Below are 57,671 nucleotides of genomic sequence, written 5' to 3' on the forward strand. Positions count from 1 at the left end.
TATGCCAATAGGACATAGCAGAAGCTGTGATGATTAGTCGGAAAGACTTTTGGGGAAATAACTCACGCACCATAAATCCGATTTGAATGGGACTGTGGACATTGAGTTGGAACAGGCGATCCATTTCTTTCCAATTTTGATTTTCCGCAGGGCCATATTCTGCTTTACCCGCATTTGCAAAGCAAAAATCCACATGAGTCCAATTGGTTTTGACCCAGTCAAAAATCTGCTCATTACCATTTTTTTGGCTTAGATCAACCGAAATGATTCCTTTTACCTGGGGAAATTTCTTCTTTAAATCCACTAATTTTTGTTCGTCAATATCTACGAGCAACAGATTTGGATTTGAGGGTGTGATTTGACGGACGAGTTCCAAACCTATTCCGGAAGCAGCACCGGTTATGATGCAATTGGTTTCGGTATAGACTTTATAATTCATGATCCGAAATGGGGAAATTGATCCGAAAAGGATTGATTTTCACAGCAAGAAGCGGTTTCTGTAAACGGATATCAGGGAAAAAATCAGGATTTAAATCTTTGATTTTGACTTTGGCAAGTTTTCCCCATCCACTCCCGGATGGTTTGGTGTAAAAATCTGTGCCTTCCCAAAACTGATGTAAATCTATCGGAAGAAAGCTGGTGCTTGCTGGGAAAGGAATCCCAAAAGATTTCACCTCACATGAAAATACGACTTCATCATTTGAAAAGACTTTTATTTCAGATTTTCCATTTTCTTCTTTCCATGAAAACGGTAAGGTGTTTTTAGGAATTCCCCAATTAGCTCTACCATTTTGAGTGCTTTCTTCGGAATCTACATAGATCTTGGTAATGCTTTGTTTTCCAGTTGGAGAAAATTTACCCGGTATTAATAACAGTTCATTGTAAGGACCTACGGGAGAATTTTTGTAGTTGACCAGCATCAGATAGCCTAAGCCCCCTTTGAATTTGCCCTGAAGTCTAGCAGGAAGTTGACCGAAGGTCTCTACCCATTTTTTTGAAAATTTATAAACGAGAATAATCCCTTCCCCTTCAAGTTGCCAAGGGGCTGGAGCGTACTGGAAGAATTTTGGAGGAGGATTCTGGTTTTTCTCAGCCATAAGGTGAAGGGCTAACTGCGGTCCAGCCTCCATCTATCACCAGGGTCTGACCGGTGATGTGCTTTGCTGAGTCGGATACCAAAAAAGCCGCAGCGTCGGCGATATCCTCTACATAGGCGGCTCTGCCCAGTGGGGTGAGCTTGGCCCATGTTTTTTCATAATCCTTATCAGAGGTTGTTCTGCTAGTCAAAGTTGCTCCCGGTGCAATCGTATTAATTCGAATTCCGAGAGGGGCTAATTCCAAGACAAGGTTTTTTGCCAGCATTTCTAAAGCAGCTTTGCTCATGGCATAGGCAGCAAGATTTTCATGACTTTGATGTGCAGTGACAGAAGAAGTAAGCAAAATCGCTCCGCCTCTTTTTTGTTCTTTCATCACATTTGCTGCGGCTTGGGTGAGAAAAAAACTCCCTACTTGGTTTACGCTGGTGACTTTCAGGAAATCCTCTCTTGAATATTCCAGAAAGTTCCCATAAAGGGTTATTCCGGCATTTGCGATCAAAACATCTACAGAGCCGAAGTTAGAAATCGCAGTTTGAATAAGCGAATCAATGATGTTTTGGTCGCTTGCGTCTCCCGGGACAGCGATGGCAGACATCCCAAATTGATGTGAGATTTTGTTACAAGCCTCTTCAATCAAACCTGCTTCAAGGTCATTTAATACTAGATTCACACTTTGGGCAGCTAGTTTTTCGGCAATAGCCAATCCTATTCCCTGTCCTGCACCGGTGATGATTGCGGTTTTTTTCTTTTTCATTTTTCTTAGTGCGAATCACGCTTCACTTCTGAACCTGAACTCCCCTGTAGGAAATCAAAATCCACTCCGTCATGTGCTTGATTTACTTTGTCTAAAAACAAATTCACATACCCTCGCTCATAAGGAAGTTGGGTTGGTTTGAATTCGGCCTTTCTTTTAGCCATTTCCTCTTCAGAGATCAGGAGGTTTAGGCTTCTTTTTGGCACATCCAGCTCGATCATGTCTCCATTTTGTACAAAAGCCAATGGACCTCCGATGGCAGATTCCGGTGAAACGTGAAGAACGACTGTTCCATAGCCAGTACCACTCATTCTTCCATCTGAAATTCGGATAATATCCTTGATTCCTTTTTCCAATAATTTCTTCGGCAATCCCATGTTTCCCACTTCTGGCATTCCAGGGTAGCCTTTGGGGCCTACGTTTTTCATGACCATCACGCAGTTTTCATCAATGTCAAGCTCAGGAGAATCAATCAAAGCCTTGTACTCATCAATATTCTCAAAAACTACGGCTCTTCCCGTATGCGTGAGCAAATGTGGACTAGCAGCAGAAGGCTTCAATACTGCTCCATTTGGACAGAGGTTGCCTTTTAGTACTGCAATTCCAGATTCTGGTTTGATCGGATTTTCAAAAGTTCCAATCAGATTCCGATCATAGCATTCGGCTTTAGCAATATTTTCTCCGATGGTTTTTCCATTGGCGGTGATTGCGTCGGTATTGAGCTGCTTCTCGATTTCTTTCATCACGGCGGGTAAGCCACCTGCATAGAAAAGATCCTCTACCCAATGCTCTCCGGAAGGCTGCACATTAGCGATCAACGGGATTTTTGAAGAAAAATGATCGAAATCTGTCAAATCAAGCTCTACTCCAATTCGCTTTGCAATAGCAGTCAAGTGAAGGATAAAATTGGTTGAACCACCAAGCGCAGCATTAACCATGATGGCATTTTCAAAAGCCTTTCGAGTAAGTATTTTGGACATTTTAAGGTCCTCATTTACCATTTCTACAATTCGCATTCCAGCCATATGGGCGAGTACTTTTCTTCTCGAGTCAGCTGCAGGGATGGTGGAGTTGTCCGGTAGGGCTAATCCAAGAGCTTCCACCATCGCAGCCATTGTAGAAGCAGTTCCCATTGGTGCGCAATGACCCACAGAACGGGACATGGCTGCTTCTGCTGCAATAAAATCTTCTTGGGAGAGCTTTCCCATTTTGAATTCTTCGGCAAATCTCCAGACATCTGAAGTTCCGATTTTCTTGCCCTTGAATCTACCAACGAGCATTGGTCCGCCAGAAACCACCAAAGCGGGAATATCCACCGAAGCAGCACCCATCACAAGTGAAGGTGTAGTCTTATCGCAACCACACATTAATATAACTCCATCCATTGGATTGGCCCGAATACTTTCTTCCACATCCATGGAAGCGAGATTGCGGAATAGCATGGCTGTTGGCTTGATGGAACACTCTCCAAGTGACATGACAGGAAACTCTAGAGGAAAACCTCCTGCTTCCCAAATCCCACGCTTCAGTGCTTCTGCCAAATCTCTAAAATGTGCATTGCATGGAGTGAGCTCGGACCAAGTATTGCAAATGCCAATCACTGGCTTGTCTCCCTCAAAGAGGTGATGGGGAAATCCTTGATTTTTCATCCAGGAGCGATAGATGAAACCATCTTTTCCTGTACGTCCGTACCACTCTTGGCTGCGAAGTTTCTTTTTGGTCATGGGTTTGATGCTTGCTTGTTAAAGCGAGAATTTACCAAAAAAAATCGCAAGCCAATAATCCAAAGTGAAGGGAGGGGTAATTATTTCTCCAGAGAAAGCATTAGACTTTCTAATTCAGCCACATCTATTGTAAAGTCACTGATGATGGTGTCTGGAGAATCAGCATGATTTAAAGTATAATAGTAATTCAGTCCCATCGCTGAAGCCAAATTAAAGAAACATTGGTTTTTGCTATCCCCTTGATTTCGCAATTCGATGACATGCTGCCCTTCTTGCATAAAAATCATATTGGTAAGAGCCGCTCCATGAAGTGAGATAAGGATTCGCGTTTCTGCCATTAGCTCAATTTGTTTCTTTAGGGGTAGTTTTTCTGCATAAACTATTTCAAATCCATGCTTGAGCATAAGAAGCTCCACATCCAATTCATTATGAGCTTTTCGTTTTTCAGCAAGTTTTCTACTGATATATACTTTTTGAAAAGGGTTTCTAGTGGGTTTTACACCGAATTTTGTGCGGGTAAGTCTAGTCAAAGGCTCATTGAAATTCGGGAAATTGGCAGTTCTGGGAGTTAGGACTAGTTTATCAACCCAAAGATTTTCGCTGGAGGAAAAATAACAAGGAATAATTCCAAGCAGGTCTAGTGATTCCCGGACATAGGCAAGGTGTTTGAAAGAATCGTGGAGAATTATCCGATCAGAAGCACCGAATTCTTTTGCTTTCCAGATTCTGGGAAGGCAATCGGTCATCCAATGAAAATAATTCGCACTCCATTCGTCTTTAATCCAGATTCCGTCTGGGATTTTTCGCCAACGTTTTAAAGCACAAGTGATGGTACGTTTTAATTTTGGAAGTAGACCTAATTCATGAACATGGGTATATTCTGTGTAGAATTTAAGGTCTTTTAGAGAAAAAGCCGTGTCTTGAAAAATTACAGCTTTCTCTAAGATTGTCGTCGGAAGAACGAAAAAAGTGGCAGTACGTGCGTGTTCAAAGAGGAAATTATCCTCAGGTTTTAAGTTTACAGGAAGGCTCCTTTTGACGGTAATTTCTTCAACCAAAATGGAATTTATTTAGTAGGAAATGAAGAAGAGGGTAAAAAAGCGGGTGTTTCAACCCGCTTTTGTTAATTAAATTCGTTCGATGGATGCTCCCAACTTATTCAATCGCTCATCTATATATTGATAGCCTCTATCGATTTGTTCGATGTTGTCAATAATTGAAGTACCATTAGCTGAAAGCGCAGCAATTAAAAGAGATACTCCGGCACGGATGTCCGGTGAAGTCATTCGGATGCCGCGAAGTGGGTATTTTCGGTCCAAACCAATCACAGTGGCTCGATGTGGATCGCAGAGTATGATTTGAGCACCCATATCTATCAATTTATCCACGAAGAATAGTCTTGATTCAAACATTTTCTGGTGAACAAGCACAGTTCCTTTGGCCTGAGTGGCTGTTACCAAAACTATACTCAACAAATCCGGAGTAAATCCTGGCCAAATTGCATCTGCTACCGTCAGAATGGAGCCATCAATGAAGGTCTCAATTTCATAATGCTTTTGAGCAGGTATATGGATGTCATCTCCTCTAAATTCCAATTTGATACCCATCCTACGGAAGGTCTCAGGTATAATTCCCAATCGGTGAATTTGGCAATCTTTTATCGTGATCTCTGACTGAGTCATGGCGGCCAATCCAATGAAAGAACCGATTTCAATCATATCAGGGAGCATGGTATGGTCTGTTCCTCCCAGCTTTTTCACTCCATCAATGTGGAGTAAGTTGGAACCCACACCCGTGATTTTGGCGCCCATTCTGTTGAGCATATCACAAAGCTGCTGTAGGTATGGTTCACAGGCAGCATTGTAAATTGTGGTTCTGCCCTCAGCCATCACGGCAGCCATTACGATATTCGCAGTGCCAGTAACTGACGCCTCATCGAGGAGCATGTATGCGCCTTTTAGATTTTTACCGTCAATGTGGAAGATTTCATTGGCAGCATCATAATGAAATTTAGCGCCTAGTTTTTGAAAGCCGAAAAAGTGGGTATCCATTCTTCTTCTGCCGATCTTATCTCCTCCTGGCTTAGAAAGTTTTCCAGTTCCAAATCGAGATAAAAGTGGCCCGAGAATCATCACGGATCCACGCAGAGCGGACGCTTTTTTTAAGAAATCATCTGTCTCGAGATAATCTATATTGACCTGATCGGCTTGGAAAGAATAGGATTCGGGCCCCAGTCTTTCAACTTTGACACCCATGTCCCCTAGCAATTCAATCAGCTTATTTACATCCCGAATATTTGGGATTTTATTTATAGTAACCTTCTCTGCTGTGAGTAGGACTGCACAAAGAATTTGCAGGGCTTCGTTTTTTGCTCCCTGGGGAATAATCTCTCCTTTGAGTTTATTTCCTCCGACAACCCGAAATGATCCCATTAGTTTCTTCTTTTCTTGTTATGACCCCCATTATTCCTGCGGTTCTTGCTATGACCTCCATTACGCTTGTTTTTTCCTGGAGGATCTACAGCGATTGGAAGTTTAAAGTCCCTTCTGGTATTCGACTCAAAAAGGCTATTCTCTTTCACTTTTTCCAGATCGATATGAAGCTTTCCTTTGGAAAGAGTTTTGATGTCATCTAGGATGATTCCATCATCGAAATTGTCCCGATTCCAGGTGGAGTGAAAGCTACGCATCAACTGACCGATGTAGATGATGGCTGACTCTTGCTCTTCATCGTCTTCAATCTCGATTGCCTTTTCGATCAGTTTTTCGATATTTCTACCGTAATGTTTGAATTTCACTTCACCTTTTGGATAGCCAATAGGGAGGGGCTTTTTGCCTAGAAGTTCTTTTTCCGGCATAGGGTAAGGAGCATCCACATCAAGCTTAAAGTCTGACATGATATACAAATCGTCCCAAAGCTTCTGATCATTCTCTTGTTTCCAGGTAGGATTGAGTTGTTTGATGATCTCGATAACCGTGTATGCACTTTGGGTACGCTTATCACGATCTTCAATTCCGGTGATGTGATCAACCAGCCGTTGAATGTTTTTGCCGTATTCTTTCAAAATAAATGTTTGTTTGTCAGGTTCAATGTGCTCTTTGGTGCCTCCTGATTTTTGCGCATTAAAAGGTAATGAAAAAATTACCAAAGGGCGAGAAGGCAGATGATTAGTCTATAATTCTGAGCTTCGCAAAGCTAAGTAATAATGTTTTCTCTCCAAAATGCTCAAATTGGATTGTGGCTTTTTTGTTAAGTCCTTCTGTTTCAATTTTTTGAACTTTTCCGAAGCCGAATTTAGGGTGCTCTACCAGTTGTTCTGCTTGTAAATTGTTCGTGTTGGAAGGTTTAAAATCAGGGCTGGGTGTGTGGAGTTTCATTGCACTCACCGGTCGGGCTTCAGGTTTCTTTTTGATACCAATAAAACCAGAGCTCCCTGGTAATCCTTCACTTCGAAATGCACCAGGCATTTCTTTGCTGGTCATTCGCTTGTTGATCTTAAGGCAATTTGGATCTACTTCTTCCAGGAATCTACTTGGCTCACAATTCAATAATCTTCCAAATCGATAACGAGTCAAAGCATAAGTGAAATAAAGTTTATCCATTGCCCGGGTAGAAGCTACGTAAAACAGTCTACGCTCTTCCTCCAAATCCTCTCTGCTCTGCATCATCATCTGGGAGGGGAATAAATCTTCCTCCAATCCCACCACAAAAACCTGCTTGAATTCCAATCCCTTGGAGGAGTGAATCGTCATCAGAGTGATCGCATCGGTCAGATCTTTGTCCCGATCATTATCCGTAAGCAAGGCTATTTCCTGTAGAAAAGATCCCAGACTTTTATCTTCATTTTCAGGATTGTCCACATATTCTTTGATCGCATTGAGGAGTTCCTGCACGTTTTCGTAGCGATTGAGTCCTTCGATGGTTTTGTCCTCGTAGAGTTCCCGTAGCAAACCACTTTGCTTTGCAATCGTGCTTGCAACTTCAAAAGCATCTCTTCGCTCAATTTCGATCTGGAAAGCTTTGATCATGGTTGCAAAATCCATCACCAAACCGCCTGCTCTCCCTCCCAGGAAGCTTGGACCATTTTGGACCACATCCCAAAGGGGGGTGTCATGATCATAGGCAGCTACGAGCAATTTGTCCACGGAGGTATTTCCAATACCCCTTTTTGGATAATTGATAATTCGCTTAAAAGCCTCCTCATCCATTGGATTCACAGCAAAGCGCATGTAGGCCATCAAGTCTTTGATCTCCTTTCGCTGGTAGAATGAAAGTCCACCTACGATTTTGTAGGTCAGATTCATTTTGCGAAGTGCCTCTTCTATAGCTCGGGATTGGGAGTTGGTGCGATAGAGAATGGCGAAATCGCTATTGAGAAGTTTCTTATTGTTTTTCTCCTCAAAGATGGTCGTTGCCACTATTTTCCCTTCCTCATTGTCAGAGGTAGCCTTGATCAATTCGATCAGTTCCCCATCAGGATTAGACGTCCAGACCACTTTCTTAAGCTGTGCCTTGTTCTTGTCGATGATTGAATTGGCGGCTTCCACGATCGTTTTGGTGGATCGGTAGTTCTGCTCTAGCTTGACCACAAAAAGGTCTGGATAATCTTTTTCAAAATTTAGAATATTCTGGATATCTGCTCCACGAAAAGCGTAGATACTTTGCGCATCATCACCAACTACACAGATGTTCTGATGCACAGCAGCAAGTTTTTTGGTGATCAGGTATTGGGAAAGGTTGGTATCCTGAAACTCATCCACCATTACGTAGCGAAATCGCTGCTGGTATTTGTTGAGCACGTCCAGATGATCCCGGAAAAGCACATTGGTATTGAATAGCAAATCATCGAAATCCATAGCTCCAGCTTTGAACAGTCGATCTTGGTATTTTTGATAGATTTCGCCCATTTTCGGCTTCATTGCAGCTTCATCATCTGCTTTGACAAAAGGATCATTTTGATAGGCCTGCCATGAAATCAACCGGTTTTTGGCTCCCGAAATTCGAGAGAGGACTGCGTTTGCTTTATATACTTTATCATCCAATCGCATCTCCTTGACGATCGTGCGAATGAGAGATTTGGAATCATCTGAATCATAAATGGTGAAGTTAGAAGGGTAGCCAATTTTGCCCGCTTCGACCCTTAATATCTTTGCAAAGACAGAGTGAAATGTACCCATCCAGGTATTTCGAGCTTCGAGTCCAGCTAGCGATTCGATTCGATGGCGCATCTCGGCAGCTGCCTTATTGGTAAAAGTCAGGGATAGAATATTGAAGGCATCGACCCCTTTTTCATAGATCAAATGAGCGATCCGATAGGTCAAAACACGGGTTTTTCCTGAGCCGGCACCGGCAATTATCATCACTGGTCCATCGGTATGCTCGACAGCGGCACGTTGTTCGGGGTTGAGGTTGTCTAAATATTCCATGTTCAATTTTATCGCTGCACAAGTAGAGTTTACTATTTCTACTTCTTATTGTTGTTGTATTTAATTAGCCATAATGAAGGCTATTAGGTTCAAAAAAGAAGTAAAGAGATCAATTCGTTCTCTAAGCACTAACTCCTTCTTTCTCCTGTTAATCCGTATTTAGTGAGCAATTTTATTTTTAATTCTGGGTCAAATAAATTTTTCAATTTTATAGTCTTCCAATTTTTAAATCTTCCAGCGCTTATGACTCCAAAGGTATAAGTCAGGTTGTTTTCGGATATTTTCTTCCAGTCTTCTGCAAAATTCATCTGTGATGCTATGCGGAGCATGCTGATCATATGGGGGAGCGGCCAAAGGTGAAAATTCAAACTCATAATGACCGCGTTTGATTTTTTTCATTTCGCCATAAATTACCTCGGCATCCATTTTTTTGGAAAGAAATTCTGCCCCTTCAAAGAATACCGCTGGCCGATTGAGGAAATCTCGCTGGTAGCGCTTTTCTGATTGTGGAGGGCGTTGATCTGAACCCAGCATAATAATTCTTGGAGATTTTTTTAAGGTAAGCATACTTTTCCGAAATGCTTTTTTCTCTGTGACATAGCCTCCAAAACGCATCCGAATTTGGTTCATCAGCTGATCAAAAAAAGGATTGTTGACTTTCAGATAGACCGTCTCTACTTCGGAGGTAGTGTGGAGGTTAGTTCCAACTACGCCGAACTCCCAATTAAACATATGACCTGTAACCATGAGTGCGCTTCTACCTCGTTGGACTGCTTGGTCTAGCAGCTCAGCATTTTTGATGGTAAATCGCCGATTAAATTCTTTTTCAGAAATGGTTAATAGCTTTATCGTTTCTGCGAAAAAGGCATCCGTGAAATTCCGGTAGAATTTATTCCGAATTTTTTTTCGCTCCGCCGGTGATTTCTCCGGAAAAGCAAATTTCAGATTTTCATCAATCACCTTTTTGCGATAGCTGATCACATACCGAGCAATCAAGTAGAGCAAATCGGAGAAAAGATAAAGTACAGGAAGCGGAAGCCTGGAAAGTAATCTAAAGAAAAACATAGAAACGGGATGGAGATTGAGATCTTTTCGGATCGAATCAGGCAACAAAATAAAGGAAATCGCCTGAATTCTTCCCGATTCCTAGTTATAAATTGACCCAATCGTTACTTTTGAACATATGTCGGAAGTACAGCGCAGAAAATATTCTCAAGAAGAAAAGAACGGCATCTTCGATGGAGAGTTTATGCCACACATAGACTCCATGTACAATTTTGCCTATAGGCTCACCTTTGACGAGGATGATGCCAAAGATTTGGTACAGGACACCTACCTGAAAGCATACCGTTTCATCAACTCATTTGAGAAAGGAACGAATGCAAAAGCATGGCTGTTCCGGATTTTGAAAAACAGTTTTATCAATGAATATCGACGAAAGAGTAAGCAGCCTGCTAAAGTAGATTACCAGGAGGTTGAAACTTATTACAACTCGGATGACGTTGATTACCAAAGTACGAGCGATATGCGGGCCGATTCGGTCAAGGATATGCTTGGAGATGAGATCTCGAATGCGCTTAATAGTTTGGCTGTAGACTTTAGAACTGTGATTATCCTTTGTGATTTGGAAGGATTCACTTATGAGGAGATGTCGAAGATTTTGGATATTCCGATTGGAACGGTTCGATCAAGACTTCATCGGGCGAGAAATCTACTCAAAGAAAAACTACAAGGCTATGCTAAAAACATGGGCTATAACACAGATGAGGAGGAATAATAAACAGAATTACTGATGGATATGAATGAAGAATCATCCGAGGCACGGAAGCTGAAATGCGGAGACACGAGCAAGTGCTTTGAATTGTTGGAGAGCATTCTCGATGGAGAAGTGGACAATTCCAAGGAAATGTTGAAAGAAAAATTGGCGAAATGTCAACCTTGTTTTGAGCATTTTCACCTAGAGCAAGCGATTCGTGATGTCTTGAAAAACAAGTGTACCAAGCAAGCTGTACCTAATGAATTGGCAGATAGCATCCGAAGACAGATTCAGGAAATTAAATAAACATGACCTCAGGCAAGGCAATCATCTTTTCGGCTCCTTCGGGATCGGGAAAAACTTCTCTCGTCAAACACCTCATTGAAAAAATCCCAAATCTGGGATTTTCTATTTCTGCCTGTACACGCGACCGACGTGGAAGGCATGAAGTGCATGGCAAAGACTATTATTTTTTAAGTCAGGAAGAATTCAAGAAAAAAATAGACGAAGATGCTTTCATCGAATGGGAGGAAGTCTATGCCGGCAACTTCTACGGTACCCTCAAAGAAGAAATCCAACGGATCTGGGATAGTGGCAAAGCAGTGATTTTTGATGTAGATGTCAAAGGTGGATTGGCTCTTAAAAATTATTTCGGAGATCAAGCATTGGCTATTTTTGTGAAAGTCCCAAGCTTGGAAGTTCTTAAAGAACGGCTAAACGAGCGAGGTACCGAAAGTGAAGAATCCCTTTCAAGACGATTATTCAAAGCAGAATTTGAATCTAAATTTGAGCCTCAATTTGATGTGACCGTAGTCAATGATGACTTTAGCAAGTCGTCTGCAGAGGCAGAAAAACTAGTGAGTGAATTTTTAGCCAAGTAGCCCGTGAAAATCGGATTGTATTTCGGCTCATTTAATCCCATCCATGTGGGGCATTTGATTATTGCGGATACGCTGTATGATCGAAGTGATCTGGATGAGGTATGGTTTGTAGTCAGTCCTCAAAACCCACTCAAAAAAAGACAAGCGCTCGCGCATGAGCATGATCGACTGCGGATGGTGGAATTAGCCATCGAGGGCAATTTTCACTTCCGGGCATCAGATGTGGAGTTCCGCATGCCTCGACCTAGCTATACGATAGATACGCTTACTTACCTGAGTGAGCAATATCCACAGCATCAGTTCAGTTTATTTTTAGGTTCGGATAATCTGGATCAGCTGAAGAAGTGGAAAAACTACGAGCAGATTCTGGAATATTATCAGATTTTGGTCTATCCTAGACCGGGTGAACCTAAAACTATTGAGCATCCAAGTATCCAAGTGATCGAAGCGCCACTGTTGGATATTTCGGCCACTTTTATCCGGAAGTCCATTCAAGAAGGGAAGTCAGTGCGCTACCTGATCCCTGAATCCGTGGCCGATTATATTCGGGATAAGAAGCTGTATCAGTAGTCCTTAGGAATTTTAAACTAGATAAATCTGTGATTTCAAACTAAAAACAAGATTTTTTTAAATTTTAGTATTATTTTTCAAACTAAGACTTGCGAATAAAAAAAAAAAAATTAAGATTGTACATGCACTGGTTTGGTGCTGGATTCCGGCCGGGTTCTTTTTTATCAATTCTTAATTTTATTATTTATGAAAAAATTAATTTCAGGAATGCTCTTCGTGGCTGCGATGGGTTTATCATTTAGTGGCTCCATGGCAAATGCTCAAAGCTTGGGTGGGGAACAAGACTGTGAAGAGTCGATAGACATCGATGGTGAAACCATAACAGTGACTGTTTGTGGTCGAAAAACAAACCTTTGGGGTTTTCTAGATGGGAATAAATGTAATGCTGTAGCCACCACTTCTTGTACATTCACAAATTAATTAGTTCAATGCGGGTCGAAATGACCCGCTTTTCTCATTTATTCTAAGGATATGATCAAACGATTATTTTGCATTGTTAAAATTGTTTTTTTTTGTGCTCTCATTTCATGCGGACAAAACACAGCTGAGGAGGTTGCATCCTCATCAATAAAAATTAAATCAACAGCATCTGTCAAAGGTCTCAACCTAAAATCTGCTCGGATAGTCCGTTTTTCTGACAATTCATTTGCGCCAATTGGGAGTGTGCATAAGGTGCTTATAATTGGAAATCGGATTATCATAGTTGACAAGACCATCGGAAATTCAGTGCTTATTTTTGATGAGAGGGGTAGATACTTTAACCATATTTATAGAATAGGGGACGGTCCTGGTGAATACAAGAATTTGGAAAATATATATTATGATGAAAAGGAAGGGTCACTTATTCTGATTCCTATGGACTATAAAAAGAAGTATTTTTTTGACATTGGTGGTAATTTTATTAAAGAGGAAAGGTATAGTGAAGATATTTATTATTCAGACTTAATCCGTTTGGGTAATTCGGAAATTCTGGTAAACAATGGTTCAATGAATTTAGAGGATGGGTTTAAAGTATATGAAAATCAAAAGTTAGTTACGTCAGCAATACCTTTTGTTGATTATTTGGATATGACTCCATTGGATGGAAGGAATGTTATTTCTAAAATTGATGGGGATAATTATAATTTTACTGTCGGAAATAGGGATACTATTTTTCGATATGATGCAAAGAGCCATGAGATTTCAGCTGACTATATTTTTGATTTCGAACCTCCGATTTCCAAAATCGATTATGCTAACCATCCTAGTCCATTAGAATATTTTGTTGAAAGCAAAATGTTTATTGGTATTTTCGATATTTTTCAAAATGGTAATTTCCTTTCGTTCACAACTTTTAAATATCCGAGAATCAAAGGTAGGCTCCTCTCAAAATCAACTAAAAAGCTTTATGATACTGAGGAATTTATCCGGGAGGAAGTAGGTAATCTTGGTTTTGAAGGCATTCTGGGTTTGGGACAAAATGGAGAGTTTATTGCGGTGCTGAAGGCTGGTGACAATGGGAACTGGGATTTTTCGAAGAATAAGGATTTAGAGGAAGCTTACGGTGAAATGAATGATTTAGGACCTGAGGAGTTTTTACTGCTTTTCTTTGAGATTGAGGAGAGAGACTAGTATGTTTTTTATTCGAAAACCTCCTAAACTAAATTCGGGATACTTTTCAGCTTAGTCTATAAAAATGCCAAGGGTAAAGACTTCAACTCAGGATAAAAAGCTGTTTCATTAGCTTTTATAAATTTTAAACTATAAAAACCTGTGATTTTGAACTAAAAACAAGCTTTTTTTAAATTTTAGGATTAGTTTTCAAACTAAGATTTGCAAATAAAAAAAAATTAAGATTGTACATGCACTAGGTTGGTGCTGGATTCTGGCCGGGGTTCTTTTTTATCAATTCTTAATTTTATTATTTATGAAAATCAGTAAGATTAAATCGTTTGTTTTTGGATTGGCCTTTTTGGGGTCAATGGGTTTTGGTGGGATCAATAGTCAGGCTCAAACTGATGGTGATGATCCGGGGCTTGAAGGAGGCTGCTTTCAAAGAATGGTCATCTGCAATGGTTCGATGACAGTTTATCATTGCGATGGTAAGAGAACTGGAAGTCAATGCAGTACCTATCAGATTGGATGTTTATTTTGTTAAATTTTAAAGTAAAGTTGGCTTTACCAAGAGATTGGTTAAGTCAACTTTTAATCTAAATAGTATGATTTTTAAAACGTGTGTGTTCATGAAAAAACAAATCTCAGTAGTACTTACTATTTTATTTTTCTCTTGTTCTAACCAAAATTCCAATCAAATAGAAAGTTCTTTAACTGAACTTGAGTTGGAAGATATATTACGAATAGAGAAAAGTCACTTTGAAATTGTAGACCTTATTCCTTTTGAGACTACTTCAGAAAATTTGATGGGAAATGACTTACGAATTAGAAGTAACAAGGATTATTATTTTGTTTTCGACGAAGGAGTTCAAGATTGTGTTCATCAATTCGAAAAAAGCGGAAAGTATCTTGGTCGGAGAGCAATCGTGGGAGAAGGCCCGAATACAATAACTAGGTTGAGTGATTTTTTTGTAGCTGAAGATGGAAAACTTGTGGTGCTAAATTCTCTTGGCGATCAAGCAGAAGTATTGGCTGTTGATGTTGATAATTCGATTCAATCTATTTTTAAAGTGGACTATATTCCAAGTTCCTTTACCAAATTGCCTTCCGGGGATTATCTTTTCTATGGTAGCTATAATCTCCCGTTTGTGAGTCATCGACTGATTCGAACTGATTCGAACGGTGTCATTCAGGAGAAGTATTTAGAAAATCAATATTCCAACAAAATGCTTCCCATGACAGAGCGTAATTTTTTTAAAAACGAATCTGACCTTTTTGTTGTGGAGACATTCAATAACATTGTTTTTCAGTTAGTTGAAGATGAATTAAAACCAATCATCAAGGTCGATTTTGGAAATCTTGCTATTCCGGCTAAATTCTGGGAATTAAATCTTTTGGAGGGTGGATTTGACCTTATCCAACAGAATGGATTTGCAAACTTCAATGGCTTTTTTAAAGACGATAAATACTCCTTAATTAGTTTACATGTTCAAAAACCTTCTGGCATCTTCAAAAATCTAATTATTACCAATCAGTTAAATGGTGCGCAAAGTGTTTTGGAAACTAGTCTTTCAGATGATTATTTTTATCACTATCCAGTTGGAATTGAGGGTGATGAGTTTCTGTTTGTCACCTATCAATCTGAAATAAAGAAAGAAAAAGATTTAAAATTAAGCGTTGCTTTAATGGCTAAAATACCTGATGGTGACTTTGATTACCCTGTTTTAATGAAAGTTAAGTTTTCTGATGCGACGAATTAAAAAAATAAGGTTTTTTGCTTCATTGGCGTTATTATTTACATTCTCTGCCTGTCAGCAAAACCAGTTTAATCAAATGAAATTCCCCAAAGATTTAGATCGAATTAATAGCGAATTGCCTGCAAGGAAGATCAATCTTGGGACGACGAATAAAATTGTCTTTTACCTAGATATTTCGAAGAGTTCACTTTTTTTATTTAAGAGCACTATGTTGGATTGGCCTGAATTTGCCAAAGAATACCCAGATCTAGCAGTATTAATTTATCTGTCAGGAGTGGATGAAACAGGTAGCCGAACTAAAGAGAACATGGAGAAGATTCTTCGCTCATCGAATTTCCCGTATGAGGTTTTTCTTGATCCAGATTATCAATTGTATGAATTGAATAGTTTGGACCGCTTTCCTTATGAAAACAAAGACCTTCAGACCTATTATGTGAAAGGAAATGAGATTCTAGGAATTTCTAATTTCGGGATGCCAAATGCAAGAAAGGAAGAGTTAGATCGATATTTTGGGAGGGATTAAATACTAATTATACATTATATCAGCTACTAGGAGGAGTCTTGCAAACTCAAAATAAGTACAAACTACCCGTTAATTACCACGACAGTTTGTAATCGGAAAACATCAGTTATAGGAATAGTTTCTGGGCTAAGTTGTGACTTAGTTGATACGACTACCTGTTCCTTTACTAACCATTGAGGATGATAAGATTAATAGCTGTCTAGTGTTCTCGTTTGCCTCTTTATTAAATCCATCTTTCTTCCTACATTTTTGGATTCCAGTTAAGCATTTACTTTCTTGCCTCTTGCCCAAAACCTACTTTTTATCAATTCAAACCTGAACATATGACTAAACATATCTACGAAAGTGGGCTAATTGGCAATTGCGCCTTTATCGCCCATGTAGAAAAAACTACCAATATCAGCTGGCTTTGCTTCCCTCGGTTCGACTCGGATTTTATTTTTGGAGGGCTCCTGGATCGCAGAAAAGGTGGGCAGTTCACCGTCCTACCGGAATCAGAGAATTTTGAAACCTCCCAAGCTTATTTGGAAAACACCAATATTCTTCAAACAACAGTTACTTCTGGTGAGAATAGCTACAGAGTCACAGACTTTGCTCCCCGTTTTAAAAACTATGATCGCTACTACAAGCCGCTGATGCTAATCAGAAAAGTAGAAGCTTTAAGCGGTTCTCCAAGGATAAAAATTAAATGTGAGCCGGTAACTGATTATGGGAAAATCCAATTGACCCCAAGTATTGGAAGTAACCATGTGCGATACATGGGAATTGATCAGGAGCTGAGATTGACCACCAATGCTTCGATGAGCTACATCACTGAGGATAAATCATTTGCGCTTCATAAGCCTATTTATTTGGTTTTTACTTATGGCAGACCTTTGGAAGCTCCTATTGAAACTACTTGTGAGCGCTTTCTACATGCGACTACTTCCTATTGGCAGGAATGGGTCAAGTCCACCAGCATTCCCAACTTTCACCAGAAATTGGTTCTCCGCTCTGCATTAGTCCTCAAAATACATCAATACGAAGACACCGGGGCTATTATTGCTGCATCGACTACCAGTTTGCCAGAGTCTCCAAACTCGACTAGAAATTGGGATTATCGCTACTGCTGGATTCGGGATACCTATTATACCCTTACGTGTTTCAATAGCTTGGGGCACTTTGAGGAGTTGGAAAAGTACTTTGAGTTTATTCATAATCTTCGCACAGGCGAAGATGGACGCTATCAGCCTCTCTATTCGATTACTGGCGGAGCACTCTTGACAGAGGAGATTTCGGATCTCGATGGGTATTTGGGAAATAAGCCAGTACGTTTCGGGAATCAGGCCTATACACATATTCAAAATGATCTCTATGGTCAGGTGTTAGTTTCTTTACTGCCTCTGTATTCTGATCAGCGATTTACTGAAGAGGAGCGAATGCACTCTGAGCCAATGATTATGAATCTGCTAAACAAGATCGAATTGACGATGAATGAGAAGGATGCGGGACTTTGGGAGTTCCGCAACTTGGCTCAAGAGCATTGTTATACCTTCTTATTTCACTGGGCCGGAGCCTGTGCAGCTGCCAAAATGGGGATTCGACTGAAAAACGATACCATGTACAATAAAGCAATCGCCCTACGTGATCTTGCTAAGGACAAAATAGAATCCTGCTATCTGCCGGATCGGAAGGCTTATTCCCAAGCTATCGGTTCGAAGTATATGGATGCAAGTACGCTTCAGTTAATTACAATGGGTTATTTTGGTGATGATCTAGAGCGTGCAAATGAACATCTCAAAGCATTGGAAGAGGATTTGTTGGCAAAAAATTTCTTGTTTTACCGATACAAGCATATGGATGATTTCGGGGTGCCTGAGACCACATTTTTGATTTGTGCATTTTGGTATATTGAAGCTTTGGCTTGCGTGGGAAGATTGCAGGAGGCTGTGGAAGGTTTCGAGACGCTAGTACAATACTGCAACGATCTGAAATTATTCTCCGAAGACGTAGATCAGCATACGGGCAGTCAATGGGGTAATTTCCCACAGGCTTATTCCCATGTGGGACTGATGAATGCGGCTTTCAGAATCGGTAAAAAGCTGGATAAGCCTAATTTCTTGTAAATCAATTTTAACCAAAAAGAACGGAAAGCTTTTTTGAACCACGAAGGACACTAAGGTTTTCACGAAGGTCACAAAGGGTTTTTAATCAAAAAGCAGGAAATTTGCTGTAGGTCATGTTGCAACTAAACGAAATTAGATAGAAGGTTTTTTGCCGCCAAGTACACTAAGGTTCGCTAAGGAGAGAAAGCAGGCCTATCACTAAAACTTGACTCTTCCTTTCAAAACACCCCAGAGGGGTGTAATATGGCTAGAAATAAGGTTCTGTTCAAGTATCTGGCTCCCGCGAAGGATTATATTTTGGAAAAATGATGCATATCCTGGACCATGGAAACAGGCTTTTTTAACCACAGAGGACGCTAAGGGTTTCACGAAGTTCACAAAGAGTTTTATTTTAAATCAGAAAATCCAAATCAGAAAATTTGCTACAGGTCATGGCAACTAAACGAAATTAGATAGAAGGTTTTTTTACAGTCAAGTACGCTAAGGTTAAGTACTTTTTTCACACCTAATTTTCAGACTTAGTTTAATACTTGTAGCTTCAATATTCGAAAAAAATTCTGTTCATGAGGTTTCATAAAATTTTCTCAGCACTAGTATTTACTAGCATTTCCATAGCGTTGGTTTCCTGTTCGAATGACATTTACAGAAAGAATAATAAAGCCCATAAAAAAGCAGTAAAAGAAGTGACCAGTACACTTCATGAAATTCCCAAAACAAAATCTCAAAGTAATCCTGAAACGCTCAGCATCACAGATGAATGGGTTGGTACGACAAATTTTAGCGTTCGACGTCCCAATTATGTGATTATCCATCATACGGCTCAGGATTCCTTAGCACAAACCATTAAGACTTTTACCCTTACCCGAACTCAAGTAAGCTCTCACTATGTGATTGGAAGGGATGGAGAAGTGGTACAAATGCTCAACGACTACCTTCGATCCTGGCATGCCGGGAGAGGACGATGGGGAAATGATACCGATCTCAACTCGGCTTCCATCGGTATTGAGCTCGATAATAATGGCTTTGAACCATTCACTGAAAAGCAAATCGAAAGTTTATTGCTGGTCTTGAAGCGATTGAAGGCGAAGTATGGAATTCCTACTGCAAATTTTATCGGACATTCGGATATCGCTCCTGGGCGAAAAGTAGATCCAAGCCCTTACTTTCCTTGGAAAAGATTGGCAGAAGCCGGTTATGGACTTTGGTACGATGAAGTATTGGATACTCCCAACTATTTAGAAGTCGGAAGTCCTCCTGAAAATTTCAACACGATTGATGCGCTTCGGATCATTGGATATGATGTGAGTGATACAGCCGCTGCCGTCCAATCTTTTAAAATTCATTTTATCCAACGTGATATAGCAATGCCACTCCATGGATTGGATCAATTGATCTTATATAATCTGTATAAAAAATACCGCTAAAAATTTCTTTCCAGCGGTATCTGTTTTCTTAATTCTTATTTTAGGAACCGAGTTTAGCCAATAGTTGCCGTACCTGCTTCACAGATTTGATATTGTAGTTCGCTTGAGTATAAGCATAGCCCACTCTGATGGAATAGGCATTTTTCGGCATTGCCTTGAACGTATCCTCATCAGTCCAATCATCTCCTACAGCTAAAATGAAATCGAATTCCTGATCTTTCATGATTGCTGTGGCAGCACGGCCTTTATTGATATCCGGTCGTTTGATTTCCAAGACCATATTTCCCTCCAAGACCTGAAGGTTATGACCTCGGGCCATGTATTTCAAGTGGCTAAAAAGCTCGCGCATTCGGAGATCACCCAATCCGCTTTCTACTTTTCGATAGTGCCAGACAAGCGAATGATGCTTCTCCTCTATAAATGCTCCTGGGGTTCGTAGGACATAATATTCCATGATCTGCCGAATATCATCCTTCCACCCGTCCTCGATTTCGGCATAGAGTTTCCAGTCTCCTTTTTCAGTTTTCTTCTTCACCCAAACGCCGTGTTCGGCAATGAGATCTACGTTTTGATCTTTAAACCAAGTACCTAAAGTATCCTTATCTCTTCCCGAAATGATGACTACTTCAGCTTTAGCACTCAGGTTTTTGATGATAGATTTCAATTCTTCATCTGGTAAAGCATTTTTGGGATTGGTGACGAAACCTGTGAGCGTCCCATCGTAATCCAAAAACAAAATTGGTTTTTTCGCTTTCTGAAAAGCCACTTCAATTTCACTCATGACTTTAGCATCCACATCCTTGGAGGTAAGTTCCTGCTGCTTGGCTTTCACATGTGCCAGTCGATCCATAAAGACTTTGACCCACTGGAACACATCGTATTTCTTGAGGCTTTCCTGCATACTGACCATTCTGGCTTTTTGCTCCGCAGGCTTCATGCTTAGGGCATTATAAATGGCGTCTACCACACCCTGTCGATCATTTGGATTGACTAGGACGGCATCTTGAAGTTCTTTGGATGCACCTGCCATCTCAGAAAGGATTAGCACCCCAGTTTGGCTGGTTTTACTAGCTACAAATTCCTTGCAGACCAGATTCATTCCATCTCGTAAAGGAGTGACTAGTGCAATATCAGACATACTATAGAAAGCGCTGAGCTCCTCGAATGGAAAACTTCTATAGAAATAATGCACTGGCTTCCAATTCAAAGTGGAATATTCGGAATTGATTCTTCCGACGAGCAGATCGATTTCCTCTTTCAGTTCTTTGTATGACTGCACTTTGTCTCGACTCGGTACCACGATCATGATCATAGAGACTTTTCCATGAAGCTCTTTATGCTGTTCGAGTAGCTGAGCAAATGCCTGAACTCGTTGTGGAATTCCTTTGGAATAATCCAGTCGATCAATGGTGATGATCAACTTTTGATCTTCTACCTGCTTTCGAAATTCACGGACAATACTTTGTGTTTTTCTACTTTTGGCTTGGTTGGCAAATTTGTCGTAGTCAATTCCCATTGGGAATGAATCCACATTGATGATTCGATTTTCGGCTTGGATATAACCACTTTCTGAGGAAAGCCCTGTAATTCGGCCTACAGCACTCAGGAAGTGGCGCATGTCATCATAGGTATGAAATCCAATCAAATCGGCGCCAACCATGCCTTCAAGTAACTGTTTTCTCCAGGGAATCATCCTTATGATCTCGTAAGAGGGAAATGGAATATGCTGAAAAAATGCGATGGTGGCATTTGGTAGTTTCTCACGAAGCATTTGAGGTAGCAAAAGCAACTGGTAATCATGGACCCAAATGGTATCTTCCGGACCTGCTTTTTTTAGTATTGCTTCACAAAATTTCTCATTTACCCGTACATAGGCTTCCCAATGGGCTGGATTGTACACCATGTATTGCGTGAAATAATGAAATGCAGGCCAGAGGGTTTCGTTGGAAAATCCCTCGTAAAACTCCTCAACATCTTCTTTGGTTAGAAAAACGGGAGCCATTTTAAGGTCATGCAATTCTAAGATAATCTCTGCACGCTGCTCTGGGTCTTCCACTGTATTTCCGGGCCAACCGATCCAGATATTTTCGCCCTCTTTATAAATTGATCCGAGACCTGTGGCGAGGCCGCCTGCACTGGGTTTGAATTCAAATCTTCCATTTCGATGCCGAAGGCTAATTGGAAGTCGGTTTGAAACGATAATCGTTTTTGACATAATAGGTTTGCTAGATTAAAAACAAGAAAAGGGGTAAATCCCTAATCAAAAAGGTGATGAAAGAAGGTACTCAATCTTCAGAGGAATTAAAACAATAACCTTGCAAAAGGGCTATTTCTTAACTGAAAAATAACTTTTCCAGTCTTTAAACAAAAAAAGCAGCCATTTCTGACTGCTTCCCATTTAGTTCTTCAATGCAAGTTTTTCAGGCTTTGTGCTGATTCTTGTCCAGATAAATTCCCCGATTTGGGTTCCCTGCTTGACCCCATCTTCGATTGCTGGCATGTAGTGAATTCCTCCATAAAATCGACTGATTGCAGCCTCTTTGGCTGCTCCGCTAAAGGATTCAAACTCCCGGACCGGTAATCCATAAGCTACCTCCGAACTGTCTACCAAATGAAATTCATCTCCGAAAAGTTGACCAAGAGTGTAAGCTGAAGCAGCCGAAGCTACGGAATGACCACTGGTATGTTCAGGGAAAGGAGGGGTCTGCAATAGTGGTACCCATTCTTCATCTATGTATTGATTGATGTAAGTTTCTGGACGGATCAGTTTGCTTCGGTATTTTTCATCCCAGCAAGAGATGAAAGCTTCGTTTAGCGAAATCCCAGTCAAGGCAAATGCTTCCGCTGTTCCCTTCCAATCTTTTCCAGCACCTTTTGCTGCGATTGCAGCAATGCTCATCCAATGACCTCCTGGAGTGATTTTTTTCTCAGCAAACATCACATGTCCTTTTACATTGACTTTGTAAGGGTTACAATCCCAAAACAAAGCAATATTTTGCTGCTCTTCGTTTGCATTAATTGCTGCTTTATAGACTTCATCAGCAAGATTGTAGAATGGAGTTCCTTTTTCTGTAGAAAATGGAGGCGGAGCCAAAGGCTTAAATTGAGCTGCGGAATCCAATACAAAAGTTCGGATCTTATTCCAATGTGGCTCGATTCCTTCCATGTAGGCAGGTGGAGTGGGTTCCCAGGTTCCTAACTCTCCTGTAACTGTATATTTCGGGAAGGATCGGCTTTGATGGTAGTTGTCTTTTGATGAATATTCTTTAATAGCCGCTGCTACTTCTTGCCCGAATGCAATAGAAGCTTCAAATACATCATCCGGAATTCCTTTTTCTTTCAACTCTGCATAGGCTGCATCTCGATGTTCGTTCATCATTTCTTCAGAAAAAATCAAGGTAGTTCCCATAGTATAATAGGCTGCCAAAGCTGCAAGCGGAGGATAAACTTTATCTGAAGGCTTGAAAACTTTTGCTTCTGAACCTCTCAATTGACCAAAAAGGGAGGCGTAGGCTGGATCAGTTGCCGCTGCTACTTCATAGGCTGCTATAGAAGCATAGGAATAGATACGGGCAGCTACTGGTGGAGAGAAAATGTCGTGAATAATGACTTGCGTCACTCGATCTTGTGCTTGGTTTAGGTAATGACCATCCGTAATTGCATTGGAATAATCGACAGGTTCCTGGCAGGAAAAGCCAAGGAGGATGATTCCTGAAAGCAGAAGAATTTTTAGGGTTCGCATATTGGTGAGAGAAACTTGATGGGGCAAATTTAATAAATCAGGCTTTAAGGACATAAATTCCACTGATTCAATTGAAAAGGGATCCCAAAGCTAGGGGATTTAAAATTGCTTGCAAATGACATTAATCAACTTTAACCCAATACAATCCGCCATTATTGCTAGCAGCTAATTGATGGGATTTTCCTGCTACTTGGACAGATTTGAGTTTTTTGATTTCAGCCTGATTTGGGATATTGTTTTTAATTGGAGTCATGATCCATTTTCCATCTTTATATAGAAAAGCTTGAAAAGCCATCGCTGTGTTTTTCCCTAAGTCCACCCGGAAATCATTGAAATTGCCTGCCATAGTAATCCTTTGACTTCCTTCTTCATCCCAAACCAGTGACTGAATAGGGCTTAGTTGTGCAAGGAATGGGAATGGGGAAAATAGAAATGAACCATCGGCCTGCTGGATATAGGCCCCGGATCGAAATTCGTAAGCAGCTTTTTTTTCAACTTTTTCTAAAATTTCTTTTGAAAAAAGATCACTTGGCTGACTGCTTTTGGAATATTCTGCATAGGAAGAATGTTTTCGCTTCAGACTTGGGATTTGTTTGATCAAATCATCCCGAGTCGCAAAAGGCACAAGTTTTTCGCCCATATAGTGGAAAATAAGGGGTTCTGCCTGACCATTGCCGTCGAAATCATGATGGTAAAACCAAACAGGTTTTTCAGTACTTGCTTTCAGCTTGGAGTTGAGACCAAGATTTCCAGTGATCAAATCGATTCTTCCGTCGCCATTTACATCAGCAGCCAATAGACTTTCGATCCAGCCTGCAGATTTTTCCAGTCCTATAATTACTTTTTCCTGAAAGCTGTTTTCAGCAGTCATTCCAAAAACTCGAATAGCTTGCCAATCCCCACTTAGGATTAATTCCAATTGACCATCATTATCAAGATCTGCCCAAGAAGCAGCATTGACCATCCCAAAATCGATTTGTTGACCAAATCTGGCTAGGGTCTCATCTTTGAAAAAGCCGTTCCCTTGATTTACAAGTAATGAACTTTTGGAAGTGGCGCCATAATCGCCAGTGACAATAGATGCTCCCACGAAAATGTCTAAATCACCATCCTGATCAAAGTCATGGATCGCAATGCTCGAGGTGTTTTCGCCAATTGGAGGCAAAGCATTTGGGATAAAGTTGAATCCACCTTTGCCATCCCCGAAATAGACACGATCAAAATTGAAAAGGTTGCCACTGGGGTATTCATTACCTCCGCTACCCACATAAAGGTCTAGATTTCCATCTCGGTTGAAGTCTGCAAACTCGGCGATCACATCCTCCGCTTTGGCAAGCATCTCGAAGATTGGGCTAGGTGAGGAGATAAATTTTCCAGTTTCGGTCTGAAGAAAAATAGCTCCGGCTTGATCTTTTGCTCCACCCAGATAAATATCTTCCAGGCCATCCCCATTTATATCTCCAACCGCCAAGGCAGGTCCCTGCGAAGCAAAGCTTTTGGGGATTAGGTATTCACGCTTAGTCTCATCAACTTCATTTTTTTCCTCATGTCTCCAAGTTATGATAGGGAATTCCGATTGAGCTGACTCCAGAATTGGATTTTCTGAGATTGATTTTCCAGTTCCCTGAATAAGCGGGTTCTTTGCTCCAACTGTCAAACTGGTGAATGATTCAAGATTTCCATCAGGCCATCTTACGATTACAGAATCCACATTTACAGTTTCACCTAATCCGAAGACCATCGAAGAAGTCGTGCCTGACTGGAATCCGCGGGTGGAGGAGTTAAATTGATGCAAAGATTTGTCGTTTGCAAAGACAGATACTTTGGCACCTATGGCAAATGGGTTCAATCCACTTCCTTTGAGATCAATGGAAATGGAAGAATTTCCGCCTTTTTCCGAGTGATTTTGGTAAATAAAAGCAGGTTGGTCCAAGTTGTTAATGACCAAATCCAAATCCCCATCTTTGTCCAAGTCTGCATAGGCTGAGCCATTGGAATAACTGGGTTGGTCGAGACCCCAAGTTTTACTTTCATTCGTGAAATGTAATTCTGAACCCTGACGGAAAGTATAATTGGGCAGCTTGACCGTGGGAAGGAGCTCGATCTGATTCTTTCGTAACTCTTCCATTTTAGTATTTGGATCGACTTCCTGACTGTACTGGATAAAGTCTAAATCGTTTGGTCGCTTCACAATTCCATTGGTGACATGGATATCTTTGAGTCCATCATTATCCATATCAAAAATCAAGGGAGACCAGCTCCAATCGGATGCAAAGACGTCTGCGTACAAAGCGATTTCGCTAAAGCCTTTTTCACCCAGATTCAATTGCAAGTTGTTTCGAACGTATTGATCGGAATAGCCAAATTGTTTTTTGATCTGATACACCTCGGCCTTGTCTTCACCTACCGATTTCATCCAAATCTCTGGATCCTCGGGAAGCATATCTGTGGTAAAAATCTCTGGTAGGCCGTCGCCATTGAGATCTCCGAGATCATTTCCCATACTGTACCGACTGGTATTTGAGATCAAAGAATCCAGAGATTCCTTGAAGGTGCCATTCTGTTGATTCAGATAGAGGTAATCATTTTCTGTAAAATCATTGGAGATGTAGAGGTCCGGCCAACCGTCATTGTTGACGTCATCGACCCCAACCCCCAGTCCAAATCCCAAAATACTCGAATAGATTCCCGCTGATTCCGTTACATCTACAAATCCTCGCTCACCTTCAACCGCAAGGTTCTTAAACAGGCGGTCTCCTTCTGAATCAGGTTTACCTCGATTGATGGCTTTGGCAAAAACTTCTGGTGATTTCACGGAATGATTCAATAGATACATATCAAGATCTCCATCTCGATCGTAATCGAAAAAGGCTGCCTGTGTACTGAATCCTTTGAAATCTACCCCGTAAGCCTCAGCCAAGTCAATAAATGTCTCATTGCCTTGATTGAGATAGAGTTTGTTTTTTCCGCTTAGCTGCTTGTAATCTCCCACCTGGCAGACATAAATATCCAAGAGCCCATCACCATTGACATCCGCCATGGTCACCCCCGTGGACCAACCTCCATCACCTGAAACTCCGGCCTTATCGGTAATATCCTCAAATTGAAAATTCCCCTTATTGAGGTAGAGTTTATTGGAAACCTGATTTCCTGAAAAGTACAAATCAGCCAATCCGTCATTATTGATATCTCCGATCGCGATGCCTCCTCCATTGTAGAAATACAGGTATTCGAGGATATTTAGCGAGTCGGATGAAATGAGTTTGTTTTGAAAATCAACTCCCGATTTTTCAGATGGAACCAGCTCAAAAAGGCGGGGTTCTTTTTCCTCTTTGCAGGAAAAGAAAGCGATTGAAGCTAGCGCAAATACAATTAGAGAAATAAATTGGTTCTGCTTCAAAACTTCCAGATTTCTGCGTTTCCACTATTCTTCACAAAGAGGAGTTTGTCGGGAGCGATTTTTGAAATCGCCCGAATATCCCCAAAAAGCTTCAATCCGTTCTCAGCATTTGGCCAGAAACGGAATGTCCCATCACCATTTCCAAGAAGTACTTCACCATAGCTCGCATCGTATTTACCCACCTCAGGCTTGGCTTGAGTCAGATTTCCTGCCAAGATCAAATCCAGCTTTCCGTCCCCATCAAGATCCTCCGAATGAATCGCAAAAATGTAAGATCGCTGAGCCATTCTTGGGAAGGGCTTCCACTCAAATTTCCCATTTCCCTGATTCATCAGAACGCCTGATTCAAGATTATTCAATTCGCTAACAATTGATCTAGAGATCACTTCGGGAGGAAAAATTTCCGAAAAAGTCTGATTGTTATAGGTTTCATATTTGATGTACCGCTTCTTAATGATCGGGATTTGCTTTTCCAGTTCATGTTTTAAAACATAAGGAATCTGCTTTCCTTCAACTTCTCTGACAAAAAGATGCTCGATGGATCCATTTTGATCAAAGTCATTCAAGTACATTTTGACTGGAGTTTCCGGCGAAGCTTTAAATCTTGAATTCAATCCATTGTTTCCCAATATTAAATCAGGAAGACCATTTCCATCCAGGTCGGCTACTTCCAAAGCCCGGTACCAACCTTTGAGATTTGACAGCTCGGGCATTTCGATTTTATCCAGTTTTCCTCCGGTATTTCGGAAGAAAATCGGTGCGGCCCAGTCACCCACAAAAATCAAATCCGCTTTTCCATCTCCGTCCCAATCAGTGACTTTCCCATCTGTGACCATTCCTAATTCCTTGAATGCCGGAGCCAGAGTTGCGGTCTGATTGGAGAAATTTCCCTTTCCATCATTGATCCAGATGCTGCTGGAAGCAGGTGCTCCATAGACATAGGGCACAAGCCGTGTGCCGACGATCAAATCTGTCGCCCCGTCCTCATTGAGGTCAATTGGTAAAGCCACAGCACTACTTTCAGTAATCGCTTCAAACCCAGCAAAGGTCTTGGTGAAATTCCCTTTTCCGTCATTCAAGTAAAGGCGATCGGATAGTTCTGTTGCAGCTAATGGGAATTCATTTCCGCCGGAGCAGACATAGAGGTCTGAAAAACCATCCAGATTGGCATCAAAAAACAGTGCGTCAGTATCTTCGGAACTGGCGTCTGAAATAAAGACAGCTTGCTCAGAAAACACATAGCTTCCAATTGAATTTCCGAGAAAGAGTTTTCCTTTAAATCCTTTGGCTCCGCCAAAATAAAGATCTTCAATACCGTCTCCATTTACATCAGCTTTGGCAAAAGCTGGACCTTCGGAAGAATACATGTGGTAGGTCAGACGATCCCGGTCAAAATCAACCATGGGGTTCTCTTGATGCAAAAAGTCCAGTTCTTCAGATTCGGATTTCTTGAATCTTGGTGTCTGCTTACGTGCAAAGAATGTTTCTCCAGCGGGAAGATCCACTGCTTCTGACCATTTTAATGTGAGAAGTTGATCGGCTGGAATATTTTCCAAAAGTGTCAATTTGCCATCCGGCCAAAGCACTTTGATTTTTTCTATCTGAGACTTATTTCCTAAACCTATCGTCAGTTTGGGGTCTACAGATGATTGGAATCCGCGATTTGGAATTTGTTCGGTGTAGAATAATTCCCCTTCGGCTATCACTTGGATTTGTGCTCCAATTCCGGCCGTATTTGCTCCTTTACCTTCAAGTTGAAGTTGGATGAAATGATTTTCAGGCGAAAGCGTCCGGCCCATATTTTTGAAAATTGAGGCTGGTTTATTCACATTGCTGACTACCAAATCCAGTGTGCCATCATTATCCAAATCACCATAAGCAGCGCCATTTGAATGAATCGCTTCGCCAAGGCCCCATTGCTCAGCCATATTCTCAAATTTCAATTCTCCGAGATTCCGATAAGCAAAATTTGGAATAGGATTGATCGGGATAGGGTCGATTAAGGCTTTATAATTCACCCCTGATTCGGAGATAATTTTCACCTTTGTTTCATCGTCATCGATAAAATTCAGGTAATCCAGATCTGTAATGTCCTGGTAAATCCCATTGGCTACGAAAAGGTCCCGCTTGCCATCATTATCCATGTCAAAAAGTAGAGCTCCCCAGCTCCAGTCTGTTGCTTCTACATTTGCCAGCCTACCCATTTCACTGAATGTGCCATCACCATTGTTAATATGAAGCATATTTCTGGAGAATTGGTAGTGATACCCGTGGGTCTTATTGAATTGGAACTTGTCCCAGTTTTCAAAAGTGGTGACTTGCTTCAGTCGGGTAGGGGAGTCAGGGAGCATGTCGGTGACAAAAATATCCAGTAATCCATCTCCATTGATATCTGCAATATCTGCCCCCATAGATGCTGCTGAAATAGATTGCATCGCAGATTCCAGTGATTCTGTGAAGGTTCCGTCCTGATTATTGATGTAGAGGTAATCCTTCTCAAAGAAATCATTTGAAATGAAAATGTCAGGCCAGGTATCCTGATTCACATCACCGATGGTGATTCCGAGTCCGAAACCTATGATCGAACCGAAAATACCAGCTTCTTCGCTGACATCTACAAATCGATTTCCATCATTTCTAAAAAGCTTATCACCACCCACTTCATCTCGTTTGGGGCGCTCATTTTGCATTTTATTGAAGGTGCCAATGGCCTGATAGCTGTTGTTCAGCAAGTAGACATCCAGGTCTCCGTCTTTATCATAATCAAAGAAAACCGCATGGGTAGAAAAGCCTTGATCGGCTAAACCGTAAGCTTCTGCCTGTTCGGAAAAAGTCCCGTCTCCCTGATTGATGAATAATTCGTTTTGCTTGTTGTCACCAGAAATATCTCCTGAATTACAAACATAAATATCCAATAGTCCATCCCCATTAACATCTGCCATGGCAACTCCCGTACTCCAAGCCCGGGTTCCGGCTACGCCTGCTTTTTGGGTTACATTTTCAAATTTGAAATCACCTTTATTGAGGTAAAGCTGATTAGGCCCAAGATTGGCTGTGAAATAAATATCGAGCAGACCATCATTATTCACGTCACCAAGTGCTACGCCGCCACCATTATAATAATTACGATAGGTGAAAATATTGAAGGACTCATCGAAAGTCAGGTCATTCCTAAAGTCTACTCCAGACTGCTCAGCCTTGATTTGTTCAAATAGGGGTGAGGAGATAGGCTCTTTTTTTTCCTGACAAGCCAATACAAGCAGGAAAGCCGAAAAAGCTAAAATTTCTTTTTTCATGCAGGCTTTTTTGCTTGTTCTTTTTTGAATTTCAAATCCATAATCTCAGCTCTTACGACAGACTCATGTTTCTTGAAAACCCGGATCCGTCTATTTCCATCTATTTTCACAAATACAATTTGAGTCTTGTCTTCATTAGTCACTTCGAAAAAGCCGGGTCCAAACCATTGCTCATAAAATGCCACCACATCTTCTCGAAGTTTTTCAACAGCTAGTTCTTCGTTCCATGGAGCCCAACCTTCATAAGTAAATTCTACTGGCATCATGTAGATTTTATCATCCTCAAATTTGGGGTAAAATCTCATTTTAGCTGGGTTTCCGGAAGGGAGTTCTGCGTTGTATTCAATGGAGAGTTCGCCCGGACCATTTGATAATACACCCTGCTTGTTCAAATCCCAGCAGGTTTCGTAAAATTTCTTTTTATCCATTCCCAGTTCCAAGCCTAGAAAAATCTCATTTACAATTTTCCCGGAAGCGAGTTCTCGGCTTTCTACTTTTTCATATTCAGATTTACAAGAGCTCAGCAGGACAAGTGCCATAATGATGACAAGTTTAGCGGATCTCAAAAGCGATTGGGTTTTCATTTGTTCTAAATACTAGTAAATAGTTAAGGTTTTTGATTTTTATTTGGGCAAAATCACGGATTTCACCAGTGACGAAAAGTCCACTTTCCTCAGGAAGAAAACATTTCCAAGAGCCATCTGCCTGCAATTCGATTAGCCAACCGTAGCTTCCCATTTGAGAGCCTAGCTCAGGTTTTATCCTGCTTTGATTTCCACCGAGAGCAATTTGGGTTTTTCCGTTTTCAGAAATGATTTTTTCCAATGCATAAACGGGAGCTTGCTGAATTTCGGAGGGGATTTGACTTTCTTTAAACTTGCCGTTTCCCTCATTTAACCAAAGGGTCGTTTTTAATGTTTGTGCCCGCAAAGTTACTGATTTTGAAAGAATGGTTTCAGGGAAAAGTGACTCTAAATCCCGATCCTTGTAGGAATCATAGGTAATTAATTGCTTCCGCAGAGACGGGATTTGCTTCAAGATTGTATTCTTCATGACCCAAGGAATTGAACTTTTCCCATCGAAGTCTACAAGAATCTGCTCTATGGCCCCGTTTTGATCAAAATCATTCACAAGCATCCGCAGTTCATGCGTTGAATTAGATTTTAATCTGGTATTCAGTCCCCTGTTTCCTGCGAAAATATCGGCTTTTCCATCACCATTTAGATCATCTACCAAGAGCGAATTCCAAAGCCCAAAAGTATTTTCAAAACCAAAATCAGTAGTTTTTTCGACAAACTTGTTTTCTGCTAAACTGAAAATTCGAATTTGCATCCATTCCCCAGTTACTATTAATTCAGGATTTTCATCTCCATCCAAGTCTTCGAATGCTCCAGCTGTCAGCATGCCCAAAGTCTTTAAATCTGGAGCGATTTCAAACGAAATATCCTTGAAGATTGCTTCCCCATTATTTTCCCAGAAGGTAATCCCAACTGGTATTCCATAGGCGAATGGAACCGTCCGCTCCCCAATAGCTAAATCCAGATCTCCATCCCGATCCCAGTCATTGGCAAGGATAAATGCTGTCGGAGTAGTTGGAAATCGGGTCTCAATTTTTGAGAAATTTCCTTTTCCATCATTCAGATAAATACGATCTGAATAACGAGAATCATTCATTGGAAATTCCAGACTTCCACTGGCCAAGAGTAAGTCTGGAAATTGGTCTCCATTTAAATCATGAAAATAGGCAGCCACATCCTCGGCTTCTTGGTCAGCTTCAATGTCTGTTTGGATAGACTTCTTGAAAGTGCCGTCTGGATTTTGAATTAAAAGTACGGAAGAGATTCCTTTCGAACCTGGGATGAAAATATCTTCCAATCCATCTCCATTGACATCTGCTTTTGCAGCTTTCGGACCTTCGTCACTGATCATCCAGAATCGAAGCCGATCTCTATCAAAATCAATAAAATCATTTTGAATTTGGCTGAAAGGCAAGTTGAGTTCTGATTGCTGAAGCAGTAACCTCTTGTTTGGTGAGACTCTTTCCTTCAAAGAATTTCCAAGTTTCTTTTCAGGTTTAAGTTCTTGATTTGTAGACACCACCTCCAATAATGTCACTTGATTGTCTGGCCAAATGATTTTTACGGAATCGAGACTATTGATATTTCCCAGTCCGAAATGGAGTTTCTGATCGACCGATGACATGTATCCTTTGACCGGTTGAAACTCTTGGTAGAAAGATTTCCCTTCTCCGTAGCAAATCACTTTGGCTCCGAAAGAATTTCCAAGATCTACTTTTAGGAAATTGCCACTTTTGTTTTCCACTGCAAGATTTTGAAAAATAAAGGCACGTTCGTTTAGGTTGTTGACGATCAATTCCAAATCCCCATCGTTATCTAAATCCCCATAAACTGCCCCTGTGCTAAAAGTGAGTTGATCCAAACCAACCGTCTGTGCAAGATTTTCAAACTCCCAATTCCCATTGTTTTTGTACCAGTAATTTTGCTGAGGTACGGAAGGGAATTCGTCAATCATCTTGGTTAACAAGACAGAATCAGCACGGAATTCATTGATATTCTCCTGATTATTGACGTAGAAATCCACAAAGTCGAAATCAGTCAAATCTTTGACAATTCCATTGGCAACGAAAATGTCTTTGAATCCATCATTGTCCGCATCAAAGATCAGGGCTCCCCAGCTCCAATCGGTCGCATGCACACCTGCTTGACGCGACACTTCTGTAAAGACAGGTAGATTACTTCCTGGCCGAAAGCCTAGATTTCGTTGGAGCGTATTTCGGGTAAATTGATGATGATATCCTGCCTGGAAATTTGCTTGTGATTTATCCCAATCCTCAAATGGAGTTTTGGTTTTAACTCTGGCCATGTCCTCAGGAAGCATTTCTGTTACAAAAATATCAGGGCGGGTATCATTGTCTAGATCTCCAATATCAGCCCCCATGGATCCTAGACTGATTTCCGAAAGAACTTCTGGAAGTAATTCTTTGAAAGTTCCGTCCTGATTATTCAGGTAGAGGTAATCGCGCTCAAAAAAATCATTTGACACATATAAATCTGGCCAAGAATCATTATTTAAATCCGCTACAGTGACTCCAAGTCCGTATCCGATAACGCTTCCGTAAATTCCAGCAGCAACACTGACATCAGTGAATTTGGAACCATCGTTTCTGTAGAGTTTATTTCCGCCCTCGGGATCTCGCTCTTCCCTTTGGCCTTTTCTGAGGTCATAGATTCCCACGGATCGTCCAGAATTAGAAAGCAGGTACATATCCAGATCGCCGTCCTTGTCAAAATCAAAAAACACAGCATGCTGAGAAAGGCCCGAGTCAGCAATTCCGTAGGCTTCAGATTGCTCTGAAAAAGTTAAATCGCCTTGATTGATAAAAAGCTCGTTATGCCGTTTTTCTCCATCGGGAGGTCCGGATTTGCATACAAAAATATCGAGAAGTCCATCATTGTTGAGATCCACCATACTCACGCCTGTGGACCAAATGCCATCAGATGCTAATCCTGCATCGATGGTAATATCTTTGAATTTCAGGTCTCCCTGATTGAGGTAAAGTCTATTTGAGGTTTGATTTCCTGCGAAAAAAATATCAAGCAAGCCATCATTATTAATGTCTCCCAATGCAACTCCTGCTCCATTATAAAAGTTGCGGAAGGTGTAAGGATTTACCGATTCTGTATAATTCAGGTCATTTCTGAATTCGATTCCTGTTGATTCGGAAGAGAGAAGTTTGAAAAGTGTAGGGTTAGTTTGTTTTTCCTGACTGCAGGAAAAAAGAAGGATTAAAATCAGTGTAATCGGATTTTGATGCTTCTTCATGAGTATTTTAAAAAAAAGGAAGTGCACAAATGTACACTTCCTTTTAATAGGGTGATTATATTCAATTAGTAACCTGGATTTTGTACTAAGCTTGGGTTAGCATTGATCTGCTGCAATGGAATTGGGAACAAAGCTCTGAATGGCTCTGATTGTCCTTTTTCCCACCATGGCTGATTCCACTTACCGAATCTGATCTGGTCAGTTCTTCTTGAAGCTTCAGCAAACATTTCAAAACCACGCTCATTATACAAAGCATCTAAGGTAACTGACGCCAAAGGCGCAACACCTGCTCTGGTTCTTACCTGATTAATTGCAGTAAGCGCTGCTGCAGTTTTTCCTTGACGGAAAGCTGCTTCAGCTTTAACCAAAATAATATCAGCAAGTCTGAAGAGTGGATAATCATTACTCAAACTTGATGCAGCACCGGTTGCAAACTCGAATTTACCAACACGTACTCCAGCCTGTCTGAATGCATTAGGTGCAAGCTGATTGATCTCTGGAGTGAAAGTCAACGGCTGTCCATCAGGATCATTTGCTTCAGCAGAGATGTCATTTAATCTAGAACCATCTGCGGCAAACTGAGGACCTTCCAAGAATGAGCTTTTTCTAATATCTGAATCATCAAAAGAATTGTAAAACTCTTCCAAAGAAGCATATCCATTCCATGGCTGCTCTTGAAGATTGTAGGTGTTTTGGCTTAGGTAGTGAAGCGTCATCTGTACCAAGTTGAATCCTCCGGCATTATCCTGATCATAAGGAAGCGTCAGAATGTTTTCAGTAGATCCACCATTTCTTGTCGAGAAGTTAGCGAAGAAGTTTGTGGTCAATGAATAAGGGCCAGCTATAACTTCGTCAGCAGCTGCCTCAGCTTCAGCCCACTTTGCTGTTCCGGTATAGATTTCAGCATTCAAATACAACTTAGCAAGAATTGCCTGAGCACTGTAATAGTTCAGGGTTGTCTTGGTATCTGCCTTAGGAAGAAGATCAATATTCTCTTTGATTGAAGACTCAATAAAGTTGAAGACTTCCTGACGGCTATTGTTAGTTGGATTACCACCAGAAGATGCTTCAGTAATGATAGGCACATTTCCGAAGCTATCAATCAACCAAAGGTAAACCAAAGCTCTTAGTACCTTCAATTCAGCATTCAGTGCTACTACATCTGGGTAAGAAATGATCAAGTTGTTAATTTCACCTACAGCAGTGTAGCAATAGTTCCAAGAGTTGTTGAAAGCCTCGTCAGATGGCTGCCAAGTATGTCTATGCATTCTCAACCAAAGTCCACCATCTTCCCAGTCAGCACCTTTTTGAGGGATTGCCATCTCATTAGATGATACTTCATAAATAGACCAAATACTATTGTGACCACCCCAGCTACCAACGATTCTTGAATAAGCAGATGCTTTCAAAACGTCAATCAATTGTGGGTTAGTGCTATTAGCGATGTCTTCAGCAGTTACTCCATCGAGTACCTCCTGATCGAGCTCCCAGCATGATCCCAAGAGGAATACCGCGGGGATCACTAGACAGATTTTACTTATATATTTTAACATATCTCTGTGATTTGATTGATTACTTAAAGTTTACAGTTACACCCAAAGTGAATGATCTGGTTTGGAAATAAGTATTTCTTCTTTCAATTCCCGGAGAAAGAGAAGAAGTGAAACCGTTTCCGTTTTCAAGATCAGTTACTCTGATTTCAGGATCAATACCTGTGTAACCTGTTATTGTAAATAGGTTCTGTGCAGCGAAGTACACTCTAAAGGAATTCAAGTTAGGAGAATTGGTTTTGAAGTTATATCCTAACTCCATGTTGTCCAATCTTACAAAAGATGCATCCTCAACGTATGAGCTATTGAAGGTAGGAGAAGAAGTTACCAATGGATTTGTTGGTGTTTTATCAGTTATAACAGAATTCCAAGTGTTTGAAGCAGGGTCTCCGTTTTCATAGAATCCTCTATACGAGTTATATAAATCGTGTCCCCACGCACCTCTGAAGAAGAAGCTCAAGTTCCACTGACCGTATACAAAGTTGTTAGCGAATCCAAATTCACCTTTTGGAAGACCATTGCCAAGTTTCTCAAATTCGTCAGGATCAGTTGTAGAAAGGATATACTCACCCCCGTCTGTCAATCCTAATAATCTTGGACCATAGATGTCACCTAAGTTTTCACCTACTCTGTTGTAGATAATTGGATTGTTATTTTGGCCTGGGGAACCTGGAGGTGCGAATCTTAATTCATCGAATCCTAGGTCTCCGGCAGATAAGCTTTCAATTACAGTTTTGTCATAAATGGTAAAGTTGATATTTGGAGTCCACTTTACTGCCCCTAAATCAATTCCATTTACTCCCAAAGCAAATTCAAAACCAGCAGCTCTTAAGTCTGCAAGGTTCACCCAAGTAGATGATGCAGTGTTGAATCTTCCTGGATCAAACGGGTTAGGAGCACCAGTTGCTACCGGTACGTTGAAGAGTAGATCTGAAATGTTTCTAGTGTAATAATCCATGCTACCAGTCACCTTGTCATTCCATAACCCGAAATCGATACCAATGTTAAACTCTTTTTTGGTTTCCCACTTCAAATCTTGGTTAGGATTAGAGTTTTGTACGATTCCAACGAATACGTCATTTTGAGTAAGTGGATCACCATCAATATCAATTCTATTTCCATTTCCGAAAACACCCAAGGCCAAAGTTGGTGATGGAGGAAGGTTTCCTGTCACACCATAAGAAACTCTTGGCTTGAACTGGTTGAAGATACCCATGTCAAAAATTTGGGTAAAGTCAGCACCAGCACTCAAAGCAGGGAATACACCAGTTTGGTTGTTTGCTCCGAATCCAGAATAAGTTTCAGCTCTTACTGAAGCAGAGAAGAAATACGTGTTGTTATAGTTGAAATTTGCTCTTCCAAAAAGAGAGTTCAACTGATCCTCATTTGCAAATGAAGATACATCTGTGTTGTTACCTAATCGAATGGAACCAGCTCCTAAGTTATCCCATCCTAGATCGAAAAGATATTGTCTAACTCTAGCATTGAATCCCTGATTTTTTGTGGACTGCATTGCAACACCACCCAATAGAGTCATATTCAAACCGTCAGTAATATCCTGCTCATATCTGATCGTAGATTCGAAGATTTTTTGCTGTCTGTCAAAAGTATTTCGTTGAGCAGATCCACCAGCTCCAAATCCAACTTGAAAATCTTGTCTAGACCAGAAAGCTCCAGAAAGTGTATTTCTTCTATCTTGAGAATACTGAGCAGAAACTGTCAAGTTTGGCATGATATCATACTCAACTCTATATGAGGCAAGGGAAGTTTTAGTCTCACCTATGAATTTTTGCTGATTGGCCAAAGCTACTGGATTGTAGAAATCGAATAGGTCTCTCTGGAAATAACCTCCAAATCTATTATTCGCATCTTCAGTGTTTTCGAAGATTGGAGCAGTTGGATTATAAAGTGTCGCATATCGGAATGCAGCGTCGTTAATATCCTCTGAGTCCACATTAGAAAATGACAAGTTGATGTTGAATCTAAGTTTGTTGTCTAATGCACCTTGTGAGATGTTTAATCGAGTGTTTAAACGCTCATTTTTCACACCGTCAACAATACCTTGATTATCTCTCCAGTTTACAGAAGCCATGTAGTTGGTATTATTAAAACCACCCGATACGCTGGCATTTGTAGTATAGGAGAACGAATCAGAGATTAACTCTTCTCTCCAATCTGTATTGCTCCCGAAATCTGTACCTCCTCTTGCTACAAATTCTTCTGCCGAAAGAGTTGGAATCAAGTTAGTTGCTTGATCCATTGTACCAAAAGTGTTGATTGATACTGCTGTTCTTCCGTCTTTATTTGCTTTTTTGGTTGTTGTAATCAAAATCACACCTGACGAACCTCTTGCTCCATAGATCGCAGCAGCAGATCCATCTTTCAATACGTCGATAGATTGGATATCATTTGGATCGACGTTTTCAAGAGATGCTCCGATGACTCCATCCAAAACAATTAATGGAGAAGAGTTAGCACCGAAAGTGGATAGACCTCTTAGTCTAATGTTGGCTGCTCCGTTAGGGCTACCTCCTGGACGAGTAATGGACAAACCAGCTACTTTTCCTTGAAGTAATCCGGCTGGGCTGGATACGTTTCCTCTGTTGAAGTCTTCTGGTTTTACACCGACAACCGCTGAAGTGATTTCCTTCTTATCCTGGGAACCGTAACCAATCACTACTGCTTCTTCAAGACTTTGGATATCCTCCTCCATATTGACAGTAATGTTGGTTTGATTACCAATTTCAACTTCTTGTGTATTGTAACCTACAAAAGAGATGACCAGAATCTGGTCGCCCGGCTGAATTTCGATAGAGAACTTACCATCAAGGTCTGTCGGGACTCCGCGAGTAGTTCCTTTAATTATTACGGTTGCTCCAGGAATTCCATCTCCAAGAGTAGCATCCAGGACAGTACCAGTCACGGTCCTATTCTGGGCATTGGCTACTATGCTGACACTGAAAATCAGCGTCAAAGCAAGCAGCAATGTCTTTAGTTTTTGTAAATGATTTCTCATAGGGTTTTTTGTTTGATTGAAAAGTAAAATAGGTATGAGTACTTATTTTCAAATCTAAAGTCAGGCATATATTTCGATTTTGCAATTCTTAACAGTTAGTCTACTATGATCTTAAAAAACAGCGATTTAAAAGAATTATACATATTTTAATGAATTATTAACAATTCATTAAAAATCTAGATAAAATGATAAAGGAAATCGATTTCCACTTATGAATAATTAAAAAATCAAGTTTTTTTTAATTATATGAAAATTTTCATCTTTTTTGAAAAGTCTCATAAACTCTTGATTTAAACATTTTTAAAAAATTTAACAAAGTTCATTACAGAAGGGCAATTATTTTAGATAATTTAGTTTTAACGAATTTCTTTATTGCTCGGTATTGGGGTGATCATTTTCATCTATCTCTCAAACCTTGTTTACTGCATTCATAAAATTTTCTAAAACTGCCCACGCAACCCAAGCGTTACTATCTGCATCTTTATACAAAACAAGTAAACTCATAATGATCAAACTATTTAATCAGGTTTTTCTACTATTTGGTTTTTTTCTTTTTATCTCATTTTTTAACTCTGCCAAGTCACAAGGCATAAGAGGTCAGGTCATGACAAATGAAGGAGAAGTGCTTCCGTATGCCTCAGTTTATATCCGAAATCTAGGGGATGGTGTGCCGACCAATGAGGAAGGTAAGTATGAGTTTAGGTTAAAAAAAGGTGTTTATGATGTCTTAGTTCAATACCTCGGTTACAAGTCAAAAGTGGAAACAGTCATCATTACCGATGAAAGCTGGAAAGAACTGAATTTTGAATTAGAACCGCAGATTTATACCCTAGGCACAGTTGAGGTCAATGCTGGTGCTGAAGATCCTGCCTTGACCATCATGCGAAAGGCAATTGCAAAGGCAAAGTACCATAGACTACAAGTTCAGAAATATTCCATGACCGTTTATCTGAAAGGAACAGGTCAACTCACTGACGCACCTTTTTTTCTGAAAAAAACCTTGGAAAAAGAGGGCTTAAACCTGAATGAGGCCTATACATCAGAATCTGTATCCAGGATTACTTTTACTCAACCCAATAAGGTGGAGGAGAAGGTGATCTCTATTCGTACCAATGGAGATAATCAGAGTACGTCGCCTGCACCTTACATCCAGACCAGTTTCTATCAGGAGAAAATCAACGATATTATCTCACCACTTTCTCGGGCAGCTTTCCAATATTATAGATTCAAGTATGAAGGAAGTTTCTTTGATCAAGATGTTTTGGTAAGCAAAATCAAAGTCACTCCAAGGTCACCTGGAGAGCAGGTCTTTGAGGGCTATATCTACATTATTGAAGACTTATGGGCGATTCATAGCTTAAATCTTCAGACTTCATACCTCGGGTTTCAGATTCAAGCTACGCAGCAATATGCCCCGGTTGCAGAAAACGTGTGGATGCCCCTCACTCATCAGTATAAATTCGGAGGAAAGATTTTTGGATTTGAGGGAGATTTCAAATACTTGGCTTCGACAAGGGAGTATGACATTGAACTTAATCCAGATCTTGAACAAGTGCCTGAGATCATCGATGAAAAGGTTCAAGAAGTACCTGCAGAAGCAGCTGATTTTAAAAAGTCAGTCTCTGCCTTGGAGCAGCTTTCTACGGAAGAACCTATGACCCGAAAGGAATATCGAAAGCTGTTAAATGAGTATGAAAAGGAGTCGCTAAAAGAGCGTGAAAATAGTGATGTGGTCGTAGAAAGCTATTATGAAGTAGATTCCATGGCCAAGAAATACAATCAGGCTTATTGGGACAGTATTCGCCCTGTTCCTCTTACAGAAAAGGAAATAGAAGGGTATTCCCGAGATGATAGTTTAGCCACAATTGAAGCCGCTAAGGTGAGTGAGGTAGATTCTGTAGCCAAAAAAGCCAGAAGGAAATTAAAACCACTGGATTTTATGAATGGTGGTTCTTATAGTTTTGGAAAGGGTGTCTCTCTTGGCTTTAATCAGAACTGGACCAAAATGTCTTTTAACACTGTTGAAGGATGGAAAGTGGGAATGGGCCTTTTTTACCGAAAAAATCAAAGTATAAAACAGGCGGATAGTGTCACTGTACTTCGTAAAAGTTTCAATATAGAACCTGAGCTTCGTTATGGGTTCTCGAGTAAGCGATTTTATGGGAAAGTAGATTTCCGTTGGTCAAATACGTTGCCGCTGTCTGGAACTACCTTCGGCTTTAGAGGCGGACGTTATATTTATCAATTTAACGCCGAGGAACCCATTAATGAGCAAGTGAATGCATTTTACTCCTTGCTTTTGAGGCAAAATTACATGAAGCTTTTTGAACAGGACTTTGCTGGGGCTTATTGGGCACACCGGGTGAATTACGGTTTTACCTATCGAGCAACATTAACTTATGCAAATCGAAGACAATTATTTAATGCAACAGACTATAGTTTTTATAATAAACCAGAGCGAGAATACACTCCAAACCAACCGGAAAATGTAGAAACTACAGATGATTCTTTTGTCGATCATGAGAGTCTAAAACTGGTGGCATCGATCGAATGGAGACCTGGCATTCGGTATGGAATTCGGAACGGTAGAAAATACGCTTTAACGGACCGTTCTCCTTTGGTAGAATTTACTTACCGGAAGGCTTTTGGAGATGTTTTTGGAAGTGACGGAAATGCCTCAGATTTTGATCATGTTTCTATGAGTTTTAAACATGATTATAATTTCGGAGTAAGTGGAAAGCTGGATTTTAATATTACAGTTGGATCATTCTTAAGTAATAATCAAGTGTTTTTTCCAGATTTTCAGCACTTTGGAGGTAATCGAACTATCTTTTCAAACTTTGGTCCAGCTTCCAATTACCGGTTTATGGATTATTATAAGTACAGTACTAATTCAAGTTATTTCTCCGGTATAGTACATTATCAGTTTAGAAAATTCCTGCTGACACAACTTCCAATGCTTCGATTTTCAGGGGTAAGAGAAAATATCTTTTTCAATTATCTCAAAACTGAAAACTCCCCGCACTATTGGGAAATTGGCTATTCCTTGGATAATCTCTTTCGGATTTTCCGAGTTGAATTCGGAGCTGGTTTTGAAAATGGGAATTACCTCCGGGGAGGAGCGAGGTTTGGAGTAGCTACTTTCATTCAGGTAAATTAAAAAAAATAAGGGGCAAACAAGTGAATGTTTGCCCCTTTTAAGTTCTTTATGAAGGTTTAGACTTTCATAATATCGATTTCCTTTTTTGCTAGGAGCTCGTCAATTTTCACTGAATAGCTGTCTGTGAATTTTTGAACTTTCTCTTCAGCTCGCTTGATGTCATCTTCCGATGCGCCATCTTTTTGAAGCTTTTTTAATTCATCGTTGGTGTTTTTGCGGACGGTACGTAAGGATATTTTCCCTTCTTCACATTCGTGTTTGGCTTGTTTTACGAGATTGATTCTTCGCTCTTCAGTCAAAGCAGGAATGGTGAGAATAATTATTTCACCATTGTTTTGAGGGGCAAGTCCCAAATCAGAATTGATTATTGCTTTTTCGATTTCTGCAATCATCGTACGCTCAAATGGCTTGATTGCCAATGTCCGCGCATCAGGGGTATTGACAGATGATACTTGGTTTAACGGAGTCGGGGCGCCGTAGTATTGGACCATTATCCCGTCTAGCATATTTGGCATTGCTTTTCCTGCTCTGATTTTTACCAATTCGGCAGCGGTGTGATCAACCGCTTTTTGCATCAATTCTTGTGCTTCGTCAAGATATAATTCGATTTCTTCCATGATTTTATTCTTATGAAGTGATCAGCGTTCCTATTTTTTTTCCTTTTACTAATTCGACCAGATTTCCATCTTTATTCATATCAAAAACAATAATAGGTAGATTGTTTTCTTGGCAAAGAGTAAAGGCTGTCATATCCATGACATTCAGGTTTTTTTCATACACATCATGAAATGAGATGGTATCATATTTCGTTGCTGTAGGATCTTTTTCCGGATCTGCGGTATAAACTCCATCTACACGGGTGCCTTTCAGAACAACTTCCGCTTCTACTTCAATCGCTCTCAAACTTGCGGTTGAATCTGTAGTAAAATAAGGATTGCCTATTCCGGCGCCAAAGATCACGATCCGACCTTTCTCCAAGTGGCGAATTGCTCTCCTTCTGATGAAAGGTTCGCAGACACTTTCGATTTTAATTCCAGACATCAATCTGGTGTACATCCCACCTTGTTCAAGTGCACTTTGGAGTGCCATCGCATTGATCAGAGTTGCGAGCATACCCATATAGTCGCCTTGCACACGGTCTATTCCTGATTTTTCAGCTTGCACGCCTCTGAAAATATTGCCTCCTCCAATGACGATTGCAATCTCTACTCCCATTTCTTTCACCTTTTTGATTTCCTGGGTGTATTGTTGAAGCCTATTGGGATCGATACCGTAGTTCTTTTCTCCCATCAGAGCCTCGCCACTGAGTTTGAGCAATATTCGCTTGTATTTCATCTGTTTATAATTGTTTTTTTTGGTCACACGAAATCTCACATGGCTGCCCTGATAAAAATCTGGACAATCCAGTGTTTGACTTTTTAGTCATGCTCGATTTCATTTTTTATTCGTTGATTTCAGGCTGTTTTGGTCGATTAATTGAAAAAGTCATCGATCTAAAAAAACAAATCAGATAACCGATTGGAATCAAATAATCCTCCAAATATAATTTCTTCAATTCATTATGCTAGGCAAAAATTAAAATTGAATCAAAACCTGATTTTTTTCTACGCTGTCTTTCAAATTTACTTTTACCGATTTCACCTTCCCATCTCCGGGAGCTTTGATGATATTTTCCATTTTCATTGCCTCCAAAATCAGGACGACATCTCCCTTTTTCACCTCGTCGCCTTCTTTGACTTTCAGATCCAAAATCAAGCCTGGCATCGGTGCTTTGATATCTTTTAAGGCTGATGAAGAAGCTATGTTCATTCCTAGTTTTTCAAGCAACATATCGTTTTTGTCCTTCAGTTGAAGCGTGGCCATCTTAGTTCCAATCCTTATCTGAACTGTTTTGGATTCTTTGTCAAAATCAAGAAGTTCTGCTTCGATTGATCTGTTTTCATGGATAAGATGTACTCTACGATCTGAAATCCATTTCAAGTCCCAAATGATGGGCTTGCCATTTACGGTAAGCTGTTCTTCGGTTTTTTCCACCGAATAGCTTGTATTTTGATTAATAACTGTAAACATTCCTGTAATTTGAAGCCGAATATACAATTTCCTTACAAAGGAGGATGTTTTCTTTAGCTATCAATTTGAAATCGAGCATGACGCAAGTGACACACACTGGGATGTCCCGTAAGCTTTCGGGACAACCAAGCGAGATTCCATGTGACAATTGAAAATAAAATTATAAACACATGAAACAAATCGACTTAATACCTCAGTCTCCATCAAAAATACTCCCTGTTTTATTTATTTTTTTAATGGGTTCTGGGCTTTATTCCTGTAAATCAAAAGCTATCATTCAAAACCCGCAAGATATTCAAGAAGAGACTGTTAATGTTCCAGCTACTTTGACATCCACTGAGAATAATCTGAAAGAGATAGAGCAAATTCAATTGCAAAAGGAATTGGAGATTGAGTCCTACAGAGCTTCTCAGCCAAGGCGTTTCGATATTATTCATACAACGCTAGATTTGGCATTTGACTATCAAAATCAATCTGTCATCGGGAAGGCAGAGCTTAAGATCAAGCCATTTAAATACCCTCAAAAAGTACTTTTTTTAAATGCTCAAGATTTTGAAGTGGGTGAAATAATGTATAGCGGAGGGGAAGAGAAAAGGTCACTTGATTCTAACTATGATGGACAGGAACTAACGATCTATCTTCCTGAAGAACTTTCAGAGAAAGATACATTTGAAATAATTGTGGAATACATCGCTTTCCCAAATCGAAATCCTGTGGGTGGGAGTGAAGCGATCACCGATACAAAGGGCCTTTATTTTATCGATCCTTTAGACACCATTCCAGGCAAACCAACAATGGTTTGGACACAAGGAGAAACCATGCATAATTCCAAGTGGTTTCCTACGATTGACCATCCGAATGAACGTTTCACCCAGAAATTTAACTTGACAGTACCTGATTCTTTGGTCACAATTAGCAATGGCGAATTGGTCAGCCAAAAGAAATTGGAGAATGGATTACGTGTAGACTCTTGGGAGATGAAACTTCCTCATGCACCGTATTTAGCAGCCTTGGCAATTGGTGATTTTGGTAAAGTCAATGATAGCTGGGAAGGTATTCAATTAGGATACTTTGTAGAGAAAGGTTTTGAAAAGGGGGCTGAAAAAGTCTTTGAAAATACCCCGGAAATGATCGGCTTCTTTTCTAAGCTTACAGGAGTCAAATTTCCTTGGCCAAAATATGACCAAGTGGTGGTTCGGGACTTTGTCTCTGGAGCCATGGAAAATACGACTGCATCGATCTTTATGGAAGAATTACAATTAACAGCGCGTGAAGCGATTGATTCGGAGTGGGATTATATCATTGCACATGAGTTATTTCATCAATGGTTTGGCGATTATGTCACGGCAGAGTCTTGGTCAAACCTCACCTTAAATGAAGCTTTTGCGAATTACAGTGAATTTCTTTGGAATGAATTTAAGTACGGAGAAGATCAAGCTAAACTCAAATTGATTGCCGAAACTGAAAACTATTTTGCAGAGGCGGAATTCAAAAAAGTTGATTTAATCCGGTTTCAATATGCTGATGATGAGGATATGTTTGATTCCCATAGTTATTCAAAAGGTGGGTTCATACTTCATATGCTTCGTGAGTTTATCGGAAAGGAAGTTTTTTATGAAGGCTTAACTACCTATTTAACGACCCATGCATTTCAAAGTGTAGAAGTTCATGACCTGAGATTGGCTATGGAAAAAGTTAGTGGTCAGGATTTGAATTGGTTTTTTAATCAATGGTTTCTGGACAAAGGGCATCCCGAACTTTCCGTAGAGTTTGATTACTCTTCTCCTGGAAATGTTAAAATTTCGGTGTCTCAAACTCAAGATTTGGAAGAATTTCCATTATTTCAGCTGCCAATCGAGATTAGTTGGTATGTCAATGAAAATAGATTTTCCAAAAAGGTTTTTTTAAATAAAGCCAATCAGGATTTTATTCTAGAAATCGGGGAATCGGTGGACCAGGTCTTTTTCGATGAGAAGAAAAATCTTTTAGCAGCGGTAGCTATTGAAAAAAGTGCGAAAGAATACCTTCAGCAATTTGAAATTTCAGAGGTTGGAATTGCCAGATACGAGGCTTTGGATAGTCTCATGGCCAAAGAGGCTATTGAGGAATTGCAAATTAGTATTAATCAAGCCATTTCAGATGATTTCTGGGCTATCCGAGAGTCAGGGTTGCGAATCTTGCAAGGAAATACATCTTGGTTAGATCAAGATTCTGATCTAGAGGAAATGATTTACTCAATGGCCGAGAAGGATCCAAAAAATTCAGTAAGAGCAGGTGCTCTTGATGTTTTGGCAGAATATAATCCAGTGAAATATCAAAATTTGTTTAAGATGTTGGCGAATGATAGTTCTTATTTAGTTGCCGGATCAGCTTTGATGGGTTTAATGTCAGAAGAGATTGATTTGGAGGAGGAATTTGTCGAGCGATTTTCTGCGGAAACAAATTTCAGGATTGTAATTCCAATGGCCGATTTTTATATCATAAAGGCAGTAAAAGGAAAAGGAGATTGGTTTCAATTCCAACTAAGTAGCTTGTCGGGAGAAGGGCTTTATTTTTTTCTGGGCTATTATGGAGAATATTTTAGCCGTTTTCCAGAAGAAGGGAAACCAGAAGCTATTGCGAAGCTTTTTGAAATCATGGAAAGAAATTCCAAGTCATTTATTCGATTGGGAGCTTTTCAAGCACTGCTTGCTTTCACAGATGAAGAGGCGGTTGTAAAGGAAATGTCGAGGCTGGCAGACTTAGAAACCGACCTAGAATTAAAAATGTATTACCAGTATTTTCTGGAAGCCATAAAATCTGAAAATTAAGCTATTGATTTTTAATAGGTTGTAAATTATTAATGTAAAATATCATCAAATTTGAAAACCATGTTTTGAATCTTTGGGAAAAGCCTATAATTTTGCCATCCGTTACGAAAGGTACGCCTGTTTAATCGCAGGGTTTTTGACAGTAAAAAAGGGGGAATACCAAAGCGGCCAACTGGGACGGACTGTAAATCCGTTGACTTATGTCTTCACAGGTTCGAATCCTGTTTCCCCCACACCATTGCTTTAATGCGAAATTTTTTTCTAATTTTGCATTGCAAAAAAATTCGGCTTAGCCGGATACAAGCGGGAGTAGCTCAGTTGGTAGAGCGGCAGCCTTCCAAGCTGCAGGTCGCGGGTTCGAGCCTCGTCTCCCGCTCTGTGTTTTTCTCAGTAATGAGAAAAACATAAGGGTCTAAGCCGACGTAGCTCAGGGGTAGAGTACTTCCTTGGTAAGGAAGGGGTCACGGGTTCAAATCCCGTCGTTGGCTCATATCGGCTTTAATAATTAACTAAATATATCTTTAAACTTAAACTGAGGATTTTCACGCATGGCAAAAGCACAATTCGACCGTTCCAAGCCGCACGTTAACATCGGTACGATTGGACACGTAGACCATGGCAAAACTACTTTGACAGCAGCCATTACTACGGTATTGGCTTCAAAGGGTCTGTCTGAATTAAGAGATTTCTCTTCTATCGACAACGCTCCGGAAGAAAAAGAAAGAGGTATTACCATTAACACCTCTCACGTAGAATATCAAACTGAAAAGAGACACTACGCTCACGTAGATTGTCCTGGACACGCTGATTACGTTAAAAACATGGTAACTGGTGCCGCTCAAATGGATGGCGCTATCCTAGTGGTAGCAGCAACTGACGGACCAATGCCTCAAACTAGAGAGCACATCCTTCTGGCTCGCCAGGTAGGTGTACCTCAACTAGTGGTATTCATGAATAAAGTTGATATGGTTGACGATCCTGAGCTTCTTGAGCTTGTGGAGATGGAGATCAGAGAACTTCTTTCATTCTATGAATTTGATGGTGATAATATCCCTGTAATCGCTGGTTCTGCACTTGGTGCATTGAACGGTGAAGAGAAATGGGTAAACACTGTAATGGAATTGATGGATGCTGTAGATAGCTTCATTCCACTTCCAGAAAGAGCAATTGACAAAGATTTCTTGATGCCAGTTGAGGACGTATTCTCGATCACAGGTCGTGGTACGGTAGCAACCGGAAGAATTGAAAGAGGTGTAATCAACTCTGGTGAAGCTGTTGATATCATCGGTATGGGAGCTGAAGGCTTGAAGTCTACAGTAACTGGTGTTGAGATGTTCCGTAAGATTCTTGATAGAGGAGAAGCAGGTGACAACGTAGGTTTATTGCTTAGAGGTATTGAAAAATCACAGATTAAGCGTGGTATGATTATCTGTAAGCCAGGATCTGTGAAGCCACATTCACATTTCAAGGCTGAAGTTTACGTTCTTTCAAAAGAAGAAGGTGGACGTCACACTCCTTTCTTCAACAGATACAGACCTCAGTTTTACCTTAGAACAACTGACGTAACTGGTGAGATCACTCTTCCAGAAAACGTTGAAATGGTAATGCCAGGTGATAACGTAACGATTGAAGTAAATCTTCTTTCAGCAGTAGCGCTTGAGAAAGGACTTCGTTTTGCGATCCGTGAAGGTGGTAGAACAGTAGGTGCTGGTCAGGTTACTGAGATTCTTGATTAATCAAAATTGATTATAAGATAAACAATGCGACCCTAAATATTTTGGGGTCGCATTTGTTTCTTAAGAGATCTTTACCTAATTTTGCGTTCCCATTAGCGGAGCGTTCATTCACACGGGCATAGTTCAACGGCAGAATAGCGGTCTCCAAAACCGTTGATGGGAGTTCGAATCTCTCTGCCCGTGCCAATAAGTAAGTACACTATGAATCTGAAAAACTTTGTTCTGGAGTCTTATGACGAAATGAAAAATAAGGTCACATGGCCCAAATATTCATTTCTTCAAAATAGCGCAGTATTGGTATTAGTAGCTTCCCTCATTTTTGCACTTTTTATAGGTGTTATTGATTTGGGATTTGAGAATATCATGAAATGGTTTTATGATTTATTCTAATTGAATTGACATTACAGAATGGCTGAACATAAGTGGTACGTACTCAGAGTAGTAGCGGGACAGGAAAAAAAGACTAAAACCTATCTGGAGAATGAAATCTACAGAGAGAAGATTGAGGAGTTTATTCCTGACGTGTTAATTCCTTCTGAGAAGGTATATGAGATGCGGAATGGTAAGAAGCGTGTAAGGGAGAGAAACTTCTTCCCTGGTTACGTATTAGTCCATGCGGATCTTTCAAATGGTGAGGCCAATCACGTAATAACAAGTATTCCGGGAGTAATCGGTTTCTTAGGTTCAAACTCCGGGGGAGCTTCCAAAACCCCTGAGCCATTACGTCAATCAGAAATCAATCGTATTTTAGGTAAGGTTGAAGAGATTGATGAGTTTGCTGAGAAACTGGATACGCCATTTATAGTTGGAGAAACCGTTAAAGTAATGGACGGTCCATTCAGTGGGTTTACCGGAACAATTGAGGAGATATTTGAAGAGAAGAAGAAATTGAATGTTATGGTCAAAATCTTCGGAAGAAATACTCCTGTAGAATTAAACTTTATACAAGTAGAAAAACAAGACTAAGCAATGGCTAAGGAAATCACTGGTTATTTAAAACTACAAGTGAAAGGTGGCCAGGCAAACCCGTCGCCTCCAGTTGGTCCGGCTCTTGGTTCCAAGGGTCTTAACATCATGGAGTTTTGTAAGCAGTACAATGCACGTACCCAAGACAAAATGGGTCAAGTGCTTCCTGTATTGATTACCATCTACTCTGATAAGTCTTTTGACTTTGTAGTAAAAACTCCTCCTGCAGCTAATTTGCTGCTTGAGGCTGCAAAGATTAAGGGCGGATCTGCAGAGCCAAACCGAAAGAAGGTTGGTTCCGTATCCTGGGATCAGGTAAGAGAGATAGCAGAGGTAAAAATGCCTGACCTTAATGCTTTCAAAGTCGAGTCTGCCATGAAAATGGTAGCTGGGACAGCACGAAGCATGGGTATCACAGTATCTGGTAAAGCCCCTTGGGAAGTATAAACAAAAAACAATGGCTAAGTTAACAAAAAAGCAAAAAGAAGCTCTTTCTAAGTACGACCCAAGCCAAGTGTACTCCCTTGAGGCAGCTTCTTCTATTTTGAAGGAAATATCATTGGCAAAATTTGACGCTTCAGTAGATGTCAACGTTCGTTTGGGCGTAGATCCACGTAAGGCTGATCAAATGGTAAGAGGTGTAGTAGCCCTTCCTCATGGTACTGGCAAAGACATCAAAGTATTGGTGCTTTGTACTCCTGACAAAGTAGCTGAAGCAACCGAAGCAGGTGCAGATTACGCAGGCTTGGACGACTACATCGCGAAAATCGAAGGCGGATGGACTGACATTGATGTCATTATCACTATGCCTAACGTTATGGCGAAGGTAGGTAGATTGGGTAGAGTTTTAGGACCAAGAGGTCTTATGCCTAACCCTAAATCAGGAACAGTTACTCTAGATGTAGCTAAAGCTGTAAAAGAAGTAAAAGCTGGTAAGATCGACTTCAAAGTTGATAAATTTGGAATTATCCATGCCGGTATTGGTAAAGTATCTTTCTCACCTGAGCAAATTCAGGAAAATGTGAAAGAATTGATCCTAACTATTTCTAAGCTGAAGCCTTCTTCATCTAAAGGAACGTATTTCAAGAGTATATATTTATCCAGTACAATGTCTCCTGGAATTGCAGTAGACAAGGGTAGCATTCAAGGTATTTAATCATGACTAGAGACGAAAAGAAAGTAATAATCGACGGTCTTACTGAGAAGTTCAAAGAAACCCCTTTCTTCTACATTACTGATGCATCAGGTTTTTCTGTTGCTCAGACCAATTCATTCCGAAGAGCATGTTTCGAAAAAGGTATTGAGTACAAAGTGTACAAAAATACTCTTATCGCTAAAGCTTTGGAAAACTTAGATGCTGACTATTCAAAGTTGTCATCTGAGGCATTGAAAGGATTCTCTGGAATTTTATTCTCAAAAGAGACAAGTAATTTACCAGCAAATTTGTTGTTGGATTACAGAAAAAAAATAGGCAAAAAAGAGACTAGACCAGTTTTTAAAGGTGCTGCTATTGATACTGATGTTTTCATTGGTGAAGCTAACCTTGAAATGCTGTCTAAGCTAAAGTCAAAGCAGGAATTGCTTGGCGATCTAATCGGATTGCTACAATCTCCAGCAATGAACCTTCTTTCTGCATTGCAAAGTGGTCAGAACAATTTGACCGGAGTGCTTAAAACACTTGCAGAAAGAGAAGAAAAATAATACTTAAAAAATCATTCAAACAAAAAATTAAATTTCAAATACAATGGCAGATCTTACACAACTTGCAGATCAGTTGGTAAACTTGACTGTAAAAGAAGTTAAAGAATTGACAGATATTCTTAAGGATCAGTATGGCATCGAGCCTGCTGCTGCTGGTGCAGTAGTAGTTGCAGGTGGCGGAGCTGGTGCTGGAGAAGCTGCAGTTGAAGAAGAGAAAACATCTTTCGATGTTATCTTGAAAGCAGCTGGTGCATCTAAGCTGGCAGTTGTTAAACTTGTTAAGGAATTAACTGGTCTTGGTCTTAAGGAAGCAAAGGATCTAGTAGATTCAGCTCCAAAAGCACTTAAAGAAGGCGTAGCAAAAGACGAAGCTGAAGGCTTGAAGAAGTCTTTGGAAGAGGCTGGTGCTGAAGTAGAGATTAAATAATTTGCTAAGCCGAGACTTCTAGGTCGAGGCTCAGCACCTAAGACCTGACTATTTTAGTCAGGTCTTTTCCTGTTTATGCACAGGTATTAAATTGCATTATTCCAAGCGAAAATTGACTTATTTCGCTAATTAATTTCACCATAAACATATACTACCTTGGCTATCAAGAATCAAACCGAAAGGAAAAGTTTCTCCTCCATTAAGGTGGTCAAAGACTATCCGGATTTTCTAGATATTCAGCTGCAGTCGTTCAAAGACTTTTTTCAGTTGGATACTCCTGCCGAAAAACGCCGGGCAGACGGCTTATTTAAAGTATTCGCAGAAAACTTCCCAATCAGTGATTCCAGAGAAAATTTCACTCTAGAATTTATTGATTATGCAGTAGACCCTCCAAAATATAGTGTTGGCGAATGTATAGACCGTGGCTTGACCTACTCTGTCCCATTAAAAGCAAAACTCAGATTGCTTTGTCATGATGAGGATAATGAGGATTTCGAGACAATCGAACAAGAAGTATTCTTGGGTAATCTTCCGTATATGACGGAAAAAGGTTCATTTGTAATCAATGGCGCAGAAAGAGTTATTGTATCTCAACTTCACCGTTCTCCGGGTGTGTTCTTTGCTCAAAGTAAACACACTAATGGTACGAAATTATATTCTGCAAGAATTATTCCTTTCAAAGGATCTTGGATTGAATTTGCTACAGACATCAATAATGTCATGTATGCATATATCGACCGTAAGAAAAAATTCCCTGTAACTACTCTATTAAGGTCCATAGGTTATGGAACTGATAAGGATATCCTTGATCTATTCGGTTTATCTGAGGAAGTAGCTACTACCAAAGCAGCTTTGAAAAAAGTAGCAGGCAGAAAGCTTGCAGCTCGTGTTCTTAGAACTTGGGTTGAGGACTTTGTGGATGAAGATACAGGTGAAGTAGTTTCAATCGATAGAAATGAAGTCTTACTTGAGCGGGACACTGTCCTGACTGAAGAAGATATCGAAATGATTTTGGACTCAGGAGCTAAAAGCATTATCCTTAATAGGGAAGATGTCAATGTAGCCGAATTCTCAATCGTATATAACACACTTCAGAAAGATAACTCAAACTCTGAAAAAGAAGCAGTTGAGGTGATTTACCGTCAGCTAAGAAATACTGAAGCTCCGGATGAGTCTACAGCTCGAGAGGTGATTCACAGCTTATTTTTCTCGGATAAGAGATATGATCTTGGTGAAGTTGGTCGATATAGAATCAATAAAAAGCTTGGTCTTGATATTGATCCTGAAAAAATTGTATTGACCAAAGAAGATATCATTTATATCGTGAAGTACTTGATCGGTTTGATCAACTCTAAAGCGGTAGTCGATGATATTGACCACCTTAGTAATAGAAGAGTTAGGACAGTTGGTGAGCAACTTTACAGTCAGTTCGGTGTTGGTTTGGCTAGAATGGCTAGAACGATTCGTGAGCGAATGAACGTTAGAGATAACGAAGATTTCAAGCCTGTAGATTTGATCAATGCAAGAACACTTTCTTCAGTTATCAACTCATTCTTCGGTACAAACCAGCTTTCTCAATTTATGGATCAGACCAACCCATTGGCTGAATTGACCCATAAGAGAAGACTTTCAGCTTTGGGTCCAGGTGGACTTTCAAGAGAAAGAGCTGGATTTGAGGTTCGAGATGTTCATTATACGCACTACGGTCGTCTTTGTACTATTGAAACTCCGGAAGGACCAAACATCGGTTTGATCTCCTCGCTTTGTGTTCACGCAAAAGTGAATTCTATGGGATTCCTTGAGACTCCTTATCGAAAAGTGAAAGATGGTAAAGCTGGAATGAAGTCTGAGGATATAGTTTTCTTGACTGCAGAAGAGGAAGATGATCACAACATCGCTCAGGCTAATGCCCCTCTGAATGAGTCAGGAAAGTTCATAAATGAAAAAGTTAAAGCAAGATTTGAAGGTGACTTCCCTGTATTGGAGCCTTCAGAGATTACTTATATGGACGTAGCTCCTAACCAAATTGTATCTGTAGCAGCTTCTCTTATTCCATTCTTGGAGCATGATGATGCGAACAGAGCTTTGATGGGATCAAACATGCAACGTCAGGCAGTACCACTTCTTAAAGCTGAGGCTCCTATCGTAGGAACAGGCTTGGAAGCTAAAGCTGCAGTTGATTCAAGGTCTTTGATTATTGCAGAAGCTGATGGTGTGGTAGATTATGTAGATGCACGTAAAATCGTCATCAAATATGATCTCACTGAAGATGAGTTATTGGTGAACTTCACTGACGAATACAAATCTTATGATTTGATTAAGTTTAGAAGAACAAACCAAGATACTACCATTAATTTAACTCCTTTAGTTCTTAAAGGACAGAAAATTAAGAAAGGTCAAGTCTTAGTTGAAGGTTATTCTACCAATGAAGGTGAACTAGCATTAGGTAAAAACCTTAAAGTAGCATACATGCCTTGGCAGGGTTATAACTTTGAGGATGCGATCGTTATCTCTGAGCGAGTTGTACGTGAAGATGTCTTTACTTCTATCCACGTAGAAGAATTTCAGCTTGAGGTAAGAGATACAAAAAGAGGTGAGGAGGAATTAACTTCTGAAATCCCTAACGTTTCTGAGGAGGCTGTCAAAAACCTTGATGAAAATGGAGTAATCAGTATCGGAGCCGAGGTGAAAGAAGGTGATATCATAATTGGTAAAATCACTCCTAAAGGTGAAACTGATCCTACACCGGAAGAAAAACTACTGAGAGCAATCTTTGGAGACAAAGCCGGTGATGTGAAAGATGCTTCTTTGAAAGCTTCCCCATCCTTGAATGGTGTGGTAATAGAGACTAAACTATTCTCAAGACCTAAGAAGGATAAAGATGTACGAGTTAAAGCCAAAGCAGAAGTTGAAAAACTGAAGGCAAAGTACTCAAGAGATCTTTTGTCTATTAGGGCTAAAATGATAAATAAGCTTGTAGCTCTTCTTGATGGTAAAACTTCTCAGGGGGTAAAGCATAAATTTGGGGATGAGATCATTTCTAAAGGAACTAAGTTCAATGCTAAAAACATTGAAAACAACTTGTTCCCTGCTAAAAATCCTTACAGAGATGAGAGTAACTACAACGTTCCTGAAGAGGCTAACCTCATTGCAGATATCATTCTTGATGACTGGACTAAAGATGATTATACCAATACTTTGGTTTCTCAACTTGTGAAGAACTTTGTCAATTCTAGAAATGAGATCAGCGGTAACTTTAAAAGAGAGCGATTTACGCTTGAAGTTGGAGATGAGCTTCCTGCCGGAATTGTACAACTTGCAAAAGTTTATATCGCTAAAAAGCGTAAACTAAAAGTAGGTGATAAAATGGCTGGTCGTCACGGTAATAAGGGAATTGTAGCCCGTATCGTAAGAGACGAAGATATGCCATTCTTAGAGGATGGAACTCCTATGGATATCGTATTGAATCCACTTGGTGTACCTTCTCGAATGAACATCGGACAGATCTTCGAAACAGTACTCGCTTGGGCGGGTCAGAAACTAGGTAAGAAATATGCTACACCAATTTTTGATGGAGCTACCTTAGAAGAAGTATCAGCAGAATTGGAATTGGCAGGATTGCCAGCTTATGGAAGAACTTACCTTTATGATGGTCTTTCTGGAGTGAAATTCGATCAGCCAATTACCGTAGGGGTAGCCTACATGTTGAAACTTGGTCACCTAGTTGATGATAAGATGCACGCAAGATCTATCGGACCATATTCATTGATTACGCAGCAGCCATTGGGTGGTAAAGCTCAATTTGGTGGACAGAGATTCGGTGAAATGGAAGTATGGGCATTGGAAGCATTCGGTGCTTCTCATGTACTGCAAGAGATCTTGACTGTGAAGTCTGATGACGTAATCGGTAGAGCAAAAGCTTATGAAGCTATTGTGAAGGGTGAAAACCTTCCTAAGCCTAATATTCCTGAATCATTCAATGTATTGGTTCATGAGTTGAGAGGTTTGGCTCTTGAAATTACCCTAGATTAATTAAGCGAATTAGGGCTCGCAAGAGCCCTTTACATATCTTCAAAAAACTATGGCGTTCAGAAAAAATAAAAAACTTAACAATGATTTTTCAAGAGTCACTGTCAGCCTAGCTTCTCCAGAATCTATTCTGGATAGCTCAAATGGTGAGGTGACCCAGCCAGAGACTATCAATTATAGAACCTACAAACCTGAAATGGGTGGACTGTTCTGTGAGCGAATCTTTGGTCCAGTAAAAGACTGGGAATGTCATTGTGGAAAGTACAAGCGCATCAGGTATAAAGGTATTATCTGCGACCGTTGTGGTGTAGAGGTTACTGAAAAGAAAGTAAGAAGAGAGCGAATGGGCCATATCGAATTGGTTGTTCCAGTTGCTCACATCTGGTATTTCAAATCCCTTCCAAATAAAATTGGTTACCTGTTAGGATTACCTACCAAGAAGCTTGATCAGATTGTTTACTACGAGCGTTACGCAGTAGTTCAGCCTGGTGTCAAAGCGGAAGAGGGAGTACAATATCTTGACTTCTTGACTGAAGACGAGTATTTGGACATTATGGACAAGCTTCCTAAGGAAAACCATATGCTCGATGACGAGGATCCAAATAAATTTATTGCAAAGATGGGAGCTGAGGCTCTTGAGATGCTTTTAGCAAGAATTGACCTGGATGATTTATCTTATTCATTAAGACATCAAGCAGCTACAGATACTTCTCAGCAGCGTAAGGCTGAAGCTTTAAAGCGACTTAAAGTAGTAGAAGCTTTCCGTGATGCAAGAACCAGAATTGAAAACCGCCCTGAGTGGATGGTTGTTCGTATGGTTCCAGTGATTCCACCGGAATTGCGTCCATTGGTTCCTTTGGATGGAGGTCGTTTTGCGACTTCTGATTTGAATGACCTTTATAGAAGAGTTATAATTAGAAATAACCGTTTGAAGCGATTGATTGATATCAAAGCGCCAGAGGTAATCCTAAGAAACGAGAAGCGAATGCTCCAGGAAGCTGTGGATTCACTTTTTGATAACTCAAGAAAAGTAAATGCGGTTAGATCCGATGGAAACCGTGCCTTAAAGTCTCTTTCTGATATGTTGAAAGGAAAGCAAGGTAGATTCCGTCAAAACTTGCTCGGAAAGCGTGTGGATTACTCCGGACGTTCGGTGATCGTTGTAGGTCCTGAATTGAAGCTTCACGAGTGTGGTCTTCCTAAAAATATGGCAGCTGAGCTTTTCAAGCCTTTTATCATTCGTAAATTGATCGAAAGAGGAATTGTTAAGACCGTAAAATCTGCAAAGAAAATTGTTGATCGTAAGGATCCGGTAGTTTGGGATATTTTGGAAAACGTTTTGAAAGGACACCCTGTCCTACTTAACCGTGCTCCAACCCTTCACAGATTAGGTATTCAAGCTTTCCAACCAAAACTGATCGAAGGAAAAGCAATCCAGCTTCATCCATTGGTATGTACTGCATTCAACGCCGATTTTGACGGTGACCAGATGGCAGTTCACGTACCTCTCGGACATGAAGCAATTTTGGAAGCTTCTACTTTGATGCTCTCTTCACATAATATTCTTAACCCTGCCAACGGTGCACCAATTACTGTACCGTCTCAAGACATGGTTTTAGGACTTTATTATGTGACCAAAGGCAAGAAGTCTACTCCTGAAGAGCCAGTGGCTGGAGAGGGAATGACGTTCTATAGCACTGAAGAAGTGATAATTGCAATGAATGAGGAAAAAATTTCCAAGCATGCAAATATCAAGTGTAAAGTAAACGTCAGAGATGCTGAGGGTACCATCACTAGTCAAATAATTGATACCGTAGCAGGCCGATTGATCTTCAATCAGTTTGTACCAGACGAGGTAGGTTATGTAAATGAGCTATTGACTAAGAAAAAACTTCAGCAAATTATTGCAACTGTAGTAAAAGTTTGCGGAATGGCCCGTACGGCTCAATTCCTTGACGATATCAAGAACCTTGGATTCCAAATGGCATACAAAGGTGGCTTGTCAATGGGATTGAATGACGTAATTATTCCAGCTGAGAAAGAACCAATGATTGCGAAAGCAAAAGAAGAGGTTGATCAGGTTTGGAATAACTATTTGATGGGTCTAATCACAGACAATGAAAGATATAACCAGGTAATTGATATCTGGACTCGAACCAACTCTCATTTGACTAATAATCTAATGAAGCAGATGGAAGAGGATAAGCAAGGTTTCAATGCGATCTATATGATGATGCACTCTGGAGCTAGAGGTTCTAGAGAACAGATTCGTCAGCTGGGTGGTATGAGAGGATTGATGGCTAAGCCGCAGAAAA

42 protein-coding genes and 4 tRNA genes (2 of these 46 cut by a window edge) are annotated in these 57,671 nt (G+C 40.3%); 26 read left to right on the forward strand and 20 right to left on the reverse strand.

The genetic code is table 11. The features are described 5' to 3' along the window. The 9 genes from BVC88_RS03730 to BVC88_RS03770 all read right to left on the reverse strand — a co-directional run. Window positions 1-439 carry the 5' portion of an SDR family NAD(P)-dependent oxidoreductase gene (locus BVC88_RS03730; protein WP_075349277.1) on the reverse strand. Its footprint begins 356 nt before the window's first position, so 439 of the gene's 795 nt are visible here — the first part of the coding sequence; its start codon is at window positions 437-439; its stop codon lies off the left edge, out of view. Further along, window positions 429-1,097 (reverse strand): acetoacetate decarboxylase family protein, encoded by a 669-nt coding sequence (locus BVC88_RS03735; RefSeq protein WP_075349278.1) that lies wholly within the window; start codon window positions 1,095-1,097, stop codon window positions 429-431. Before BVC88_RS03735 ends, BVC88_RS03730 begins: the two co-directional genes overlap by 11 nt. Then, window positions 1,090-1,851, reverse strand: coding sequence for an SDR family NAD(P)-dependent oxidoreductase (locus BVC88_RS03740; RefSeq protein WP_075349279.1), 762 nt, complete (start codon window positions 1,849-1,851; stop codon window positions 1,090-1,092). The genes BVC88_RS03735 and BVC88_RS03740 overlap by 8 nt, the downstream gene beginning before the upstream one ends. A gap of 5 nt (window positions 1,852-1,856) precedes the next feature. Next, entirely contained in the window at window positions 1,857-3,575 is a 1,719-nt protein-coding gene (locus BVC88_RS03745) for an IlvD/Edd family dehydratase (RefSeq protein ID WP_075349280.1), read from the reverse strand. 80 nt (window positions 3,576-3,655) lie between these two features. Then, entirely contained in the window at window positions 3,656-4,633 is a 978-nt protein-coding gene (locus tag BVC88_RS03750) for a glycosyltransferase family 61 protein (protein ID WP_075349281.1), read from the reverse strand. Window positions 4,634-4,702: 69 nt separating this feature from the next. Then, complete coding sequence (gene murA / locus BVC88_RS03755) at window positions 4,703-6,007, reverse strand: UDP-N-acetylglucosamine 1-carboxyvinyltransferase (RefSeq protein ID WP_075349282.1); 1,305 nt, start codon at window positions 6,005-6,007, stop codon at window positions 4,703-4,705. Continuing rightward, a complete protein-coding gene (locus BVC88_RS03760) occupies window positions 6,007-6,639 on the reverse strand; it encodes a DUF4290 domain-containing protein (protein ID WP_245803581.1) in 633 nt (210 codons plus the stop codon). Before BVC88_RS03760 ends, murA begins: the two co-directional genes overlap by 1 nt. Window positions 6,640-6,742: 103 nt before the next feature. Next, the gene (locus BVC88_RS03765) at window positions 6,743-9,001 is read right to left on the reverse strand and encodes an ATP-dependent helicase (RefSeq protein WP_075349283.1); all 2,259 of its coding nucleotides are present in this window, start codon (window positions 8,999-9,001) and stop codon (window positions 6,743-6,745) included. A gap of 225 nt (window positions 9,002-9,226) precedes the next feature. Further along, on the reverse strand, window positions 9,227-10,066 hold the full coding sequence (locus tag BVC88_RS03770; protein WP_075349284.1) for a lysophospholipid acyltransferase family protein: 840 nt from the start codon (window positions 10,064-10,066) through the stop codon (window positions 9,227-9,229). 118 nt (window positions 10,067-10,184) lie between these two features. On the opposite strand from BVC88_RS03770, the gene BVC88_RS03775 reads away from it, so the two are divergent. From BVC88_RS03775 to BVC88_RS03825, 11 genes are all read left to right on the forward strand, one after another. Further along, complete coding sequence (locus BVC88_RS03775; protein ID WP_075349285.1) at window positions 10,185-10,778, forward strand: sigma-70 family RNA polymerase sigma factor; 594 nt, start codon at window positions 10,185-10,187, stop codon at window positions 10,776-10,778. A gap of 15 nt (window positions 10,779-10,793) precedes the next feature. After that, window positions 10,794-11,063 carry an anti-sigma factor gene (locus BVC88_RS03780; RefSeq protein WP_075349286.1) on the forward strand — a complete coding sequence of 90 codons (270 nt, stop codon included), beginning with the start codon at window positions 10,794-10,796 and terminating at the stop codon, window positions 11,061-11,063. 2 nt (window positions 11,064-11,065) lie between these two features. Then, the gene (gene gmk, locus BVC88_RS03785; RefSeq protein WP_075349287.1) at window positions 11,066-11,638 is read left to right on the forward strand and encodes a guanylate kinase; all 573 of its coding nucleotides are present in this window, start codon (window positions 11,066-11,068) and stop codon (window positions 11,636-11,638) included. Window positions 11,639-11,641: 3 nt separating this feature from the next. After that, the gene (nadD, locus tag BVC88_RS03790; protein ID WP_075349288.1) at window positions 11,642-12,208 is read left to right on the forward strand and encodes a nicotinate (nicotinamide) nucleotide adenylyltransferase; all 567 of its coding nucleotides are present in this window, start codon (window positions 11,642-11,644) and stop codon (window positions 12,206-12,208) included. A 186-nt stretch (window positions 12,209-12,394) separates the two neighbouring features. Further along, entirely contained in the window at window positions 12,395-12,628 is a 234-nt protein-coding gene (locus BVC88_RS03795) for a hypothetical protein (RefSeq protein WP_075349289.1), read from the forward strand. A 243-nt stretch (window positions 12,629-12,871) separates the two neighbouring features. Next, window positions 12,872-13,819 (forward strand): 6-bladed beta-propeller, encoded by a 948-nt coding sequence (locus tag BVC88_RS03800; protein WP_245803582.1) that lies wholly within the window; start codon window positions 12,872-12,874, stop codon window positions 13,817-13,819. 295 nt (window positions 13,820-14,114) lie between these two features. After that, a complete protein-coding gene (locus BVC88_RS03805; RefSeq protein WP_075349291.1) occupies window positions 14,115-14,345 on the forward strand; it encodes a hypothetical protein in 231 nt (76 codons plus the stop codon). Window positions 14,346-14,430: 85 nt separating this feature from the next. Then, window positions 14,431-15,561: a 6-bladed beta-propeller gene (locus BVC88_RS03810; RefSeq protein ID WP_075349292.1), complete on the forward strand. Its 1,131-nt coding sequence runs from the start codon at window positions 14,431-14,433 to the stop codon at window positions 15,559-15,561. A 73-nt stretch (window positions 15,562-15,634) separates the two neighbouring features. Continuing rightward, the gene (locus tag BVC88_RS03815) at window positions 15,635-16,081 is read left to right on the forward strand and encodes a hypothetical protein (RefSeq protein WP_139316520.1); all 447 of its coding nucleotides are present in this window, start codon (window positions 15,635-15,637) and stop codon (window positions 16,079-16,081) included. A gap of 323 nt (window positions 16,082-16,404) precedes the next feature. Then, complete coding sequence (locus tag BVC88_RS03820) at window positions 16,405-18,186, forward strand: glycoside hydrolase family 15 protein (RefSeq protein ID WP_075349294.1); 1,782 nt, start codon at window positions 16,405-16,407, stop codon at window positions 18,184-18,186. Window positions 18,187-18,749: 563 nt separating this feature from the next. Next, window positions 18,750-19,610 carry an N-acetylmuramoyl-L-alanine amidase gene (locus BVC88_RS03825; protein WP_075349295.1) on the forward strand — a complete coding sequence of 287 codons (861 nt, stop codon included), beginning with the start codon at window positions 18,750-18,752 and terminating at the stop codon, window positions 19,608-19,610. 40 nt (window positions 19,611-19,650) lie between these two features. Here BVC88_RS03825 and BVC88_RS03830 read toward each other — a convergent pair whose 3' ends face one another. From BVC88_RS03830 to BVC88_RS03865, 8 genes are all read right to left on the reverse strand, one after another. Beyond that, window positions 19,651-21,825: a bifunctional alpha,alpha-trehalose-phosphate synthase (UDP-forming)/trehalose-phosphatase gene (locus BVC88_RS03830; RefSeq protein ID WP_075349296.1), complete on the reverse strand. Its 2,175-nt coding sequence runs from the start codon at window positions 21,823-21,825 to the stop codon at window positions 19,651-19,653. Between the two features lie 183 nt (window positions 21,826-22,008). Beyond that, a complete protein-coding gene (locus tag BVC88_RS03835; protein WP_075349453.1) occupies window positions 22,009-23,352 on the reverse strand; it encodes a vanadium-dependent haloperoxidase in 1,344 nt (447 codons plus the stop codon). A gap of 121 nt (window positions 23,353-23,473) precedes the next feature. Beyond that, complete coding sequence (locus BVC88_RS03840) at window positions 23,474-26,752, reverse strand: VCBS repeat-containing protein (RefSeq protein ID WP_075349297.1); 3,279 nt, start codon at window positions 26,750-26,752, stop codon at window positions 23,474-23,476. Continuing rightward, window positions 26,749-30,048: a VCBS repeat-containing protein gene (locus BVC88_RS03845; protein WP_075349298.1), complete on the reverse strand. Its 3,300-nt coding sequence runs from the start codon at window positions 30,046-30,048 to the stop codon at window positions 26,749-26,751. Before BVC88_RS03845 ends, BVC88_RS03840 begins: the two co-directional genes overlap by 4 nt. Further along, window positions 30,045-30,632 (reverse strand): hypothetical protein, encoded by a 588-nt coding sequence (locus BVC88_RS03850; RefSeq protein ID WP_245803583.1) that lies wholly within the window; start codon window positions 30,630-30,632, stop codon window positions 30,045-30,047. Before BVC88_RS03850 ends, BVC88_RS03845 begins: the two co-directional genes overlap by 4 nt. Beyond that, on the reverse strand, window positions 30,601-33,891 hold the full coding sequence (locus BVC88_RS03855) for a VCBS repeat-containing protein (RefSeq protein WP_075349300.1): 3,291 nt from the start codon (window positions 33,889-33,891) through the stop codon (window positions 30,601-30,603). The genes BVC88_RS03850 and BVC88_RS03855 overlap by 32 nt, the downstream gene beginning before the upstream one ends. Before the next feature lie 65 nt (window positions 33,892-33,956). Further along, entirely contained in the window at window positions 33,957-35,444 is a 1,488-nt protein-coding gene (locus tag BVC88_RS03860) for a RagB/SusD family nutrient uptake outer membrane protein (protein ID WP_075349301.1), read from the reverse strand. Window positions 35,445-35,463: 19 nt separating this feature from the next. After that, entirely contained in the window at window positions 35,464-38,457 is a 2,994-nt protein-coding gene (locus BVC88_RS03865; protein WP_075349302.1) for a SusC/RagA family TonB-linked outer membrane protein, read from the reverse strand. Window positions 38,458-38,962: 505 nt separating this feature from the next. Here BVC88_RS03865 and BVC88_RS03870 point away from each other — a divergent pair. Next, on the forward strand, window positions 38,963-41,617 hold the full coding sequence (locus BVC88_RS03870) for a DUF5686 and carboxypeptidase regulatory-like domain-containing protein (protein ID WP_075349303.1): 2,655 nt from the start codon (window positions 38,963-38,965) through the stop codon (window positions 41,615-41,617). Between the two features lie 56 nt (window positions 41,618-41,673). Here BVC88_RS03870 and frr read toward each other — a convergent pair whose 3' ends face one another. From frr to BVC88_RS03885, 3 genes are all read right to left on the reverse strand, one after another. Beyond that, complete coding sequence (frr, locus tag BVC88_RS03875; RefSeq protein WP_075349304.1) at window positions 41,674-42,234, reverse strand: ribosome recycling factor; 561 nt, start codon at window positions 42,232-42,234, stop codon at window positions 41,674-41,676. A gap of 10 nt (window positions 42,235-42,244) precedes the next feature. After that, on the reverse strand, window positions 42,245-42,952 hold the full coding sequence (gene pyrH, locus BVC88_RS03880; RefSeq protein ID WP_075349454.1) for a UMP kinase: 708 nt from the start codon (window positions 42,950-42,952) through the stop codon (window positions 42,245-42,247). 240 nt (window positions 42,953-43,192) lie between these two features. Further along, the gene (locus BVC88_RS03885) at window positions 43,193-43,687 is read right to left on the reverse strand and encodes an acetyl-CoA carboxylase biotin carboxyl carrier protein subunit (RefSeq protein WP_075349305.1); all 495 of its coding nucleotides are present in this window, start codon (window positions 43,685-43,687) and stop codon (window positions 43,193-43,195) included. 170 nt (window positions 43,688-43,857) lie between these two features. Between BVC88_RS03885 and BVC88_RS03890 the strand changes: the two genes are divergently transcribed. The 14 genes from BVC88_RS03890 to rpoC form a co-directional block, all read left to right on the forward strand. Next, window positions 43,858-46,497, forward strand: coding sequence for a M1 family metallopeptidase (locus BVC88_RS03890; protein WP_083638994.1), 2,640 nt, complete (start codon window positions 43,858-43,860; stop codon window positions 46,495-46,497). A 150-nt stretch (window positions 46,498-46,647) separates the two neighbouring features. Beyond that, window positions 46,648-46,730 (forward strand) — tRNA-Tyr (locus BVC88_RS03895). 70 nt (window positions 46,731-46,800) lie between these two features. After that, window positions 46,801-46,873, forward strand: a tRNA-Gly gene (locus BVC88_RS03900). A 40-nt stretch (window positions 46,874-46,913) separates the two neighbouring features. Continuing rightward, window positions 46,914-46,985, forward strand: a tRNA-Thr gene (locus tag BVC88_RS03905). A 60-nt stretch (window positions 46,986-47,045) separates the two neighbouring features. Next, window positions 47,046-48,233 (forward strand): elongation factor Tu, encoded by a 1,188-nt coding sequence (tuf, locus tag BVC88_RS03910; protein WP_075349307.1) that lies wholly within the window; start codon window positions 47,046-47,048, stop codon window positions 48,231-48,233. A gap of 112 nt (window positions 48,234-48,345) precedes the next feature. After that, window positions 48,346-48,419, forward strand: a tRNA-Trp gene (locus tag BVC88_RS03915). A gap of 15 nt (window positions 48,420-48,434) precedes the next feature. Next, window positions 48,435-48,623 (forward strand): preprotein translocase subunit SecE, encoded by a 189-nt coding sequence (gene secE / locus BVC88_RS03920; RefSeq protein ID WP_075349308.1) that lies wholly within the window; start codon window positions 48,435-48,437, stop codon window positions 48,621-48,623. A gap of 18 nt (window positions 48,624-48,641) precedes the next feature. Further along, a complete protein-coding gene (gene nusG / locus BVC88_RS03925) occupies window positions 48,642-49,199 on the forward strand; it encodes a transcription termination/antitermination protein NusG (protein ID WP_075349309.1) in 558 nt (185 codons plus the stop codon). Between the two features lie 3 nt (window positions 49,200-49,202). Then, window positions 49,203-49,646 (forward strand): 50S ribosomal protein L11, encoded by a 444-nt coding sequence (gene rplK, locus BVC88_RS03930; protein WP_075349310.1) that lies wholly within the window; start codon window positions 49,203-49,205, stop codon window positions 49,644-49,646. 10 nt (window positions 49,647-49,656) lie between these two features. Further along, complete coding sequence (rplA, locus tag BVC88_RS03935; RefSeq protein ID WP_075349311.1) at window positions 49,657-50,355, forward strand: 50S ribosomal protein L1; 699 nt, start codon at window positions 49,657-49,659, stop codon at window positions 50,353-50,355. 2 nt (window positions 50,356-50,357) lie between these two features. Then, a complete protein-coding gene (rplJ, locus tag BVC88_RS03940) occupies window positions 50,358-50,900 on the forward strand; it encodes a 50S ribosomal protein L10 (protein ID WP_075349312.1) in 543 nt (180 codons plus the stop codon). Between the two features lie 43 nt (window positions 50,901-50,943). Next, entirely contained in the window at window positions 50,944-51,327 is a 384-nt protein-coding gene (gene rplL, locus BVC88_RS03945) for a 50S ribosomal protein L7/L12 (protein WP_075349313.1), read from the forward strand. A gap of 156 nt (window positions 51,328-51,483) precedes the next feature. Further along, window positions 51,484-55,359: a DNA-directed RNA polymerase subunit beta gene (rpoB, locus tag BVC88_RS03950; RefSeq protein ID WP_075349314.1), complete on the forward strand. Its 3,876-nt coding sequence runs from the start codon at window positions 51,484-51,486 to the stop codon at window positions 55,357-55,359. Between the two features lie 49 nt (window positions 55,360-55,408). After that, a protein-coding gene (gene rpoC, locus BVC88_RS03955; RefSeq protein WP_075349315.1) for a DNA-directed RNA polymerase subunit beta' crosses the window boundary here: on the forward strand, window positions 55,409-57,671 show its 5' portion. It continues 2,051 nt past the right edge of the window; the window shows 2,263 of its 4,314 coding nt (coding positions 1-2,263); it begins with the start codon at window positions 55,409-55,411; the stop codon falls past the right edge of the window.

It is taken from the genome of Algoriphagus marinus (genome assembly GCF_001936475.1).
Taxonomy (GTDB): Bacteria; Bacteroidota; Bacteroidia; order Cytophagales; family Cyclobacteriaceae; genus Algoriphagus; species Algoriphagus marinus.

What these genes read in the sequence shown, in the direction of transcription:
- BVC88_RS03735 (WP_075349278.1), bottom strand. Translation starts at nt 1,097, where the DNA reads ATGGCTGAGAAAAACCAGAATCCTCCTCCAAAATTCTTCCAGTACGCT.
- BVC88_RS03740 (WP_075349279.1), bottom strand. Translation starts at nt 1,851, where the DNA reads ATGAAAAAGAAAAAAACCGCAATCATCACCGGTGCAGGACAGGGAATA.
- BVC88_RS03745 (WP_075349280.1), bottom strand. Translation starts at nt 3,575, where the DNA reads ATGACCAAAAAGAAACTTCGCAGCCAAGAGTGGTACGGACGTACAGGA.
- murA (WP_075349282.1), bottom strand. Translation starts at nt 6,007, where the DNA reads ATGGGATCATTTCGGGTTGTCGGAGGAAATAAACTCAAAGGAGAGATT.
- BVC88_RS03765 (WP_075349283.1), bottom strand. Translation starts at nt 9,001, where the DNA reads ATGGAATATTTAGACAACCTCAACCCCGAACAACGTGCCGCTGTCGAG.
- BVC88_RS03770 (WP_075349284.1), bottom strand. Translation starts at nt 10,066, where the DNA reads ATGTTTTTCTTTAGATTACTTTCCAGGCTTCCGCTTCCTGTACTTTAT.
- BVC88_RS03775 (WP_075349285.1), top strand. Translation starts at nt 10,185, where the DNA reads ATGTCGGAAGTACAGCGCAGAAAATATTCTCAAGAAGAAAAGAACGGC.
- BVC88_RS03780 (WP_075349286.1), top strand. Translation starts at nt 10,794, where the DNA reads ATGGATATGAATGAAGAATCATCCGAGGCACGGAAGCTGAAATGCGGA.
- gmk (WP_075349287.1), top strand. Translation starts at nt 11,066, where the DNA reads ATGACCTCAGGCAAGGCAATCATCTTTTCGGCTCCTTCGGGATCGGGA.
- BVC88_RS03795 (WP_075349289.1), top strand. Translation starts at nt 12,395, where the DNA reads ATGAAAAAATTAATTTCAGGAATGCTCTTCGTGGCTGCGATGGGTTTA.
- BVC88_RS03805 (WP_075349291.1), top strand. Translation starts at nt 14,115, where the DNA reads ATGAAAATCAGTAAGATTAAATCGTTTGTTTTTGGATTGGCCTTTTTG.
- BVC88_RS03810 (WP_075349292.1), top strand. Translation starts at nt 14,431, where the DNA reads ATGAAAAAACAAATCTCAGTAGTACTTACTATTTTATTTTTCTCTTGT.
- BVC88_RS03815 (WP_139316520.1), top strand. Translation starts at nt 15,635, where the DNA reads ATGAAATTCCCCAAAGATTTAGATCGAATTAATAGCGAATTGCCTGCA.
- BVC88_RS03820 (WP_075349294.1), top strand. Translation starts at nt 16,405, where the DNA reads ATGACTAAACATATCTACGAAAGTGGGCTAATTGGCAATTGCGCCTTT.
- BVC88_RS03825 (WP_075349295.1), top strand. Translation starts at nt 18,750, where the DNA reads ATGAGGTTTCATAAAATTTTCTCAGCACTAGTATTTACTAGCATTTCC.
- BVC88_RS03830 (WP_075349296.1), bottom strand. Translation starts at nt 21,825, where the DNA reads ATGTCAAAAACGATTATCGTTTCAAACCGACTTCCAATTAGCCTTCGG.
- BVC88_RS03835 (WP_075349453.1), bottom strand. Translation starts at nt 23,352, where the DNA reads ATGCGAACCCTAAAAATTCTTCTGCTTTCAGGAATCATCCTCCTTGGC.
- BVC88_RS03845 (WP_075349298.1), bottom strand. Translation starts at nt 30,048, where the DNA reads ATGAAAAAAGAAATTTTAGCTTTTTCGGCTTTCCTGCTTGTATTGGCT.
- BVC88_RS03850 (WP_245803583.1), bottom strand. Translation starts at nt 30,632, where the DNA reads ATGAAAACCCAATCGCTTTTGAGATCCGCTAAACTTGTCATCATTATG.
- BVC88_RS03855 (WP_075349300.1), bottom strand. Translation starts at nt 33,891, where the DNA reads ATGAAGAAGCATCAAAATCCGATTACACTGATTTTAATCCTTCTTTTT.
- BVC88_RS03860 (WP_075349301.1), bottom strand. Translation starts at nt 35,444, where the DNA reads ATGTTAAAATATATAAGTAAAATCTGTCTAGTGATCCCCGCGGTATTC.
- BVC88_RS03865 (WP_075349302.1), bottom strand. Translation starts at nt 38,457, where the DNA reads ATGAGAAATCATTTACAAAAACTAAAGACATTGCTGCTTGCTTTGACG.
- BVC88_RS03870 (WP_075349303.1), top strand. Translation starts at nt 38,963, where the DNA reads ATGATCAAACTATTTAATCAGGTTTTTCTACTATTTGGTTTTTTTCTT.
- frr (WP_075349304.1), bottom strand. Translation starts at nt 42,234, where the DNA reads ATGGAAGAAATCGAATTATATCTTGACGAAGCACAAGAATTGATGCAA.
- pyrH (WP_075349454.1), bottom strand. Translation starts at nt 42,952, where the DNA reads ATGAAATACAAGCGAATATTGCTCAAACTCAGTGGCGAGGCTCTGATG.
- BVC88_RS03885 (WP_075349305.1), bottom strand. Translation starts at nt 43,687, where the DNA reads ATGTTTACAGTTATTAATCAAAATACAAGCTATTCGGTGGAAAAAACC.
- BVC88_RS03890 (WP_083638994.1), top strand. Translation starts at nt 43,858, where the DNA reads ATGAAACAAATCGACTTAATACCTCAGTCTCCATCAAAAATACTCCCT.
- tuf (WP_075349307.1), top strand. Translation starts at nt 47,046, where the DNA reads ATGGCAAAAGCACAATTCGACCGTTCCAAGCCGCACGTTAACATCGGT.
- secE (WP_075349308.1), top strand. Translation starts at nt 48,435, where the DNA reads ATGAATCTGAAAAACTTTGTTCTGGAGTCTTATGACGAAATGAAAAAT.
- nusG (WP_075349309.1), top strand. Translation starts at nt 48,642, where the DNA reads ATGGCTGAACATAAGTGGTACGTACTCAGAGTAGTAGCGGGACAGGAA.
- rplK (WP_075349310.1), top strand. Translation starts at nt 49,203, where the DNA reads ATGGCTAAGGAAATCACTGGTTATTTAAAACTACAAGTGAAAGGTGGC.
- rplA (WP_075349311.1), top strand. Translation starts at nt 49,657, where the DNA reads ATGGCTAAGTTAACAAAAAAGCAAAAAGAAGCTCTTTCTAAGTACGAC.
- rplJ (WP_075349312.1), top strand. Translation starts at nt 50,358, where the DNA reads ATGACTAGAGACGAAAAGAAAGTAATAATCGACGGTCTTACTGAGAAG.
- rplL (WP_075349313.1), top strand. Translation starts at nt 50,944, where the DNA reads ATGGCAGATCTTACACAACTTGCAGATCAGTTGGTAAACTTGACTGTA.